The organism is Kribbella sp. NPDC003557, assembly GCF_040610805.1.
Lineage (GTDB): Bacteria > Actinomycetota > Actinomycetes > Propionibacteriales > Kribbellaceae > Kribbella.
On the sequence record NZ_JBEXMY010000001.1, the window covers coordinates 284,309 to 340,781 of the forward strand.

The 56,473-nt window shown below is 70.0% G+C and carries 53 protein-coding genes (1 of these 53 only partly in view); 17 read left to right on the forward strand and 36 right to left on the reverse strand.

The features are described from left to right. Positions 1–731: 731 nt before the first annotated feature. Entirely contained in the window at positions 732–2,579 is a 1,848-nt protein-coding gene (locus tag ABZW60_RS01395; protein WP_355472829.1) for a 5'-nucleotidase C-terminal domain-containing protein, read from the reverse strand. A gap of 115 nt (positions 2,580–2,694) precedes the next feature. Here ABZW60_RS01395 and ABZW60_RS01400 point away from each other — a divergent pair, with 115 nt between their 5' ends. Then, entirely contained in the window at positions 2,695–3,489 is a 795-nt protein-coding gene (locus ABZW60_RS01400; RefSeq protein ID WP_355472831.1) for a polysaccharide deacetylase family protein, read from the forward strand. Here ABZW60_RS01400 and ABZW60_RS01405 read toward each other — a convergent pair. Genes ABZW60_RS01405 through ABZW60_RS01415 form a run of 3 tightly spaced genes read right to left on the reverse strand, consistent with a single transcriptional unit; the run spans position 3,486 to position 6,023 of the window. Then, positions 3,486–4,079, reverse strand: coding sequence for a hypothetical protein (locus ABZW60_RS01405; protein WP_355472833.1), 594 nt, complete (start codon positions 4,077–4,079; stop codon positions 3,486–3,488). The two genes, ABZW60_RS01400 and ABZW60_RS01405, sit on opposite strands and share 4 nt — an antisense overlap. Before the next feature lie 25 nt (positions 4,080–4,104). After that, on the reverse strand, positions 4,105–4,794 hold the full coding sequence (locus ABZW60_RS01410; protein ID WP_355472835.1) for a hypothetical protein: 690 nt from the start codon (positions 4,792–4,794) through the stop codon (positions 4,105–4,107). 35 nt (positions 4,795–4,829) lie between these two features. Next, the gene (locus ABZW60_RS01415) at positions 4,830–6,023 is read right to left on the reverse strand and encodes a homogentisate 1,2-dioxygenase domain-containing protein (protein WP_355472837.1); all 1,194 of its coding nucleotides are present in this window, start codon (positions 6,021–6,023) and stop codon (positions 4,830–4,832) included. Positions 6,024–6,092: 69 nt separating this feature from the next. On the opposite strand from ABZW60_RS01415, the gene ABZW60_RS01420 reads away from it, so the two are divergent. From ABZW60_RS01420 to ABZW60_RS01430, 3 genes are all read left to right on the forward strand, one after another. After that, the gene (locus ABZW60_RS01420; protein ID WP_355472839.1) at positions 6,093–6,953 is read left to right on the forward strand and encodes a hypothetical protein; all 861 of its coding nucleotides are present in this window, start codon (positions 6,093–6,095) and stop codon (positions 6,951–6,953) included. Next, positions 6,954–8,159 carry a fumarylacetoacetase gene (fahA, locus tag ABZW60_RS01425; RefSeq protein ID WP_355472841.1) on the forward strand — a complete coding sequence of 402 codons (1,206 nt, stop codon included), beginning with the start codon at positions 6,954–6,956 and terminating at the stop codon, positions 8,157–8,159. It abuts the gene before it with no gap. Positions 8,160–8,417: 258 nt separating this feature from the next. Next, positions 8,418–12,170, forward strand: coding sequence for an endo-alpha-N-acetylgalactosaminidase family protein (locus ABZW60_RS01430; RefSeq protein ID WP_355472843.1), 3,753 nt, complete (start codon positions 8,418–8,420; stop codon positions 12,168–12,170). An 81-nt stretch (positions 12,171–12,251) separates the two neighbouring features. Here the strand turns inward: ABZW60_RS01430 and ABZW60_RS01435 are convergent, their stop codons facing one another. The 7 genes from ABZW60_RS01435 to hppD form a co-directional block, all read right to left on the reverse strand. Beyond that, positions 12,252–12,656 carry a hypothetical protein gene (locus ABZW60_RS01435; RefSeq protein ID WP_355472845.1) on the reverse strand — a complete coding sequence of 135 codons (405 nt, stop codon included), beginning with the start codon at positions 12,654–12,656 and terminating at the stop codon, positions 12,252–12,254. Positions 12,657–12,724: 68 nt separating this feature from the next. Beyond that, positions 12,725–13,969 carry a HAMP domain-containing sensor histidine kinase gene (locus tag ABZW60_RS01440; RefSeq protein WP_355474476.1) on the reverse strand — a complete coding sequence of 415 codons (1,245 nt, stop codon included), beginning with the start codon at positions 13,967–13,969 and terminating at the stop codon, positions 12,725–12,727. Between the two features lie 17 nt (positions 13,970–13,986). Further along, positions 13,987–14,652: a two-component system response regulator CseB gene (gene cseB, locus ABZW60_RS01445; RefSeq protein WP_355472847.1), complete on the reverse strand. Its 666-nt coding sequence runs from the start codon at positions 14,650–14,652 to the stop codon at positions 13,987–13,989. Positions 14,653–14,700: 48 nt separating this feature from the next. Further along, a complete protein-coding gene (locus ABZW60_RS01450) occupies positions 14,701–15,300 on the reverse strand; it encodes a hypothetical protein (RefSeq protein WP_355472849.1) in 600 nt (199 codons plus the stop codon). A 139-nt stretch (positions 15,301–15,439) separates the two neighbouring features. Next, positions 15,440–16,816 carry an FAD-linked oxidase C-terminal domain-containing protein gene (locus ABZW60_RS01455; RefSeq protein WP_355472851.1) on the reverse strand — a complete coding sequence of 459 codons (1,377 nt, stop codon included), beginning with the start codon at positions 16,814–16,816 and terminating at the stop codon, positions 15,440–15,442. 44 nt (positions 16,817–16,860) lie between these two features. Continuing rightward, positions 16,861–17,334 carry a hypothetical protein gene (locus ABZW60_RS01460; protein ID WP_355472853.1) on the reverse strand — a complete coding sequence of 158 codons (474 nt, stop codon included), beginning with the start codon at positions 17,332–17,334 and terminating at the stop codon, positions 16,861–16,863. Positions 17,335–17,483: 149 nt separating this feature from the next. Further along, a complete protein-coding gene (hppD, locus tag ABZW60_RS01465; protein ID WP_355472855.1) occupies positions 17,484–18,686 on the reverse strand; it encodes a 4-hydroxyphenylpyruvate dioxygenase in 1,203 nt (400 codons plus the stop codon). Between the two features lie 152 nt (positions 18,687–18,838). Here hppD and ABZW60_RS01470 point away from each other — a divergent pair, with 152 nt between their 5' ends. Beyond that, positions 18,839–19,309: an Lrp/AsnC family transcriptional regulator gene (locus tag ABZW60_RS01470; RefSeq protein ID WP_355472857.1), complete on the forward strand. Its 471-nt coding sequence runs from the start codon at positions 18,839–18,841 to the stop codon at positions 19,307–19,309. 1 nt (position 19,310) lies between these two features. Here ABZW60_RS01470 and ABZW60_RS01475 read toward each other — a convergent pair whose 3' ends face one another. Beyond that, a complete protein-coding gene (locus ABZW60_RS01475) occupies positions 19,311–19,955 on the reverse strand; it encodes a helix-turn-helix domain-containing protein (protein WP_355472859.1) in 645 nt (214 codons plus the stop codon). Between the two features lie 55 nt (positions 19,956–20,010). Here ABZW60_RS01475 and ABZW60_RS01480 point away from each other — a divergent pair, with 55 nt between their 5' ends. Further along, on the forward strand, positions 20,011–20,760 hold the full coding sequence (locus tag ABZW60_RS01480) for a hypothetical protein (RefSeq protein WP_355472861.1): 750 nt from the start codon (positions 20,011–20,013) through the stop codon (positions 20,758–20,760). An 11-nt stretch (positions 20,761–20,771) separates the two neighbouring features. On the opposite strand, the gene ABZW60_RS01485 is transcribed toward ABZW60_RS01480, so the two are convergent. Together ABZW60_RS01485 and ABZW60_RS01490 are read right to left on the reverse strand one after the other, a co-directional pair. Next, the gene (locus ABZW60_RS01485; protein ID WP_355472863.1) at positions 20,772–22,004 is read right to left on the reverse strand and encodes an MFS transporter; all 1,233 of its coding nucleotides are present in this window, start codon (positions 22,002–22,004) and stop codon (positions 20,772–20,774) included. Positions 22,005–22,033: 29 nt separating this feature from the next. Next, entirely contained in the window at positions 22,034–22,795 is a 762-nt protein-coding gene (locus ABZW60_RS01490) for a phytanoyl-CoA dioxygenase family protein (protein WP_355472865.1), read from the reverse strand. A 119-nt stretch (positions 22,796–22,914) separates the two neighbouring features. On the opposite strand from ABZW60_RS01490, the gene ABZW60_RS01495 reads away from it, so the two are divergent. Both ABZW60_RS01495 and ABZW60_RS01500 read left to right on the forward strand, forming a co-directional pair. After that, complete coding sequence (locus ABZW60_RS01495) at positions 22,915–23,595, forward strand: AraC family transcriptional regulator (protein WP_355472867.1); 681 nt, start codon at positions 22,915–22,917, stop codon at positions 23,593–23,595. Between the two features lie 15 nt (positions 23,596–23,610). Next, entirely contained in the window at positions 23,611–24,159 is a 549-nt protein-coding gene (locus ABZW60_RS01500) for an NUDIX hydrolase family protein (RefSeq protein ID WP_355472868.1), read from the forward strand. Positions 24,160–24,201: 42 nt separating this feature from the next. On the opposite strand, the gene ABZW60_RS01505 is transcribed toward ABZW60_RS01500, so the two are convergent. After that, complete coding sequence (locus tag ABZW60_RS01505; RefSeq protein ID WP_355472870.1) at positions 24,202–24,933, reverse strand: SDR family oxidoreductase; 732 nt, start codon at positions 24,931–24,933, stop codon at positions 24,202–24,204. Positions 24,934–25,034: 101 nt separating this feature from the next. Here ABZW60_RS01505 and ABZW60_RS01510 point away from each other — a divergent pair, with 101 nt between their 5' ends. Continuing rightward, the gene (locus tag ABZW60_RS01510; protein ID WP_355472872.1) at positions 25,035–25,877 is read left to right on the forward strand and encodes a helix-turn-helix transcriptional regulator; all 843 of its coding nucleotides are present in this window, start codon (positions 25,035–25,037) and stop codon (positions 25,875–25,877) included. Positions 25,878–25,924: 47 nt separating this feature from the next. Further along, positions 25,925–26,674 carry a glycoside hydrolase family 16 protein gene (locus ABZW60_RS01515; RefSeq protein ID WP_355472874.1) on the forward strand — a complete coding sequence of 250 codons (750 nt, stop codon included), beginning with the start codon at positions 25,925–25,927 and terminating at the stop codon, positions 26,672–26,674. Between the two features lie 54 nt (positions 26,675–26,728). Here ABZW60_RS01515 and ABZW60_RS01520 read toward each other — a convergent pair whose 3' ends face one another. From ABZW60_RS01520 to ABZW60_RS01530, 3 genes are all read right to left on the reverse strand, one after another. Beyond that, positions 26,729–30,058 (reverse strand): CARDB domain-containing protein, encoded by a 3,330-nt coding sequence (locus ABZW60_RS01520; protein ID WP_355472876.1) that lies wholly within the window; start codon positions 30,056–30,058, stop codon positions 26,729–26,731. Positions 30,059–30,238: 180 nt separating this feature from the next. Next, on the reverse strand, positions 30,239–32,029 hold the full coding sequence (locus ABZW60_RS01525) for a DEAD/DEAH box helicase (RefSeq protein ID WP_355472878.1): 1,791 nt from the start codon (positions 32,027–32,029) through the stop codon (positions 30,239–30,241). Between the two features lie 59 nt (positions 32,030–32,088). Next, positions 32,089–32,661 carry a Uma2 family endonuclease gene (locus ABZW60_RS01530; protein ID WP_355472880.1) on the reverse strand — a complete coding sequence of 191 codons (573 nt, stop codon included), beginning with the start codon at positions 32,659–32,661 and terminating at the stop codon, positions 32,089–32,091. A gap of 121 nt (positions 32,662–32,782) precedes the next feature. On the opposite strand from ABZW60_RS01530, the gene ABZW60_RS01535 reads away from it, so the two are divergent. Further along, positions 32,783–33,055 (forward strand): DUF3039 domain-containing protein, encoded by a 273-nt coding sequence (locus ABZW60_RS01535; protein WP_355472882.1) that lies wholly within the window; start codon positions 32,783–32,785, stop codon positions 33,053–33,055. Positions 33,056–33,136: 81 nt separating this feature from the next. On the opposite strand, the gene ABZW60_RS01540 is transcribed toward ABZW60_RS01535, so the two are convergent. Genes ABZW60_RS01540 through ABZW60_RS01550 form a run of 3 tightly spaced genes read right to left on the reverse strand, consistent with a single transcriptional unit; the run spans position 33,137 to position 35,526 of the window. Beyond that, a complete protein-coding gene (locus tag ABZW60_RS01540; protein ID WP_355472884.1) occupies positions 33,137–33,694 on the reverse strand; it encodes a YqgE/AlgH family protein in 558 nt (185 codons plus the stop codon). 7 nt (positions 33,695–33,701) lie between these two features. Next, on the reverse strand, positions 33,702–34,082 hold the full coding sequence (locus ABZW60_RS01545) for a VanZ family protein (protein ID WP_355472886.1): 381 nt from the start codon (positions 34,080–34,082) through the stop codon (positions 33,702–33,704). A gap of 13 nt (positions 34,083–34,095) precedes the next feature. Next, positions 34,096–35,526, reverse strand: a complete 1,431-nt coding sequence (locus tag ABZW60_RS01550; protein WP_355472888.1) for an NAD-dependent malic enzyme — start codon at positions 35,524–35,526, stop codon at positions 34,096–34,098. Positions 35,527–35,645: 119 nt separating this feature from the next. On the opposite strand from ABZW60_RS01550, the gene ABZW60_RS01555 reads away from it, so the two are divergent. Then, positions 35,646–36,638, forward strand: coding sequence for a LacI family DNA-binding transcriptional regulator (locus ABZW60_RS01555; protein ID WP_355472890.1), 993 nt, complete (start codon positions 35,646–35,648; stop codon positions 36,636–36,638). 111 nt (positions 36,639–36,749) lie between these two features. Here ABZW60_RS01555 and ABZW60_RS01560 read toward each other — a convergent pair whose 3' ends face one another. The 11 genes from ABZW60_RS01560 to ABZW60_RS01610 form a co-directional block, all read right to left on the reverse strand. Beyond that, entirely contained in the window at positions 36,750–37,757 is a 1,008-nt protein-coding gene (locus tag ABZW60_RS01560; protein WP_355472892.1) for a substrate-binding domain-containing protein, read from the reverse strand. 13 nt (positions 37,758–37,770) lie between these two features. Continuing rightward, complete coding sequence (locus ABZW60_RS01565; RefSeq protein WP_355472894.1) at positions 37,771–38,805, reverse strand: ABC transporter permease; 1,035 nt, start codon at positions 38,803–38,805, stop codon at positions 37,771–37,773. Beyond that, positions 38,802–40,343, reverse strand: coding sequence for a sugar ABC transporter ATP-binding protein (locus tag ABZW60_RS01570; protein ID WP_355472896.1), 1,542 nt, complete (start codon positions 40,341–40,343; stop codon positions 38,802–38,804). Before ABZW60_RS01570 ends, ABZW60_RS01565 begins: the two co-directional genes overlap by 4 nt. 222 nt (positions 40,344–40,565) lie before the next feature. Continuing rightward, positions 40,566–42,065 (reverse strand): ABC transporter substrate-binding protein, encoded by a 1,500-nt coding sequence (locus ABZW60_RS01575; protein ID WP_355472898.1) that lies wholly within the window; start codon positions 42,063–42,065, stop codon positions 40,566–40,568. Between the two features lie 11 nt (positions 42,066–42,076). After that, positions 42,077–42,838, reverse strand: coding sequence for a hypothetical protein (locus ABZW60_RS01580; protein ID WP_355472900.1), 762 nt, complete (start codon positions 42,836–42,838; stop codon positions 42,077–42,079). Next, the gene (locus ABZW60_RS01585; protein ID WP_355472901.1) at positions 42,835–43,494 is read right to left on the reverse strand and encodes a histidine phosphatase family protein; all 660 of its coding nucleotides are present in this window, start codon (positions 43,492–43,494) and stop codon (positions 42,835–42,837) included. The genes ABZW60_RS01580 and ABZW60_RS01585 overlap by 4 nt, the downstream gene beginning before the upstream one ends. Continuing rightward, positions 43,491–44,480 carry an oligopeptide/dipeptide ABC transporter ATP-binding protein gene (locus ABZW60_RS01590; RefSeq protein ID WP_355474478.1) on the reverse strand — a complete coding sequence of 330 codons (990 nt, stop codon included), beginning with the start codon at positions 44,478–44,480 and terminating at the stop codon, positions 43,491–43,493. Before ABZW60_RS01590 ends, ABZW60_RS01585 begins: the two co-directional genes overlap by 4 nt. A gap of 277 nt (positions 44,481–44,757) precedes the next feature. Then, positions 44,758–45,744, reverse strand: a complete 987-nt coding sequence (locus tag ABZW60_RS01595) for an ABC transporter ATP-binding protein (protein WP_355472903.1) — start codon at positions 45,742–45,744, stop codon at positions 44,758–44,760. After that, the gene (locus tag ABZW60_RS01600; protein ID WP_355472905.1) at positions 45,744–46,595 is read right to left on the reverse strand and encodes an ABC transporter permease; all 852 of its coding nucleotides are present in this window, start codon (positions 46,593–46,595) and stop codon (positions 45,744–45,746) included. Before ABZW60_RS01600 ends, ABZW60_RS01595 begins: the two co-directional genes overlap by 1 nt. 62 nt (positions 46,596–46,657) lie before the next feature. Then, a complete protein-coding gene (gene nikB / locus ABZW60_RS01605) occupies positions 46,658–47,584 on the reverse strand; it encodes a nickel ABC transporter permease (protein ID WP_355472907.1) in 927 nt (308 codons plus the stop codon). After that, positions 47,584–48,309: a helix-turn-helix domain-containing protein gene (locus ABZW60_RS01610; RefSeq protein ID WP_355472909.1), complete on the reverse strand. Its 726-nt coding sequence runs from the start codon at positions 48,307–48,309 to the stop codon at positions 47,584–47,586. The genes nikB and ABZW60_RS01610 overlap by 1 nt, the downstream gene beginning before the upstream one ends. A 179-nt stretch (positions 48,310–48,488) precedes the next feature. Between ABZW60_RS01610 and ABZW60_RS01615 the strand changes: the two genes are divergently transcribed. The 3 genes from ABZW60_RS01615 to ABZW60_RS01625 are packed head-to-tail and all read left to right on the forward strand — an operon-like array spanning position 48,489 to position 50,873. Then, positions 48,489–49,457, forward strand: coding sequence for a DUF6772 family protein (locus ABZW60_RS01615; RefSeq protein WP_355472910.1), 969 nt, complete (start codon positions 48,489–48,491; stop codon positions 49,455–49,457). 4 nt (positions 49,458–49,461) lie between these two features. Continuing rightward, on the forward strand, positions 49,462–49,779 hold the full coding sequence (locus ABZW60_RS01620) for a DUF6385 domain-containing protein (protein WP_355472912.1): 318 nt from the start codon (positions 49,462–49,464) through the stop codon (positions 49,777–49,779). An 11-nt stretch (positions 49,780–49,790) separates the two neighbouring features. Further along, complete coding sequence (locus ABZW60_RS01625) at positions 49,791–50,873, forward strand: LacI family DNA-binding transcriptional regulator (protein WP_355472914.1); 1,083 nt, start codon at positions 49,791–49,793, stop codon at positions 50,871–50,873. A 48-nt stretch (positions 50,874–50,921) separates the two neighbouring features. Here ABZW60_RS01625 and ABZW60_RS01630 read toward each other — a convergent pair whose 3' ends face one another. Continuing rightward, positions 50,922–52,067 carry a CoA transferase gene (locus tag ABZW60_RS01630; protein WP_355472916.1) on the reverse strand — a complete coding sequence of 382 codons (1,146 nt, stop codon included), beginning with the start codon at positions 52,065–52,067 and terminating at the stop codon, positions 50,922–50,924. 124 nt (positions 52,068–52,191) lie between these two features. On the opposite strand from ABZW60_RS01630, the gene ABZW60_RS01635 reads away from it, so the two are divergent. Beyond that, on the forward strand, positions 52,192–52,599 hold the full coding sequence (locus tag ABZW60_RS01635) for a CHRD domain-containing protein (protein WP_355472918.1): 408 nt from the start codon (positions 52,192–52,194) through the stop codon (positions 52,597–52,599). A 1-nt stretch (position 52,600) separates the two neighbouring features. Here ABZW60_RS01635 and ABZW60_RS01640 read toward each other — a convergent pair whose 3' ends face one another. Both ABZW60_RS01640 and ABZW60_RS01645 read right to left on the reverse strand, forming a co-directional pair. Then, positions 52,601–53,752 (reverse strand): alpha/beta hydrolase, encoded by a 1,152-nt coding sequence (locus ABZW60_RS01640; RefSeq protein WP_355472920.1) that lies wholly within the window; start codon positions 53,750–53,752, stop codon positions 52,601–52,603. Next, the gene (locus ABZW60_RS01645; protein WP_355472922.1) at positions 53,749–55,572 is read right to left on the reverse strand and encodes a hypothetical protein; all 1,824 of its coding nucleotides are present in this window, start codon (positions 55,570–55,572) and stop codon (positions 53,749–53,751) included. Before ABZW60_RS01645 ends, ABZW60_RS01640 begins: the two co-directional genes overlap by 4 nt. 82 nt (positions 55,573–55,654) lie before the next feature. On the opposite strand from ABZW60_RS01645, the gene ABZW60_RS01650 reads away from it, so the two are divergent. Further along, on the forward strand, positions 55,655–56,395 hold the full coding sequence (locus ABZW60_RS01650) for a MerR family transcriptional regulator (protein ID WP_355472924.1): 741 nt from the start codon (positions 55,655–55,657) through the stop codon (positions 56,393–56,395). On the opposite strand, the gene ABZW60_RS01655 is transcribed toward ABZW60_RS01650, so the two are convergent. After that, on the reverse strand, positions 56,385–56,473 hold the final stretch of the coding sequence (locus ABZW60_RS01655; protein WP_355472925.1) for a phosphotransferase. It continues 772 nt past the right edge of the window; only the last 89 of its 861 coding nucleotides appear in the window; its start codon lies off the right edge, out of view; it ends in the stop codon at positions 56,385–56,387. The two genes, ABZW60_RS01650 and ABZW60_RS01655, sit on opposite strands and share 11 nt — an antisense overlap.

Sequence of the window (56,473 nt, forward strand, 5' to 3'; positions counted from 1 at the left end):
CCGGCACCAGCCGGCACAACCCGGCGCAGCCGGAACAACCGGCGGTAGCCGGAACAACCGGCGATAGCCGGAACCTCCGGCACCAGCCGGCACAACCCGGCGCAGCCGGAACAACCGGCGGTAGCCGGAACAACCGGCGATAGCCGGAACCTCCGGCACCAGCCGGCACAACCGGCGATAGCCGGAACCTCCGGCACCAGCCGGCACAACCCGGCGTCAGCCGGAAGCAGCTGCTCCGGCGGTAGCCGGGGGTGGGTGGGAGCCGTGCGTAGCGCCGCGTGAGGTGAACCAGCAGGTGGTTCGTTGGTCGGCGGCGCCGGGTGGTCAGCTGGCTGAGGTTGTCGGGAGGTGCCAGCTCGCCGGGGCTCGCGGACGTGTAGCTCAGGCAGCCGGGATCAGCTGTCGACCGGGGCAGTCGACCGAGGCGCCAGCCGTAACCACCGGCGCCGGCCGGAACAGCCCGGCGGTGGCCGGAACCTCCGGCACCAGCCAGCACAACCCGGCCCAGCCGGAACAAACGGCGCCAGCCGGAACAACCCGGCGCAGCCGGAACAACCGGCGGTAGCCGGAACAACCGGCGTCAGCCGGAAGCAGGTGCTCCGGCGGTGGCCGGGGGTGGGTGGGAGTGGCGCGTAGTGCGGCGGCGGAGGAGCCGTGTGTAGCACCGCGTGGGGCGGACCACCCCACGCGTAGCACGGCGTGGGGCGGACAGTCCTCCCCCGGAACCTAGGTCAGCTGGTGACTGTGATGGGGGTGCCGTTGGAGGTTAGGGACCAGTCGGTGGTGTGGAAGGTTTTGGGGTCGACTGTGCCGGTGGCGGTGACGTAGTCGATCATCAGCTGGCGGATCTCGACCTGGCGGTTGTAGACGACCGGAGCGGTCTTGACGTGCGGGAAGTTGCCGCCGCCGGACTGGCGGTAGTTGTTGACGGCGACGACGAACTGCTGGTCGGCGGCCACGGGTGTGCCGTCGTAGGCGAGGTCGGTGATCCGCGCACCGGCCGGCTTGGCGATGTCGATCGTGTAGGTGAGGGGCTTGGTCAGACCGCCGAGGATGTCGTAGTTGTAGTCCGGCGTACCGTTCGGCGCGGTCGGGGTCGGGGCGTTGGTCACGTCGGACGACGGGAACGGCCCGGTGCCGCTCACCTGCTTGAAGTACTGCGCCGAGAACTCCAGGTAGTCCTTGAGCTGTGCACCCGTCATCGTCACCGCGAGCAGCGTGTTGTCGAAGACGTACAAACCGGCGACGTCGCGGATCGAGACGTCCCCGGCCGGGATCGCGGCGGCCCGGTTGAACGGCGCCGCGATGGCCAGCACCGGCAGCGTCGCCTGCGGCGTACCGGCGAGCGCCTTCGAGACCGCGTCGGCCTGGATGAAGTTGACGAAGTCCAGCGCGGCGGTGTCCTCCCACGGCGCGGTGGCCGCGGACATCGCCTCGGTGCAGGTGCCGATCTTCGAGTTCACGTACTCGACGACCTTGTCGTGGTCCTTCTGCAGCAGCGCGACGACGGCCGGGTCGGCGGCGACGGAGTTCGCGTTCAGCACCTGGCTGTGCCGGCCGACGACCTTCCACTGCCCGCGGATCTTCTGCAGGTCGAGGTCGAACAGCGACACCCGCATGCCCCACTTCAGCGGCTCGCTCAGCACGACCTGCTCGCCGCTGGTCTTGTTGGTGACGAGCCGCTCGGGGATCTCCAGGTGCGCGTGCCCGACCAGGACGGCGTCGATGCCGGGGACGGTCTCGGCCATCAGCACCGACGCGTTCTCCGGGTACGGCAGCGCGTCGCCGTACGACGAGGACAGGTCCATCCCCGAGTGCACCGCGGCGACGACGACGTCGGCGCCGGCCTGCCGGACCCGCGGCACCCAGATCTTGGCCAGCTCGACGATGCCGCCGAACTTCAGCTTGTTCTCGACGTTCGCCTTGTCCCAGATCGCGATGCCGGGGTTGGTCAGCCCGAGGATGCCGACGGTGATCGGCTTCTCCCCCGGCACGTGCACCCGCTTCAGCGTGTACGGCGGGAACACCGGCAGGCCCGTGGTCCAGTCCTGGGCGTTCGCGCCGAGCAGCGGGAACCGCAGCTGCCGCTGGAACTTGCGGAGGATGTCGAGGCCGTAGTTGAACTCGTGGTTGCCGAGCGCCGCCGCGTCGTACCCGATCCGGTTCATCGCGGCCGCCATCGGGTGCGTGTGGCCGCCGGTGATCGGCTCGATCTTCGCGAAGTAGTACGCCAGCGGGGTGCCCTGGATGGTGTCGCCGGCGTCGAGCAGCAGCGGGCGCGGCGCGTGCCGGTCCGCGGCGATCCGGTCCCGGACGGCGTTGACGAGGGTGGAGACCTTGGCCAGGCCGATGTCGTTGTGGGCGCTGTCGTCGTACTCGGCGTTCTTGAAGTAGTCCCAGTTGAAGACGTTGCCGTGCAGGTCGGTGGTGCCCATCACGGTCAGCCGCACGGTCTTGCCCGGTCCACTACCGCCGCCGGCGTACGCCGGGACCGCCTGGAAACCGGCCGCGGCCAGCGCCGCCGCGCCGCCGATCACCGTACGTCGTGTCATCGTGGTCCGCTCGCCGTTGTCCGTCATCCGCCCCGCCTCACAGGTCCGTTCGCCGGGATCTCCGGCCCGGAAGGACACGATACGGGCGACACACCCGGACCCGGTGCCGGGATGGCCCAGTCACCGCGAGAAGATTCCGCCCATGACCAAGCCGCCCGGCAAGTTCCTGCCGTTGGTCGCCGCCCTCCTCTGCGGTGCCGTCCTCGCCCAAGCCGCCACACCCTCCGACCACTCCGTCACGTCCGCCGCCGCGCCCGTCTCCCCGTCGTCCAGTCACGGCACGCTGGGTACGTCGGCCACGTCCAAGCGCGGCGAACCGTCGGCGGTCAAGCGCCCAACGCAGTCCGCCGTCAAACCCGCGGTCGCCAAGCCTCCGGCCGACGACTGGAACCTGGCCGCGCACGGGAAGGTGCTCTATCTGACCTTCGACGACGGCCCGCAGCACGAGTGGACGCCGAAGGTGCTGCAGGTCCTGCGCAAGCACAAGGCGCAGGCGACGTTCTTCGTGCTCGGCATCCAGGTCGCGCAGTACCCAGACCTGGTCGCGGCCGAGCGCGCCGCCGGGCACCAGGTGGGCAACCACACCTGGGATCACAAGACGCTGACCCTGCTGCCGGACGCGAAGGTGCGGCAGGAGATCGCCACCGGCGTGAAGTCCAAGTGCCTGCGCCCGCCGACCGGCGCGACGAACGCGAAGATCGCGGCCATCGCGGCGGCGTACCACCAGCGGCAGGTGCTCTGGGACGTCGACACGAAGGACTGGGAGAAGCCCGGCGCCGCGCAGATCGAGCACGCGATCATGGCCGGCGCCCGCCCGGGCGCGATCATCCTGATGCACGACGGCGGCGGCAACCGATCCCAGACCGTCGCCGCGCTCGACCGGGCCCTGACCAAACTCAGCAAGCTCGGCTACACGTACCGCGCGCTGCCCTGTTAGCGGACGACCGCGGCGTTGCCGTTGGAGAAGTAGCGGAGGGCCTGGTCGATCGCCTCGACGGGCTGGTCGAGTGACGGCACGCCGTACAGGCCGCCGTTCTTGACGAACTTGCTGGGCTGCAGCGTGGCCCGCGCGGCCGGTTGGTCGAGGCCGCTGACGCCGGGGCTCGTGGGTGTCACGCCGCGCCGCAGGAGGACCCGCAGGACGGGCTGACCGGCACGGCGCTCCTGCCGGAAGCCGCTCACCGCGGGCCACGGCAGTACGACGGGAGCGGGCGCGCCCTCGACGCCGAGCTCGAGCGCGGCCGGCGTCATGCGCATCGCGTACGGCGGGAGGTCCGCCCCGGCGTACCAGCGCTGCTGCCGGAAGGACTGGATGACGCTGACGAGCGGCAGCAGCAGGGACGCGATCATCAGCAGGCCGATGTACCAGGCGTCGCCGAGCAGGATCATCAGCCACACCGAAAGCACCAGGCCGACCGAGGTCGTGACCACGACGATCGCGCCGCCGATCAGCCGGACCCGGCGGACGACGGCGCGGCGGCGCAGCACCTCGTCATGCCGCAGGCCGACCACGAAGCTCTCGTTCATCCCTCGAGCTTCGCAGGCCGGCAGGTCAGCGCCGGATGCCCGCGGTGCCGTTGGAGAAGTGTCTGAGGGCCTCGTCGATGACGTGGACGGGCTGGTCGAGCGCCTTGACCAGGAACATGCCGGTCGGCCGGAGCAGCGGGTTCGGCTTGACGACGCTGCGGACGGGCGGCTGGTCCAGACCGCGGACGCCGGCGGTCGTCGCGCTCACGCCGTGGACCAGGGCCAGGTCGAGCATGTACTGGCCGAGCAGCTTGTGCTGCGTGAAGCCGCGGACGGTCGCCCACGGCAGCACCACCGGGTACGCCGCGCCGTCGCAGGCGAGCTCGAGCCCCTTGGCGGAGATCCGCATCGCCACCGGCGGCAGCTCGTTCGCGTCGTACCACTTCACCCGCTCCGCCTGCAGGCGGTACACCAGGACCGTGCTGAGCACCAGCGGGATCATTGCCAGGATCAACAACAGCGCGAACGGCCACATCCCGGCCCCGCGGAACGCGACCAGCGCGTAGAGCGCGGCGACGATGCCGACCACGCCGAGCGCCAGGGTCACCCACCCGCCCCGCCGCTCGACGGTCCGCACCACCTCACGCCGGCGCAGCACGGCCTCACGGTCGACACCGACCACGAACGGCCGCCCGGAATCGTGCGGTGGCTCCTGCACCAGCACCTCCGGACTGTCCTGTGTGACCTGCGAAACCGCGTCCCCGTCCTCACTCACAGGGGACAGAATCCCACACCAGGCGTGTCTCCCGCTCAGTCCTTGCGGCGACCCGCCCAGGTCCAGGCGTAGACGCCGTCGTCGACGGCCTGGCCGCCCTCGCCCAGTTCGAGCGGCCGGAAGGTGTCGACCATGACCGCGAGTTCCTCGAACCGCTCGGCGCCGAGCGACGCCTCGATCGCCGACGGCTGCGGGCCGTGCGCGTACCCGCCGGGGTGCAGCGAGATGGACCCGAGCCCGATGCCGGAGCCCTTCCGCGCCTCGTAGTCGCCGCCGCAGTAGAACATCACCTCGTCGGAGTCGACGTTCGAGTGGTAGTACGGCACCGGCACCGACAGCGGGTGGTAGTCGACCTTCCGCGGCACGAAGTTGCAGACCACGAAGTTGTACCCCTCGAACACCTGGTGCACGGGCGGCGGCTGGTGCACGCGGCCGGTGATCGGCTCGAAGTCGCTGACGTTGAACGTGTACGGGTACAGGCACCCGTCCCAGCCGACCACGTCGAACGGATGCGTCGCGTACGTCATCCGCGACCCGACGATCCCGCCGGCGCCGTTCCCGCGGTGCTTCACCAGCACCTCGACGTCGGTCCCCTCGACCACGAGCGGCTCGCCCGCCGGGTGCAGGTCGCGCTCGCAGTACGGCGAGTGCTCGAGGAACTGGCCGTACCGGGACAGGTAGCGCTTCGGCGGCGCGATGTGCGAGTTGGCCTCGATGCAGTACGCGTGCACCCCCTGCGGCCCGGGCAGCCAGCGGTGCGTGGTCGCGCGCGGGATGATCACGTAGTCGCCCTGGACCGCGTTCAGTACGCCGAACACGGTCTCGACGGTCGCCGAGCCCTTCTCGACGTACACGCACTCGTCGCCGATCGCGTTGCGGTAGTACGGCGACGGCTGCTCCGCGACGGCGTACGAGATCCGGACGTCTCCGTTGCCGAGCACCAGCCGGCGGTCCTCGACGGCGTTCGCCTTGGACGTGTCGGTGAACAGGTCGTGCAGCTTCAGGTGCCGCGGCGTGAGCGGATGGTTCGCGACGGTGGCGAGATCCGGCAGGTCCCAGACCTGCGAATCGACGATCGCGGACGGTACGCCGGCGTGGTACAGCAGCGACGAGTCCGACGAGAACCCCTCCTCCCCCATCAGCTCCTCGTAGTACAGCCCGCCGTCCGGCTTCCGGAACTGCGTGTGCCGCTTGGGTGGAACCTCGCCGACCTGCCGGTAGTACGCCATCTCATCCTGCCCATCCGATAATCGAACGCTTGCGTCCGCTTACCGAAAGCATCCGTTAGGCTCTGGGTCATGTCAACCGTCCCTGCCCTGTTCCGGCACCTGGTCGACGACGCGTCGATGTTCCCGCCCGGGAACCTGCCGCTGGCCGAGGCCGTCGCCGCGCACCGGGCGCACCTCCGGTCGCCGTACGCCGACCTGGTCGGCCCGTTCGTCTGCACCGACGACAACCTGATGCAGGTCGCCGGGACCGCTCGGGCCGAGGCGGGGCCGGAGTCTGCCCCGTTCCGCGTGTCGGTGGTCATCTCCGGCGGCGCCGGCGGGATCGAGCCGGTGATCCGGTGGGGCGATCGCTCGCAGGACGTCGAGGTGACCGCGATCGAGGTCCGGCTGCGCGACGAGGACGACCTGTCCCGGAACGCGCTCCGCGTGGTCCGGGCGTGCGACGACTGCCTCGACGAGGAGTCCGCGTACGTCGAGATCGGCTTGGAGGGAGCGTGGGAACGCGCCCTCGACGTGGTCGCCGACGCCGGGTACGCCGCGAAGCTCCGCACCGGCGGCCTGGACGCCGCGCTCTTCCCGTCCGAGCAGCAGGTGGCCGCGTTCATCACCGCGTGTCTGGACCGGGAAGTGGCCTTCAAGTGCACCGCCGGGCTGCACAACGCGGTCCGCCATACCGCTGCGGACACGGGTTTCGAGCACCACGGTTTCCTCAACGTCCTGCTCGCGACCCGGGCCTCGCTCGACGGGGCCAACGCCGACGAGGTGGCCGCGGTGCTGGGCGAGCGAGACGGTGACGTACTGGCGGCGCGGGCGCGGGAGCTGTCCGACGACCAGGCGGCGAGCACCCGCCGGTGGTTCACGTCGTTCGGCTCGTGCAGCATCGAGGAGCCGCGCACCGACCTGACGACCTTGCGCCTGATGGAGGACTGAATGAGCTGGATCGAGATCCCGGACGGTTCGCCGTTCGGGCCGGACAATCTGCCGCTGGGCGTGTTCCGGCACGGCGACGAGGAGCCGCGGGTCGGCGCCGCGATCGGCGACCAGATCATCGACCTCGCGCCGGTCGCGTCCGCGCAGATGCTGGACGGCGCACAGCTGTTCGCCGAGCCGACGCTCAACGCGTTCCTCGCCCTCGGCCGGCCGGCCTGGCGCGCGACCCGGAACTGGCTGCTCGACCTGGTCCGCAACGAGAACGACCGGGACACCGTCGAGCCGCACCTGATCCCGCAGTCCGCGGTGACGATGCAGCTGCCGTTCGAGGTCGGCGACTACGTCGACTTCTACGCCTCCGAGCAGCACGCGTCGAATTTGGGCCGGCTGTTCCGCCCGGACTCCGAGCCGCTGCTGCCGAACTGGAAACACCTGCCGGTCGGCTACCACGGCCGGGCCGGCACGATCGTTGTCAGCGGCACCGACATCGTCCGGCCGTCCGGTCAGCGCAAGGCCCCGGACGCCGCCGCGCCGACCTTCGGGCCGTCCCAGCGGCTCGACATCGAGGTCGAGCTCGGCTACGTCGTCGGCGCGCCGTCGGCACTCGGAAAGCCTGTGTCCGTTGACGATTTCGAGGACCATGTGTACGGCGTGGTCGTCGTCAACGACTGGTCCGCGCGCGACCTCCAGGCCTGGGAGTACGTCCCGCTCGGCCCGTTCCTCGGCAAGTCCTTCGCCACGTCGATCTCCCCCTGGGTCGTGTCCCTGGACGCGCTGGCCGGCTCCGCCGTGCCCCTCCCGCCGCAGGATCCGCCCGTCCTTCCGTATCTGGCCGGCCGGAGCCTGACGAACTTCGACATCACCTTCGAGGTGCGGCTGAACGGCCACCTGGTGAGCACCCCGCCGTACCGCGACATCTACTGGTCCGCCGCCCAGATGCTCGCCCACATGACCGTCAACGGCGCGAGTGTCCGCACCGGCGACCTGTACGCGTCCGGCACCGTCAGCGGCGCGGCGAAAGACCAGCGCGGCTCGTTCATCGAACTCAGCTGGGCCGGCCGCGAGCCACTGATCGTCGACGGCAAGGAACACACCTTCCTCGAAGACGGCGACGAGATCACCATCTCCGCCTGGGCAAGCACTCCCACCGGCTCTCGAATCGGCCTGGGCGAAGTCACCGGCCGGATCAACCCACCCACCACCTGAGCCCACCACCAACCCGCTCCCCGGCGGCACGGCCCGCCGCGGCCCAGACACGGCCGCGTCGGCCCACGCCCGGCGCCGGCCCGCGCCCGCCCGGCGGCGCACGGCGGCGTCGGCCCGCGCCCGCCCGGCTCACCCGACCCCGGGCGATGGCCTGATCCACTCCGCCTTTCCTTCGCCGATGCCGGAGGCGAGGCGAATGTTGTTCATTAGTGTTCGTTTCTCTTGACGAAGTTGCGCTTGCGTGCGAACTTCTTCGGCATGAAACGTTCAGTGGGGTGTGGAGTACTGGCTGTAGCCCTGGCCGCCGGTGTGCTGGGCGTGCCGACCGGCGCGCACGCTGCCGGTGAGCTGACGCTGCGGTCCGCGGAATTGACGGTCACCGTGGGGTCGGACTTCCCGCGGGTGATCAAGTACGTCGACAACGCCTCCGGCCAGGCCCTCGGGGGTCAGCCGGACGCGATCTCGACCGTCACCGTCGACGGCGTGGCCCGCACCGCGCATCTCGCCGCGGCGCCGACGGTCGACGGCGGGCGGGCGTCGTACACGCTGGCTTTCGACGCCCTGCCCGGTGTCGAGCTGGACGCCAGCCTGAGCGTGGCCGGCCGGGTGACGACCTTCGCGATCGACGCGGTGCGCGACACCGGGACCAGCCGCGTGCACACGATCGACATCCCCGACCACGACCTGGTCTCGGTGGCCAGTTCGGACGCGGGCGCGACCACCGCGTTCACCACGCTGGACCCGGATTCGACGCGGACGGCCGACAAGATCGCGCCCGTCACCGCGAGCACGCCGGGCGAGGCCGCCGCGACTGGGGCGACGTACGCGTTCGTCAACACCAGCGGCCTGGCGGCGGGCATCGAGTCGAACTCGGTGTACGACAAGCCGTCCGGCCAGTCGGTCGACGACGGCGCCCGGTTCTGGCACCGCGCCCGCAAGGCCGCCGACGGCAGCACCCGCGTCGGCGTGTGGAGCGGCCAGTGGACGTACCGCGCCGACACCTCGCCGTACACCGAACCGCTGCCCTGGGCGAAGGTCGTCGTCACCCCGGACGCGAACCAGGACCGGACGGTCGACTGGGAGGACGGCGCGGTCGCGTTCCGCTCGATCATGACCGAGCCGAAGGGCGGCGACCAGGTCAAGGACCGGGTGGTCACGCACATCCCGTTCAACTTCGCCAGTCAGGCCACGCATCCGTTCCTGCGCACGCTCGACGACGTCAAGCGGGTCTCGCTGGCCACCGACGGCCTCGGCCAGATGGCGATCCTCAAGGGGTACGGCGCCGAGGGCCACGACTCCGCCCACCCGGACTACGGCGGCAACTACAACACCCGCGCCGGCGGCCTGACCGACCTGAACACGCTGCTCAAGCAGGGCAAGTCCTGGAACGCCGCGTTCGGCGTCCACGTGAACGCCACCGAGTCGTACCCGGAGGCGAACGCGTTCAGCGAGGAGCTGGTCGACAAGTTCGCCAAGGGGTGGAACTGGCTGAACCAGAGCTACTACATCAAGCAGCGCCCGGATCTTGCCTCCGGCAACATCGTGCAGCGGTTCCAGCAGCTCCGCGACGAGACCGACAAGAACCTCCAGGAGCTGTACATCGACGTCTACTACCAGTCCGGCTGGCTCGCCGACGGCCTGACCCGGCAGCTCGCCGGCCAGGGCTGGCAGGTCGCGACCGAATGGGCCGACCGGCACGAGCGGACGTCGCTGTGGTCGCACTGGGCCAACGACCTCGACTACGGCGGCCCGACCAACAAGGGCCTGAACTCGAAGATCATCCGGTTCGTCCGCAACCACGAGAAGGACGTCTGGAACAGCGACCCGATCCTCGGTCAGGCCTCGATCGTCGAGTTCGAGGGCTGGACCGGCGAGACCGACTGGAACGCGTTCTACACCAACATCTGGCAGCGCAACCTGCCCGCGAAGTTCCTGCAGCAGCAGAAGATCGTGGACTGGAACGACGCCGACATCACGTTCACCGGCGGCATCCGCGGCACGGTGGAGAACGGCAAGCGGACCGTGTACGCCGGGAGCGCGAAGGTGCTCGACGGCGACAAGTACCTGCTGCCGTGGGACGGCGACAAGAAGCTGTACCACTACAACCCGGCCGGCGGCCGCACCACCTGGCAGCTGCCCAGCGCCTTCGCCGGGACCAGCACCTTCACCGCCTACCAGCTGTCGGACACCGGCCGGACGAAGCCCGTCACCATCCGCGCCCAGCACGGCGCGATCACGCTGGACGCCGTCCCGGGCCAGCCGTACGTGCTGTACCCGGTCGCGGCTCCGCAGCCGAAGCCGGCCGTATGGGGTGAGGGCAGCCACGTGAAGGACCCCGGCTTCAACGCCGGCAACCTGGACGCCTGGAACGCCACCGGCGGCACGAAGCTCGCGACGCTCGAGAACGGCCAGCACGTGGCCCAGCTCGGTACGAAGGCGTCGTCGATCCACCAGCGCCTGACCGGGCTCGTCCGCGGCCGCACCTACAGCGCGTCCGCCTGGATCGAGGTCGAGCCGGGCAAGTCGCGTCCGACGATGATCTCGGTCGACGGGGTGAAGAACCTGGTCACGAGATCGACCGCTCAGAACATGGTTGCTGCCGACGACAAGCACGAGCTGTACTACCAGCGGGCGCGCGTCGTCTTCACCGCCAAGGGAAGCACCGCCGACCTGGCCATCGCGGCAACCGCGGGACCTGCACAGGTTCGGCTGGATGACGTGCGGGTGGTCGGGACCACGCAGCCGGCAGCGGGGCTCGTCGACGACTTCGAGGCCGTGGATCAGGGCTGGGGGCCGTTCATGAAGGGCGATGCCGGTGGTGTCACGGACCCGCGGACGGTACTCGCTCCGAAGCACGCGCCGTACACGCAGGCAGGCTGGAACGGGAAGCTCGTCGACGACGTGCTCGACGGCAACTGGTCGCTCAAGTCGCACGAGGAGAACCAGGGCCTCGTCTACCGCACCGCGCCGTGGACGGTGAACTTCCAGCCGGGCCATAAGTACAAGGTCAGCTTCGACTACGAGAGCGGCCGCGCCGGCCAGTACGCGTGGATCCAGGGCGTCGACAGGCCGGACTCCGTCGAGGTCAAGGCGACGCCGATCGGCGAGCAGCGGACCAAGGCGACGTTCGACCAGGAGTTCGTGGCCGGGTGCGGCGGGGACTACTGGGTCGGCTTGCGCAAGCTCACCGACGGCGGCGACCAGGCCGACTTCGTGATCGACAACTTCGCCGTCACCGATCTCGGGACGACGTCGGAGCCGGCGGACTGCACCTCAGTCGCGGTCTCCGGGCTGACCGGTCTCGTGTCCGGTGAGGCGAACACCGTCACCACGACGTTCACCAACAACGATGTGGTTGCCGCGAACAACATCACGCTCGGCCTCACCGCCCCCGACGGCTGGGTCGTCACCGCGACCACGCCGGCGACGTACGCGACGGTTGCCGCCGGTGCCGGCGTCACGACGACGTGGGACGTGACTCCCCCGGCCGGTACGCCGGAGGGCAAGTACCCGCTGACCGCGACAGGTGGTCAGGCGACGATCAGTGCAGAGGCCACCGTGCTGCCGCCGGGGATCGTTCCGCAGTCGCGGATCAAGGTGGCGGACGTGAGCAGCGAGGACGTCGCAACGGGCGGCGCGGCGACGGCGGCCCTGGACGGAAACCCGAGCACCATCTGGCATTCCGCCTGGTCGCAGGTCAGTACGCCGGCCGGCTACCCGCACCACATGACGCTCGACCTCGGGTCGGCGTACCAGGTGAACGGGTTCAGCTACCTGCCCCGGCAGAGCGGCACGAACGGGATGTTCAAGGGGTACGAGATCTACGTCAGCGCCGACGGCCAGGACTGGGGTACGCCGGTCGCGACCGGCCAGTTCCCGAACTCCACCGCCGTCCAGCGGGTCGACTTCACCGCGAAGCCGGGCCGTTTCGTGAAGTTCGTCGGCACGAGCTCACTCAACGGCGCCGTCTTCGGCTCGGCCGCCGAGTTCAACGTCTACGGCACCCACTGACCGACCGTCCACACCAGCCGGGGACCTTGCACAAGCAATTGCCTGTGCAAGGTCCCCGGCTTCTGTCCCCCGTTCCCCCGACTACTTGGTGATGGTCACCGAGACCGGCGCGGAGGCGGTGTTCGCCGCGACGACGCGGAACTTGTTCACGCCGACCCGGCCGCTCTGCACCCAGACCGAGTAGGTCGCCCGGCTGGTGACCTTCGTGGTGGCCGGGAAGTTGACCCACTTGCCGCTCTCCAGCCGCTGCACCTGGACCACGGTGTTCTTCGCGATGCCGGAGGTCTTGCCGGTGAAGGAGACCTTCGTCCAGGCCTTCGCGGTGGCCTTGTCCGACTTGATCGTGATCGACTTGGCCGCGATCGAGGCGCTGGTACCGGTGGTGGCGGCGTTGGCCTGCAGGGCGCCGGCGATGCCGAGGCCTCCGGCGGCCAGTGCGAGACCGGCGACGACGGCGGCGGAACGGCGGACGAACTGAGTGCGCATGATGTCTGGTTTCCCCTCGTTTTGTTGGTGTTACGGAGGAGAAGACGCGGCGCCGCCGGTAATGGTTGTTACGGCTCCGTCTCAGGTCCGGCGGGCAGCACCAGCCGGGCGAGCGCGCCGCCGCCGGGCGCTTCGCCGAACGTCAGCTCGGCGCCGAGTACCTTGGCGTGTCCGGCCGCGATCGTCAGGCCGAGGCCGTGCCCGACACCCCGCTCGGCCATCCCGGACCGGAACCGGCGCGGGCCCTCGGCAATCAGTTCCTCGGGATACCCGTTGCCGTGGTCAACGACCTCGACGGTACGGCCGCTGACCGTGACCTCGACCGGCGGCTTGCCGTGCCGCAGCCCGTTGACGATCAGGTTGGCCAGGATCCGTTCGATCCGCCGGGAGTCGGTCGACACCGTCTCGTCGGGGCCGACCTGACACACGATCACGCTGTCCGGGGCGAGCGCCTGCTGCATCCGCAACCGGCCGACCGCCGAGCCGACGAACGCGCCGAGGCCGACCAGCTCCAGGTCCGCCTGCTCCACGCCCGAGTCGAACCGGGCGATCTCCAGGAGATCCTCGACCAGCCGCCGCAGCACCTTCGCGCGGTCCCGGACCAGCTCGCTGGGCCGGCCGGGCGGCAGGAGCTCGGCCGCCGTGGTCAGGCCGGTCACCGGCGTTCGCAGGTCGTGGGCGACGTCCGCCGTGAACCGGCGCTCCGCCTCGAGCTGACCGCGCAGCGAACTGGCCATCGTGTCGAGCGCCGTCGCCAGCGACTGGACCTCGTCCTTGCCCTTGCCGACGGCCTCGGCCGCGGACGCGTCCAGGTCGCCGGCCGCGATCCGCCGCGCCGTCCCCGCGACCGCGACGATCCGTTTCGACAGGCTGCCGGCCAGGATCACGCTGACCAGCGCGACCAGCGCGACCGTGCCGATGCCGCCGAGGACCAGGGCCTGCTGCAACGCCTGCATCGAGTCGTCGGTGCTCTCGTAGTCCTGCTCGATCGAGAGCACCTTGCCGTCCTTGACCGCGACCGCCGCCCACATCTTCGCGTGCGGCGACCCGGTCTTGAACGTGGCCCGCTTGCCTTCGAGCACGGCCTCGCGCAACTGCGGCGGCAGGTCCGGATCGTCGACCTTCGCCCCGAACACCGGTACGTCGTTGGTGTCGTAGCTCTGCGCCGCGAGCTGGATCCGCTCGTCGGCGAAGCTGCGCGTCCGGTCCAGCCGGGCCGACTGGGCCTGGGTGTAGACCGCGACGCACAGCACCAGGATCGCGAGCGACGAAACCAGCAGGAAGATGAGACCGAGCTTGCCGCGCAGTCCCATCACTCAGGGCCCATCCGCTAGGCCCGCAGCTTGTACCCGAAGCCGCGGACGGTTTCGATGCGGTCGGCACCGATCTTGGTCCGCAGCCGCTGCAGGTGGACGTCGACCAGCCGGCCGTCGCCGCCCCACTCGTAGTCCCAGACCCGCTGCAGCAGCGTCGACCGGCTGAGTACCACACCCGGGTTGTTCGCGAACTCGATCAGCAGCTTGAGCTCGGTCGGCGTCAGCTGCACGGTCTGCCCGCCGCGCCGGACCTCCAGCGCCTCGCGGTCCAGCTCCAGGTCGCCGAACGACTCCACGCCGGAGCCGGCCGCCGGTGCCGGGCGCTCCGGGTCGGAGACCGCGCGCCGCATCACCGCCCGCAGCCGGGCCACCAGGACCTGGGTGTCGAAGGGTTTGGTCACGTAGTCGTCCGCGCCCGCTTCCAGGCCGAGGACGACGTCGAGCGCGTCACCGCGGGCCGAGACCATCACGATCGGGACCGTGCTGGTCTCGCGGACCCGTCGGCACACCGAGATCCCGTCCAGCCCGGGCAGCATGATGTCCAGCATCACGACGTCGGGATGGATCTTCTCGAAGCGCTCGATCGCTTCCAGGCCGTCCTCGGCCGTGGTCACGTCGTAGCCGTGCCGCTCGAGGGTCAACTGGGTCGCCTCACGGATCACCGCGTCGTCCTCGACCATGAGAATGCGCGCTGCCGGTTCTTCCGGTACCACCGAACTTCAGTCTCCCTACTGGTCCGTCGAGCTCACCTTGATCATCTGCCGGCCGTTCCAACGGTAGACCTCGACCCGCCGGCCCGACGGGCAGCAGACCGGGTCGTCGATCGTGAAGATCTTCGACTCGACCACCAGGTCACCTTGCGGGCTGGCGTTCACGGTCGGTTGCTCGACGTCCAGGATCCAGACCGGTCGCGGGCCCGAGGGCTCGACGGCGATCAGGAAGATACCGAAGACGAACTTCTCCAGGGTATGGATGAGGACGATCTGTTGGGGTGTACCGCTGTGCAATACATCAACGGTCTTACCCCTGCTGAGGCAACGCGAAATCACGGTGCAATTCGAAAGCACCGATCGCGGGTAGGTGCCGAGCCGTGGATCCGCGAGCAGCGCGGCCCGGACCTTGTACAGGTCGACGGCCACCTGCGGGGTGCGCCCGGGGTGCGGAGAGGCGCCGCCGGTGCCGATCGCGACGGACGGCGACGGGGTCTCCGGCGGAGGCGATTCGGGGCCCTCGACACGCAGGCCGCCGCCGTTCGCGCAGGCGGACAACGCTGCGGTCGCGACCACGGCGGCGACGGCAGGCAGCACGGTCCGGCGCCACAGACCCATCGGGCGCCTCCTACCCTGCATCCGGTCCCCCCGCGAATTCGTACACGTCCTCACTTCCATGGTCCCGACCCGACGTCACATTCGACGGGGCAGCGGCGTCGAGCGGCCTCGGCAGTTGTGTTGCGGTTGCGTCACAGTCTCATCCGGCGACGACTTTCCCGGGGTTGAGCAGGTTCTTCGGGTCCAGCGCGTTCTTGATCGCCCGGTGGACGTCGAGCGCGACCGGGCCGATCTCCTCGGCCAGCCAGGCGCGTTTCAGCACCCCGACGCCGTGCTCGCCGGTGATCGTGCCGCCGAGCTCCAGCCCGATCTCCATCACCCGGTCGAACGCGACCTGGGCGCGCTCGGCCTGCGCCGGGTCGGTCTGGTCGAAGACGACCGTCGGGTGCATGTTGCCGTCGCCGGCGTGCCCGAGGACGCCGATCGTGATGTCCAGCTCCGCGGACAGCTGCTCGATCCGGCCGATGAACTCGGCCAGCCGCGAGCGCGGGACGGCGACGTCGTCGATCATCGTGGTCCCGAGTTCCTCCAGGGCGGTCAGCGCCGCCCGGCGGCCCTCGAGCAGCAGCTCGCCCTCGGCGTCGTCCTCGGCCTCGATGCACTCCAGCGCGCCGTGGTCGCGGCACAGCTTCGCGACCGTGGCGACGTCGGCCGCGCCGGCCTCGCCGCCCGCGTCGGACTGCGCGATCAGCATCGCGGCCGCCTCGTCGGGCAGGTCCATCCGTTTGTACTTGTTGACCGCGCGAATCGTCGTCCGGTCCATGATCTCCAGCAGGCTGAGCGAGACGCCGCTGCGGATGATCTCCAGGATCGCGTTCCCGGCCTCGACGCCGGAGCCGAACAGCGCCGCCATCGTCCGCGGCTTCGCGGCCTGCGGACGCAGCGCCAGGGTCGCCTCGGTGATGATGCCGAGCGTGCCCTCACTGCCGACGATCAGCTTCACCAGGTCGTACCCGGCGACGCCCTTCACGGTCTTCCGGCCGGTCCGCAGCACCCGGCCGTCGGCGAGCACGACCTCCAGGCCGAGCACGTAGTCCGTGGTCACGCCGTACTTCACGCAGCACAGGCCGCCGGAGTTCGTGGACAGGTTGCCGCCGATCGAGCAGAACTCCCAGCTGGACGGGTCCGGCGGGTAGAACAGCCCGTGCTCGGCGACCGCCCGGGACAGCACCGCGTTGTAGACGCCCGGCTGCGTGACGACGTACCGGTCGACGGGCTCGATGGCCAGGACCCGGTCCATCTTCTCCAGCGAGATCACGATGCAGCCGTCGAGCGCGTTCGCGGCGCCGGACAGGCCGGAGCGCGCGCCCTGCGGCACGATCGGTACGTCGTTCTCGTTCGCGATCCGCACCGCCGCCTGGACGTGTGCGGTCTCACGGGCCAGCACGACGGCGAGCGGCATCCCGGCCGGGCAGAACATCGCTCGGTCGTACCGATAGCTCTCGATCCGGTCCGGATCCGTCACCAATGCCTCGGGCGGCAGTACCTGACGCAGCTGCTCGACAACCTCACTCATACTGCGAGCCTAGTTACTACTGCGCGGTACCGTGCACCCCAGTCTCAGCGCGTGCGTTTGGTGACGTTCTCCGAGATCTCCTCGTAGCCGCCGCCGTAGTTGTGGTACTCCCGCCCGATCGCGGCGAACGTGATGCTGCCGCTGGTGGCCTTCACCTTCGGCGTGCGGCAGGTGCGCTGCCCCTGGATGACCGAGCCGTTGCCGCCGCTGCTGTCGCAGCTGAGCACCCGACCGTTGTTGCCGCCGCCGTACTGCACCAGGAAGGCGTTGGCCTTCGCGTTGGCCACCAGCGGTGACGCCATGGTGATCTCGGCCCAGTACTGGTAGCAGCTGTCCCGGACGAGCCGGACCGTGCCCCAGCTGGGCGGCTGATGATTACGCAGCATCGGCGCCGATGCGATGGACCTCGCGCCCGAGCAGCTGGCGGCCGTGGCCGCCTCGGCCGGGAGGGCGGACAACGCGAGAGCGCCCACGCCGGCCAGGCCGGCGGTGCTGAGCAGAATGCTCAGTGTCTTCATGACGAAACCCTTCCTGAATGCACGCCCCGACGCGCACTCAGGAAGGCACACTACGCGAACGGAGCCTGCCCGGACAGTCATTCCGGTAATCGGACGGCGACACGCCGTGTCCAGTTGCTTCTGGCAAGCTTTTGATCGTCAAACCTGCCTCAGAGGTTGCCGCGGCGCTCCTGTTCGCGCTCGATCGCCTCGAACAGCGCCTTGAAGTTGCCCTTGCCGAAGCCCAGCGAGCCGTGCCGCTCGATCAGTTCGTAGAACACCGTCGGGCGGTCGCCGATCGGCGCCGTGAAGATCTGCAGCAGGTAGCCGTCCTCGTCACGGTCGACCAGGATGCCGCGCGACTGCAGCTCCTCGATCGGCACCCGCACCTCGCCGATCCGGGCCCGCAGCTCCGGGTCCTCGTAGTAGGAGTCCGGGGTGTTCAGGAACTCCACGCCGTTGGCCCGCATGATGTCGACGGTGCGCAGGATGTCGTTGGTGGCCAGCGCGATGTGCTGGGCGCCCGCGCCGTCGTAGAACTCCAGGAACTCGTCGATCTGCGACTTCTTCTTCGCCACCGCCGGCTCGTTCAGCGGGAACTTCACCCGGTGGTTGCCGTTGGCGACCACCTTGCTCATCAGCGCCGAATAGTCGGTGGCGATGTCGTCGCCGATGAACTCCGCCATGTTCACGAAGCCCATCACCTTGTTGTAGAAGGCAACCCACTCGTCCATCTTGCCGAGCTCGACGTTGCCGACCACGTGGTCGACGGCCTGGAACAGCCGCTTCGGGTGTCCCTCGGGCCGGGTCACCCGGGTGCTCGCCGCGACGAAGCCCGGCAGGTACGGGCCGTGGTACTTGCTGCGGTCGATCAGCGTGTGGCGGGTGTCGCCGTACGCCGCGATCGCCGCGCGGCGGATCGTGCCGTGCTCGTCGGAGACGTCGTTCGGCTCCTCGAGCACGACGGCGCCGACCTTGCGGGCGTGCTCGATGCACTTGTCGACGTCCGGCACCTCGAGCGCGAGGTCCGCGACACCGTCGCCGTGCTTGCGGTGGTGGTCGAGCAGCGGGCTCTTGGGGCTGACGCCGCCGGCGATCACGAACCGGGCCGAGCCCGCCTTGAGCACGTACGCCTTGCTGTCCTTGGAACCGGTCTCGGGGCCGGAGTACGCGACCAGGTCCATGCCGAACGCGAGCTGGTACCACTTCGCGGTCTGCGTGGCGTTGCCGACCACGAACACCACGGCGTCCATCGCGGTGACCGGGAACGGGTCGGTGCTCTCGTCGTAGGGCACCAGGCCGACGAGCTGCTTCAGCTGGTCGAGGTCGAGATCGGCGTCGAGCTCTGCGGGGGTGAGGTCGGTGCTGGTCATCGCGTGCTCCTCCAGGTTCGGATCGGTACGCCGAGCCTTGTTCCTGCGGGACAGATTGCGCAACAGCTTGTTGTTTCACTAGGCAGGCTGCACACTCTGGTGGCGACTTCGCTAGGCTATTTGGTCAGTCTGACTATCCGTGGAGGGTTCGCATGTCGGTGGACGCGCTGGACGCCCGCATCCTCAGGTTGTTCGCCGAGGAGCCGCGTGTCGGCGTCCTCGAGGCGTCGCGCCGGCTGGGGGTCGCGCGCGGCACCGTCCAGGCCCGGCTGGATCGCCTGCAACGCGACGGCGTCGTCCGCGGCTGGGGGCCGGACATCGACACCACCGCGATCGGTTATCCGGTGACGGCCTTCGCGACGCTGCAGATCGAGCAGGGCTCAGGTCACACCACGGTCGCCGAGGCCCTCGCCCGGATCCCGGAGGTCCTCGAGGTCCACACCATCACCGGCGCCGAGGACCTCTGGTGCCGCATCGTCGCCCGCTCGAACGCCGACCTCCAACGCGTCATCGACCAGGTGGTCATCGTCCGGGGCATCCAACGAGCCTCGACAGTCATCGCCCTGGCCGAACAAATCCCCCACCGGGTACTCCCGTTGGTAGAAGCAGCCACCAAGAGCTGACTCAGGCGAGGCGTTTGGCGACTTCTACTGCGGCTCGGGCTACTCGGGGGCCTACGAAGTCTCGGTCGAGTTTGCCGAGGACTACTACGCCGATGGAGGCTTCGACGCCGGGGACGCCGAGGACTGGGGACGAGACGCCTTGGGCGCCGGCCTGGAGTTCGCCGGAGGTGACGACGAAGGGGCGGCCGGCGGGGTCGGGTTTGCGGCGGCCGGCCAGGATCGCCTTGCCGGCCGCGCCCTGGTCGAGGGCGTGCCGGGAGCCCATCCGGTAGGAGACGTGATAGTCGGTCCAGCTCGGCTCGACGACCGCGATCGCGAGCGCTTCCTCACCGTCGGCGACCGTCAGGTGCGCGGTGGCCCCGGTGTCCTCGGCCAGCGACCGCAGGACCGGCAGCGCGGCGTCCCGCAGCGTCGGCTGCACCCGCCGGCTGTAGTGCAGTACGGCGAGACCGAGCCGGGCCCGGCCCTCGCTGTCGCGGCGCACCAGCCGGTGCAGCTCGAGCGTGTTCACCAGCCGGTACACGACCGTCCGGCTGACCCGCAGCGCCGCGGCGAGCTCGGTGATCGAGAGCCCGTCCGGGGCGTCCGCGAGCAACTCGAGGACGGTGAGTCCCCGGTCGAGCGTCTGCGAGGTCTCGGCTGGCACCTTGTTAGCGTATCCGTTATTCGGTCGCGGCCCGATGGGCCCGTATCTTGCTGCCGTGCGAAATTACTGGTCGCTGCTCCCCGCCGTCGTCGTGATCGTGGGCCTGATCCTGGTCTATGCCGTTCCGACCATCATCAATCCGCAGTGGACGAGCTCGATCACGGCGCTGTTCCGCACCACCCCGGTGCCGGCCGACGCCACGCCGGAGGAGGCCCGCCGGGCGGCCGGGATCCTCGGCCCGCAGCAGCTGAAGTCGCGCCGGATGCTGGCGATCGCGATGGTCGTCGGCGCCGTGGCCCTGATCGGTTTCAACATCTCGCTGAACCGCGAGGCGGTCGGCTGCTACAAGGCCGCGAAGGCGTTCGGGGCGGTCGACGGCCCGGACACCAAGGATCCGTGCATCGACATGATCTACGGCACCTTCATCGGTGACGGCAGCGGCACCCCGGACGAGGACAACCCGCAGCCGGCGCAGTACTACCAGCTGATCAAGGGAAAGAAGCCGAAGTACCTGAAGTGGATCCAGAACGCGCCGAAGTACGACGAGGCGGATCTGCTGATCGGCACCGTCGGCAAGTGCGCGTCGGACCTCAAGGTCGAGCAACTCGAGGACAAGATCCGGGTGACGATCGACGTCGACGTGCCCTGTCCCGAGGACAGCAACATGTCGATGACGCCGATCAAGCTGAAGGAGCCACTCGGCGACCGCAAGCTCGTCACGGTCGACGACAAGCCGATGACCGAGATCAACCCGGACATGGACTCCTGGTTCACCGTGCTGAAGAAGCTCGCGACCGGCGGCTGAGCCTCCCGGCCTCAGCTCAGCGCCCGGGTCTGCGAGTCGTACTCCCGGAACGGCCGGTTCCGGGCCAGCAGGATCAGCAGTCCGGCGATACAGACCGCGGCGCCGCCGAGCAGCGCGACGGTCGGGCTGGTCAGCGACGCCGTCGTCCCCGCGACGAAGTCCCCGAGCCGCGGCCCGCCGGCCACGACGACGATGAACACACCCTGCAGCCGGCCGCGCATCGCGTCCGGTGCCGCGGACTGCAGCACCGTGTTCCGGTACGCCGAGCTGACCATGTCGGCCGCGCCGGACATCGCGAGCAGCGCGACGCCCAGCCAGATCGTCCGCGACAGCCCGAACAGCCCGACGGCGGCGGCGTACGCCGTGATCGCCAGCACGATCGCCACGCCCTGCCGGCGGATCCGGGTCACCCACCCGGAGAAGATCACCCCGATCAGCGCCCCGATCGCCGGCGCGGCCTGCAGCAGCCCGACCGTCCGGACGCCGCCGCCGAAGAACGCGCCCGCCACGGCCGGGAACAGCGCCCGCGGCTGCGCGAACACCATCGCGAAAATGTCGGCGAGGAACGTGGCCAGCAGTGCCGGCGCGGCCCGCAGGAACGTGAACCCTTCGAGCACCGACCGCAGCCCGGCCCGCCGTACGGTGCCCGTCGGCGGGACCGGGGGCAGCCGGAACAGCGCGTACAGAGCCGCGGTGAACGTGATCACGTCGACCAGGTACGCCGCCGCGAACCCCTGCCAGGCGATCACCGCCGCGCCGAGCAGCGGCCCGGCGGTGAAGCCCAGGTTGAACGCGGCCTGGCTGAGCGTGTTCGCGGCCGGGAGCAGCTCGGGCCGGATCAGCCGCGGGATGATCGCGGACCGCGCCGGGTTGTTGACCGCGAAGCAGGCCGACTGACAGGCCACGACGGCGTACAGCACCCCGACCTGTCCCCAGTCCAGGTGCGACTGCAGCACCAGCACCATCGAGAGCAGCCACAACCCGGTGGACGAGACGAGTGCGAGCGTACGGCGGTCGATCGCGTCGGCCATCGCGCCGCCGTACAACCCGAAGACGATCAGCGGGACCAGGGAGAACAACCCGACCAGCCCGACCGCGAACGTCGAGTGCGTCAGCGCGTACACCTGGATCGAGACGGTCACCGCGGTCATCTGCTGACCGAGCTGCGACACCGTCGACCCGATCCACAGCCGGCGGAAGTCGGCGGACTCACGCAGCGGACGGACATCGGTGAGCAGACGCACGGTGACAACTTATGTCACACCGTGAAAAATTAAACAGCCGGGAAGAGCTCGTGCTCGAGCGGTGCGCCGACGGTCAGGCCGGCGCCGTCGGTGACCACGTGCCCGGCGCCGGTGAACGTCGCCTCCGCGTCGATGTAGATCGCCACGTGCGCGATCCGCGGGTCGTCGGTGAGGTTCGGCGTCGCCGAGTGCGCCAGGTAGGCGTTGTGGAAGGTGCAGTCGCCGGCCCGCAGCGGGATCGTCAGCCGCTCCTCCCAGCGCAGGTCCGGCGCGGCGCGGAACATGTCCTCGTGGTCGGACAGGTCCTGGCTGCGCAGGTCCTGGTGGTGCTGCGAGCCCGGGATGAACGTCATACAGCCGCGCTCCACCGGTACGTCGACCAGCGCGACCCAGGCCGACAGCGAGGCCCGCGAACCGGCGTGCGGCCAGTACGGCGCGTCCTGGTGGAACTCGGTCGCGGCGCCGTTGTGCGGCGGCTTGATCAGCAGCTGGTCGTGCCAGATCCGCAGCGGTACGCCGGCCAGCGCGGTCGCCGCCGCCGCGAGCCGCGGATCCAGCGTGAGCTCTCGCAGTACGTCGTTCTGGCGCCAGACGTTGACGTACTGGTTGAAGATCTTCGACTCCTTGAACAGGTCGTCGGCTCCTGCGGTCCACTCGGTCGCGGCCGCGGCGAACCGGGCCGCCTCGTCGCGGCCGATGATGTTCCGGATCCGGACGACACCGTCGCGACGGTAGGCGGAAATGATCTCTTCGTCGAGCACCGCGGGTGCCGTAGGGTCGGTCGTGGTCATCGAGGGCTCCTCGGATTCCGTCGTACTGGAAGGTGTTTCCAGGGTCGCGGACCCGCGGCCGCGCCGACAGGACGAGGTTGACCAGGACTTGACCGATCCTGACCTCAGGGAGGTGCGACGTGCACAACGTGCTGAGCAGCGAGGTCTTCCCCGACCCGCGATTGCCGGTCGCGGGTGAGCGGCTCGAGGTGCTCGCGGACGTCGCGCCGCACAGTCACGCGTTCTTCGAGATCGCGGTCGTGGTGGCCGGGCGGGGTAGGCATGTGTCGGCGGCCGGTGAGGTGGAGCTGGCTCCGGACTCGGTGGTCGTCCTGCGTCCCGGCGAGTGGCACGGATACCGCGACTGCGAGGGACTGGTGGTCCGCAACGCCTACCTGGGGCCGGATGTGTTCGGCCTCCTGTCCGGCGCCCTGGTCCCCGGCGGCGCGGGCGGCCTGACAGGCGCGGGTACGAGCTCGTCGGTGGTACGGCCGGCGCCGCACCCGGCGGTGCAGCACGCGATGCGCCTACTGGAGGCCGACCTCGCCGCGCCCTGGACCCTCGAACAGCTCGGGGCGAGCGTCAACCTCGCCCCCGGGTACCTGATCCGTCTCTTCGGCAGCTCGGTCGGCATGTCCCCCATCGCCTACCTGAACCGCATCCGCGCCGAGCGCGCCGTGGGTCTCCTGATCGAGACCGAGCTGCCCGTATCGACCATCGGGGCCCTGGTCGGCTGGCACGACCCGAGCCACGCGACCCGCAGATTCCGCTCGACATTCGGACTCAGCCCCTCCCGGTACCGGGCTGCTTTCAGACCGTAAGCGAAGATGGCTTCCATGAGTTCGTCGCTGCGTACGCCTGACCCGAATCCTGGCTGGCTCTCCGAGTTCGCGCTCGCCGAGACCCGGACGCGGGTACCGATCCTGTACGTCGAGGCCGTGCCGGCCCGCGTCGACCCGGCCGGCCGGATCGAGCACATCGGGGTCCTGCTCCGGACCTCGGCCGCGACCGGCGAGATCACCCGCACGCTGGTCTCCGGCCGCGTCCTGCACAACGAGTCGATCCGCGACGCGCTGCAGCGCAACATCGAGAAGGACCTCGGCCCGGCCGCCTTCCCGCGGCTGCCCGCGACGCTGGTCCCGGTCACTGTCGCCGAGTACTTCCCGTTCCCCGGCATGACCCCGCTGCACGACCCGCGCCAGCACGCGGTCGCCCTGGTGTACGTCGTACCGGTCACCGGCGAGTGCAACCCGCGCCAGGACGCGCTCGAACTCACCTGGCTGACCCCCGAGGAGGCGCTGGCCCCGAGCCTGCTCAACGACATGGAGGGCGGCCGGGGCCAGCTGCTCAAGCAGGCCCTCGCCTGGTCGGGCGCGATCGTCTGAGGCAGGCGGCGGGCTACCGCCGCCCGCAGGGCCGACTGCTCGTCACCAAGGCAGCCGGCCTTCCTCTGCGTACACCTGTCCTGTCGGACCGTCAGGGTCCAGCGTCGCGAGGTGGACGGCGACGGCAGCACCCTCGGCAGGTGTGCGGGCCGCGTCCCAGCCGCCCATGTCCGTCGCGCAGTTGCCGGGGTCGGCGGCGTTCACCAGGACACCGGTCCCGCGCAACTCGTTGGCGAGCATGACCGTGACCATGTTCACGGCTGCCTTGGACGCGTTGTAGCCGAGCGTCAGTACCGTCGACATCCGGGACTCCGGATCACCGACCAGCTCGAACGACGCCAGCGACGTCGACAGGTTCACGATCCGGGCCGCCTCCGCGGTGCGGAGCAGCGGCAGGAACGCCTGCGTCACGCCGACCAGCCCGAGCACATTCGTCTCGAACGCCGAGCGCAGGACGCCGGCCTGGATCCGCGACACCGCGTCGTCGCCCTCCGGGATGATCGCCGCATTGTTGACCAGCACGTCGAGCCGCCCGAACTCGGCCGCGACCCGCCCGGCCGCGGCGCGGACCGACTCGTCGTCCGTCACCTCCAACTGGACCCCGACCACGTCCAGGCCCTCGGCCACCAGCTCCTTCACCGCGAGCTCGCCGCGCTCGAGGTCGCGCGCCCCGGCCAGCACGGTGAACCCGGCCTGCCCGAGCTGCCGCGCGATCTCCTTGCCGATGCCTTTGTTGGCGCCCGTGACGAGCGCGATCTTCTTCGTCGTGTTCATGCCGTCCACGGTCCGGGGTTCCGGCGCGGCCAGGCAGAGTCGGCTGAGGCTGGGATCGGCGGTCCCTGGCTGGCAGTCCGTGCGGCTGGGATCCTGGGACCATGGATCGCGACGGGCTGGCGGAGTTCCTCCGGGTACGACGGGAGGCGCTGCGGCCGTCCGACGTAGGCCTGCCCGCCGGCCTGCGCCGCCGTACGCCGGGGCTCCGTCGGGAGGAGGTCGCGAGTCTCGCGACGATGTCCACCGACTACTACACCCGGCTGGAGCAGGGCCGCGGCCCGCGGCCGTCCCGCGCGGTGCTGACCGGTCTCGCCCGCGCGCTGCGGCTGTCCGACGACGAACGCGATCACCTGTTCCGGCTCGCCGGCGAGCAGCCCGGGCCGCCACCCGGCCCGCCGGCGGACGTGCGGACCGGCGTACTGCGGATGCTCGCGCGGCTGGACGTACCGGGGCTGGTGCTGGACGCGAAGTACGACGTCCTCGCGTGGAACCCGCTGGCCGCGGCGCTGATCACCGACTTCTCCGCGCTCCCGCCGCGGGACCGGAATCTCCTGCGGCTGCGCTTCCTCACCGACCGGCAGGCCGAGCTGTTCGGCGAGGAGGCCACCCGCGAGTTCGCCCGGGATGCCGCCGCCGATCTGCGGGCGGCCACGAGCACGTACCCGAACGATCCGGCGATCGCGCAACTGGTCGGCGACCTGCTGGCGGGCAGCCCGGAGTTCGCGGAGATCTGGGCACGGCACGAGGTCGGGCGGCAGCAGTCGCTGTGCCAGACGCTGTTCCATCCGCAGGTCGGGCGGATCGACGTGATCTGCGAGGTGCTGGTGGTGCCGGAGCGCGACCAGCGCGTCGTGCTGTACACGGCCGAGCCGGGGTCGGCGTCCGAGCAGGCGATCCGGCTGCTGGACGTGATCGGGATGCAGGAGTTGACAACCAAGCCCTGATCAAGCGACTGTTTGATCCGTTGGTTTCCGACGGAGAGGCTTGCCTGATGCGTAAGTTACTTACGGCTCTGGTCGTGCTCGGGTTGTTCGTCGTCCCGCTGCGGGCCGCCGACGCCGCGCCCGGGACGCTGGCGTTCGCGGACGAGTTCGACGGCACCGCGATCGACCGGACGAAGTGGGCCATCCACTCCAACGCCGAGGCCGACCAGTGCCTGGGCAACAAGGGCAACCAGCAGCTCGAGTGGCACACCTGGGACGCGCTCTCGGTGAGCGACGGCAAGCTGACCATGACGGCGCGGAAGAACAATCCGGCGGCCGGGTACGAGTGGTCCGGCGCCCTGATCACGACCGGGCAGGCGTGCGGGCACGAGCCGTCGCAGTCGTTCGCCGTGAGGACCGGTGACTACGTCGAGACCCGGCTGAAACTGCCGGCGGACCAGGGATTCTGGCCGTCCACATGGACCTGGAACGGCAACGGCTCGAACGAGCAGGACACGTACGAGTTCTACAGCGACAACCATCGGGCGCTGTACCTCACCAACCACCAGTCCCCCGGCGGCGGCTGTACCTACCAGTCGCCGACCGACCTGACCACGGACTGGCACACGATCGCGCAGCAACTCGGCCCCGACGAGACCGTCTGGTATCTCGACGGCAAGGAGATCTGCCGGCAGGGCGCCTACACCGCCGGCACCAGTGACGCGCTGATCCTCGACCTGTTCGTGTACGCCAAGATCCCGCCGACGGTCAGCTCGGGGTCGATGCAGATCGACTACGTCCGCGTCTACCGCCCGTAAAGGCTGAGGCCCAGCACCTCGTGAGGAGGTGCTGGGCCTCGGGGGTAGCAGCTGCTACTGCCCGGTGAAGGTGAAGGTGCTGCCGGGCTCCTTGAGGATGTCGCCGTCGCGGGAGTTGGTGATCGTGACGTTCGACAGGTTCGCGTTGCCGCGGGCGCCGCCCATCGCGAGGATGCCGGAGCCGTTGTTCGACTTGTCGATCCTCACGTTGCTGATCGCAACGTTCGGCATCTCCCCGCCGCCGGTCTTGAACTGGATGCCGTCGTAGGTCGAGTCGTGGATCTCGGTGTCCCGGATGGTGACGCCGGGGATCGGGAGGTTCGACGGGAACAGCGTGATCGCGCCGAACTCCTGGTCCTCGTTCCAGAACACCCCGCCACACCGGTACAGCGCGTTGTTCGCGATCAGCGTCGTCCCGGAGAACGGCAGCGGATCGTGGTCGGTGGCGAGCATGATGCCGGGGTAGTTCATCGTGTCGTAGATCAGGTTGTTCTCGATCTTGTTGCCGTACCCGCCGTAGATCGCGATCCCGTTCGCCCGCCACGGCAGCTGCACCGTGTTGTTGGTGAACGTGTTGTCGTGGCCGACGTCGACCGACTGGTCCTTGACGTACTTGTTCGCCCAGACCGCGAGCGCGTCGTCGCCGGTGGTCCGGAAGGAGGAGTTGAACACCTTGGAGTTCCGGGTCCCGTTGGAGAAGTTGATGCCGTCGGCGTAGGTGTCCCGGATCCGCATCCCGCTGAACTCGAGCCCGTCGGCCGGGCCCCACAGCTCCGGGATGTTGTCGTAATCGCGCCCGACCCAGACCCCGACGTTCGAGTGCTCGATCCAGACGTTGCTGATCTTCGTACCGGTGCCGAACCGGCCGTTCAGCGCGACCCCGCCCTCGGCATTCCCGTCACCGCCGCGGATCCGGCCGGACCCGAAGATCGCGATATCCGACAGCTGCACATTCTTGTCGATGTCGAAGCCGAAGTTCCCTTCGTGCGGGTGGTTGATCCCGCCCGCGTTCTGCGGCTCGATCGTCGAGTACAGCTGCGAGTACCACATCCCGGCGCCGCGGATCGTGGCGTTGCTGATCCCGACCTGGTTGAACTGCCCGCGGTTCTGCGGGTCGTCGGTGAGGATCTTCTTCTCCTGCCGCCACTGCCCCGCGGGGATCCAGACGCAGCTGATCACGCCGTTCTGGTCGTCGGTGACGGCGCGCTGGATGGCGTCCGCGTCGTCGATCCCGTCGTTCGGCACCGCGCCGTACTGCGTGATCGACGTACACCCCGCCGGCTGGGACAGCGCCGGCGCGACCTGCTCGAGGTCGACCAGGTCGATGATGTAGTACGACGCCGAGTCGCCGGCGTCGCGCTGCAGGCGGAACGTGGTGCCGGCCGGGTAGGACTGGTTGAGCAGGGCGTGCGACTCGTCGAAGAGGCGGCGGGCGTCGCCGCCGGGGGTGTTGGTGAGGCCCTCGGGCGAGTCGGTGTTGCCGTAGAGCCAGCTGTTGTGGCTGCTCAGGTCGAGCTTCTGCTTGAACGTGCCGTTCACGTACAGGCTGATCGTTGCCTGGAGCCCCTGTCCGTCGGCGGAATCCGGGATCGAGTTGCGGACCACGATCGAGTTGGTCGGCACGGTCGAGGTGAACTCGACGTACTGACCGCTGGAGTTCAGCCGGACCGACTGCCGGCCCGACGACTCGGTGGCGAAGTTGGTGTGCCCGAAGGTCCGCAGCGCGTCGGCCGTCAGCAGGGTGCCGGTGTAGTCACCCGCCTCGGCCTCGTAGGACGTGAACGGCACGGCGGCGCCGCGGCCGATCACGATCGACTTCGTGAAGCTGTTGTTGGTTTCGTTGGTCTCGGCAACGGTGTTGCCCGCATCGGCGGTCGCCGTGAGGGTGGCGCCGCCGTTCGTCGCGGTCCAGGTGCCGCTGATCGCGACGGTGGCGGTGGCGCCGGCCGCGATCGACGGCGCGTTTCCGTTGAGCGTGGTGCTGCCGACGGCCAGGCGTGCCACGCTGGCCGCGGCGGCCGACGTACCGCGGTTGTTGACGGCGACCGTGAACGAGACCTGCGCACCCGGCGCCGGGTTGGCCGGGTTGGCGGTGATGCCGGTGACCTGGAGGTCGGGGCCCGGAGCCTGGCCGACCGTCAGCTGGGTCGCTGCCTGGAGCGTGTTGTTGGTGTCGCTCTGCTCGACGACGGCGTTGGCCGGGTCGGCGACGGCGGCGACGGTGTAGTTGCCTTGCCCGCGCGTTCCGGCGTTCGTGGTGACCGTGGTGGACGCGCCGGCAGCGAGTGCCTGGACGCTCGCGGTGCCGGCGACCGAGCCGCCGAGCAGGAAGTTGAGGCTGCTGGCCGGCGCGGCCGCCGAGCCGTTGTTCTTGACGGTCGCGGTCAGGGTGATCGGCGTCGACTCGGTCGGAGCGGCGGGCGACCAGTCGACGTTCGTCACGACGAGGTCGGGGTTGGGCGCGGCCGCCCCGAAGACCTGCAGCTCGGCGACCTGGCCGCCGGGAGCGCCGGTGTTGCCGAACACCTGCAGGCGCAGGTCGGCGTACCGGCCGGTGACCGGGATGGTGACGGTGTTCTGGCTCGCCGGATCGAACTGGTAGTCGGCCCTGGCGACCGCGGTGGTGAAGGCGGTCGCGGACTGTTCGCGGCCGAGGACCGCGATGCTCTGCGTCCGTGCGCCCCAGACCGGGTCCGGGTTGAGCTTGACGACGACCGAGCTGACGTCGGCGTTCGCGCCGAGCTTGACGGTCAGCGTCGACGGGAAGCCGTTCGACTCCCAGTAGGTGGCGGCGTTGCCGTCGTTGGCGTTGGTCGCGACGAAGCTGAACACCGAGCTCGACGCCTCGATCGCCTTGCCTGCGGCCAGGTCGGTGCCGGTCGGAGGTTCGACCGGCCCGCCACCAGGCCCGGCCAGTGCGAACTCCGACAGTTGCGCGGCCGGCCAGCCGGTGTTCGCGGTGAACGTCAGCCGGACGTAGCGCACCGAGGTGTTGGCGAAGTCGATCGTGACGACGTTCGTGCCGCCGAAGGCGTACGCCGTACTGCTGACGAGCGTGCTGAACGAGGAGCCGTTCGCGCTGCCCGAGACCGCGATGGTCTCGGTGCGCGGCCCCCAGGCGGACGGGAGCTTGAGCGTCACCTGGTTGACGTCCTTGGTGGCGCCCAGGTCCGCCTGCAACCACTGCGGGAAGGCGTTGTTGCTGCTCTCCCAGTAGCTGTTCTGGTTTCCGTCGCCGGCGTTGCCGCTCGGGTATTCACCGAGCGAACTGCTGGCGGTCAGGGTCTTGGTCAGGTCGGCGGCCATGGCGGTCGGGACCGACAGCAGACCGGCGGCGACGAGCAGGGCGGCCAGCAGGAGCCGCAGAAGATTCTTCCGATGCATCGGGTGGTCCTCCATCGGGGGGCGGTGGGAGGTCCCTGCGCTACGAAAATTGCGTGACTCTGACGATTTCTTGCAGCACAGGTATCCGAAGCTTGCAGTACCGGTCGCAGCACGTCAACAGCTCGTCACGACAGAAGACCCCGCCGCTGGAATCCAGGGCGGGGTGTCGGCTGCGGAGGATCAGGCTCGGCGTTGCGTCGCCCAGTCGCGGATCAGCTCGATGCGGTCCTTCAACTGGACGGAGGAGGCATGCGCGGCGGGCGGACCGCCGAGCTTGCGGCGCAGGTCGTTGTGGATCACGCCATGCGGCTGGCCGGTGCGGTGGTGCCAGGCGGCGACCAGACCGTTCAGCTCGCGGCGCAGCAGCGCGATCTGCTCGTGGGTGGCCAGCTCGACCGGCGTCGGGTCCTCGCGGTCACTCGTCGACCGTGAGGACTTCTTCTGCGCCGCCAGCGACTTCTGCTGGCGTTTGTGCAGCAGGTCCCGCACCTGGTCGGGCTCCAGCAGACCCGGCAGGCCGAGGAAGTCCAGCTCCTCGTCGGAGGCGTTCTCGCCGCCGGTCCCGTAGTCACCGCCGTCGAACACCACCCGGTCGAAGCTGGCGTCCGACCCGAGCGCCTCGAAGTTGCCCTCGAGCTCGTCACTGGCGCCCTCGGCCTGGTTCGCCTGCTTCAGCAGGTCGTCCTCGAGGGCGAAGATGTCACCGTCCTCGGTGCTGTTCTTCCGGCCGAGGACGTGGTCGCGCTCGACCTCCATCTCGGCCGCGAACCCGAGCAGCCGGGTCACCGACGGCACGAACACCGACGCCGTCTCGCCGCGCTTGCGGGCCCGCACGAACCGGCCGACGGCCTGGGCGAAGAACAGTGGCGTCGACGTCGGCGTCGCATACACACCGACCGCCAGCCGCGGCACGTCGACGCCCTCGGACACCATCCGGACCGCGACCATCCAGCGCGAGTTGTCCTCGGAGAACTTCGCGATCTTCTTGCTCGCCGCCTTCTCGTCCGACAGCACGACGGTCGGCGCCTCGCCGGTCAGCTCGCGCAGCGTCTTCGCGTACGCCCGGGCCGTGTTCTGGTCGCCCGAGATGACCAGGGCGCCGGCGTCCGGCATGTGCCGCCGCACCTCGGTCAGCCGCTTGTCCGCGGCCGCCAGCACCGCGCCCATCCACTCGCCCGCCGGGTCCAGCGCGGTCCGCAGCGCCTGGGCGGTGAGGTCCTTCGTGAGCGGCTCGCCCAGCCGCGCGGCGATCTCGTCACCGGCCTTGGTCCGCCACCGCATCTCGCCCGAGTACGACATGAAGATCACCGGGCGGACGACATGGTCGCGCAGCGCGTGCCCGTACCCGTAGGTGTAGTCCGCCTTGCTCCGGGCGACGCCGTCGTGGCCCTCCTCGTACGTCACGAAGGGGATCGGGTTGTCGTCGCTGCGGAACGGCGTACCGGTCAGGCAGAGCCGGCGGGTCGCGGGCTCGAACGCCTCCCGGACACCGTCGCCCCAGCTGAGCGCGTCACCGCCGTGGTGCACCTCGTCCAGGATCACCAGCGTCTTGAACCGCTCGGTCCGGACCCGGAAGGCCAGCGGGTTGACCGCGACCCCGGCGTACGTCACCGCGACGCCCTGGAAGTCCTTGTTGGTCTTGCCGCGCCGCCCGGCGAACGCCGGGTCGATCGAGATCCCGGCCCGGTCCGCCGCGTCGGCCCACTGGACCTTCAGGTGCTCGGTCGGCGTCACCACGGTGACCCGCTCGATCTGCCGCCGGTGCAACAGCTCGGCCGCCACGGTCAGCGCGAACGTCGTCTTGCCCGCTCCCGGCGTCGCCACCGCGAGGAAGTCCCGCGGGTTGCCATCCAGGTACAGCTGGAGCGCCTCGGCCTGCCAGGCTCGCAGCTTGCTCGCGGTACCCCACGCTGCGCGATCCGGATAGGCCGGTGGCAGGACAGCAGGGTTGGCCGGCACGTGCGAATCCACAGACAGCTACTCCCCCGAAGGTCGACAGTGTGCCGGGCAGGAAGGTTACCCGAGATCCGTCACGAGATCAGATCGGCAGGCACCACCGTCACGCCGAACGGGCTCGTCAGCCGCGCGGCTTCGTCCCCGGTCACCTTCGCGACCTGCACGTATGCGCCGTCCTGAAGTTCCCAGGCAATCAGGCTCGGCGTGTCGGGATCCACCACCCAGTACGCCCCACACCCGGCCGCCTCGTACCGCGAGAACTTGAGCATGACGTCGATCCGCCGCGTGCTCGGCGACAACACCTCGACGGCAAGCAGCGGCGGCCCCGGCAACTCACCTTCGGCGAAGTCGTCCCTTCGCGCGACGAAGAGGTCCGGCTGGACGACGGTGTCTCCTGCCAGCACGACGTCGAACGGCGCGGTCAGCGCGCACAGCTCCGGCGGACACGCCAGCCTGAGCTTGACGAGCAAGCTGGCAACAGTGTCCTGGTGGGCGAACGTGGGGCCGGGCGTCACGACCAGCACCCCGTCGATGAGCTCGTGCCGGCGGCCGTCATCGGGCATCCGATCGAGGTCGTTCCTGGTCAGCGGCAGGTTCGCCGGCTCCAGCCACAAGTTGGGGGTTGGAATGGGTTCCACAGCACTCATAGTGCCTCCTTTGGTCGGTCACGGCAGAGAAGGTGCCGTGATCTGCCCCGGGATGCCCCGGGATTCCCCGGGCTGTGGAAAAGTTCCGGGTCTGCTGGTGATGCGGCCTACACTCGGGGGTATGAGCACACAGCTGACCCCCGGCGCGGAGACGGTTGTCGACGAGCGGACCCAGACGTCGCCGGCCGAGCCTGGCGATCACGAGCGGTTCTCGCACTACGTGCCGAAGGACAAGCTGACCGAGGCGATGGTGATGGGCACCCCCGTCGTCGCCCTCTGCGGCAAGGTCTGGGTCCCGAGCCGCGACCCGCAGCGCTTCCCGGTCTGCCCGGAGTGCAAGGAGATCTGGGACTCCCTCAACCCCGGCGACGACGACCAGGGCGGCGACGAATAGCCCGTCCGTGGGGCTAAGCCGCAGTGCGTAAGCACGGGAGCACAACCCGCGACCCCGCCGGCAGAACAGCCGCAGACAGGCTCAGTTGAGGGTGGGGTCGTCGGGGTAGGTGGCCAGGTAGGCCATCTGGTCGTTCTGGCGGCGGAGGACCCGGCGCCAGAGGGTGTCGGGGTCGTCGCCGAAGACGTCTTCAGGGTCGGATTCGACGACGTACCAGGCGCCCTCGGCGATTTCGCCCTCGAGCTGGCCGCTGGACCAGCCGGCGTACCCGGCGAAGATGCGCATCCGGGTGATCGCGCCCTCCAGCAGCGCCGGCGGCACGTCGAGGTCGACCAGCCCGATCCGGCCGTAGCACTCCCGCCAGCCGGGCGGGTCGGTGGAGTCGATCACCTCGGCGACCGCGAGCGCACTGTCGGTGCCGACGGGTCCGCCCATGAACAGCACGCCGGGCTCGTCGACCGCGGACGACCAGTTCGGCAGCACCTGGTCCACGGACAGGTCGGCGGCGCGGTTCACCACCACCCCGAGTGCGCCGTCGTCGTCGTGATCCAGCAGCAGGATCACCGACCGGCGGAAGGGCGGCTCGTCGAGCAACGGGGTCGCCACCAGCAGCGAACCGGTCAGGGTCGAGACCGTCATACCCCCATCATGGCGTACGACGGGCCCCGCGCGACCCCAGCCAAGCGCCGATCGCGACGCCGGCCAGGTCGGCGAGCGCGTCCAACGGATCGCCGTCGCGCTGCGGAAGCAGCCAGTGCTGCACCAGTTCGCTGACGACGGCGTTGGCGACCAGTGCCCCGAGCAACCAGCGCATCGGTACGCCGACCTTCAGGCCGGTGAACGCCACCGCCGCGAACAGGAAGCAGTGCGCGACCTTGTCGACCTGCGGGATCCCCACGTGCGGACCCGCCTCGCGCGGCGCGTACACGCCGTACAGCTGCAGTGCCACCGCCGCCACGAAGGCGACCCGCCAGGCCCAGACCCGCACCCGCGACCCGGTGGCCGGCCCCGTCAGCGTAGAAGTCACCTGTCCACCGTACTCACAGCGCGGGAGCGTCGTCCGGGTAGCTCTCGTGCGCCGGAGCCTTGCCGCCGGCCGCCTCGCGAACGGCGTGCGCCACCATCGTGTGCACCTCCGGGTGGAAGACGCTCGGCACGATGTAGCTGGCGTTCAGCTCGTCGTCGGTGACGACACCGGCGAGCGCCTTCGCGGCTGCCAGCTCCATGTCGATCGACACCTTGGACGACTGCGCGTCGAGCAGACCGCGGAAGACTCCCGGGAAGACCAGCACGTTGTTGATCTGGTTCGGGTAGTCGCTGCGGCCGGTGGCGACCACGGCGGCGTGCTCGCCGGCCTCGGCCGGGTCGACCTCGGGCACCGGGTTCGCCAGTGCGAACACGATCGCGTCCTCGTTCATGGTGGCGATGTCGGCGCCGGTCAGGATGTTCGGCGCGGAGACGCCGATGAACACGTCCGCACCGGCCAGCGCGCCCTTCAGGTCACCGCTGTACTTGGCCGCGTTGGTGTTCTCCGCGATCCAGCGCAGCTCCGGCGACAGCCCGTCGCGGTCCGGATGGATGACACCGCCGATGTCGGCGACGCAGGTGTCCTTCACGCCGGCCGCGAGCAGCAGCTTCAGAATCGCCGTACCGGCGGCGCCCGCGCCGGACAGCACGACCCGCACGTTGCTGATGTCCTTGCCGACCACGCGCAGCGCGTTGTACAGCGCGCCGACGACGACCACCGCCGTACCGTGCTGGTCGTCGTGGAAGACCGGGATGTCGAGCTCCTCGCGCAGCCGGGCCTCGATCTCGAAGCAGCGCGGCGCGGAGATGTCCTCCAGGTTGATCCCGGCGAAGCCCGGCGCGATCGCCTTCACGATCGAGACGATCTCGTCCGGGTCCTGGGTGTCCAGGCACAGCGGCCAGGCGTCGATCCCGGCGAACCGCTTGAACAGCGCGGCCTTGCCCTCCATCACCGGCAGCGCGGCCTTCGGGCCGATGTTCCCCAGGCCGAGGACGGCCGAACCGTCGGTGACGACCGCGACGCTGTTGCGCTTGATCGTCAGCCGGCGCGCGTCGTCGGGGTTGTTCGCGATCGCCAGGCAGACCCGCGCGACACCCGGCGTGTAGATCATCGACAGGTCGTCACGGTTGCGGATCGGGTGCTTGGCCTCCATCGAGATCTTGCCGCCGAGGTGCATCAGGAACGTCCGGTCCGAGACCCGGCCGATCTCGACGCCCGGTACGGCGCGCATCGCCTCGACCAGGCGGCCGGCGTGCTCGGTGTCGGCCGCGGCGCAGGTGACGTCGATCCGCAGCCGCTCGTGGCCGGACGCGGTCACGTCGAGCGCGGTGACCAGACCGCCGGCCTGCTCGACCGCGGTCGTCAGCTTGCTCACCGTCGAGCCACCCGCGGGCACCTCGAGGCGAACGGTGATGGAGTACGAAACACTCGGCAAGGCAGTCACGCGGGTGATCCTCTCACGTCACTGGTAATGCTCCGAGGTTACGTACGTTAAGTGCACGGCAGGCCTCTGGGTAATCCATTACTCGCCCGGCATACTGGTCGGTCAGGAAGGGAGCCAGAGTGCCGACTGTCAGCGACGTGGCCGCACGCGCCGGGGTGTCGACGGCGACCGTCTCCCGGGCCCTGAACGGCAAGCCGACGGTCGACCCGGACCTCGCGGCGCGGGTCCGGCGGGCCGCCGAGGAGCTCGGGTACCAGCCGAACGGCCCGGCGCGGAACCTGCGCCGCCAGGAGGCCGCGGTCGTCGCGCTGATCATCTCGGACGTGGAGAACCCGTTCTTCACCGCGATCGCCCGCGGGGTCGAGGACGTCGCGCACGAGGTCGGGTACTCGGTCGTGCTGTGCAACTCCGACGAGAGCGCGGACAAGGAGAGCCGCTACCTCGACATCGCCATCCAGGAACGGGTCGCGGGCGTCATCCTGTCGCCGAGCGGCCCGGCGTCCTCGGTCGCCAGACTCGCCGCGCGAGGGACGGCGTACGTCGCGGTGGACCGGCCGCTGCCGGACCAGGACAGCGACGTCGTGCTCGTCGACACCCGGCTCGCCGCCCGCGAGGCGACCGCCCATTTGATTGCCCAAGGCTACGAACGGGTCGGCTGCGTGACCGGTCCGGCGGGGGTCCGCACCGCCGACGACCGGCTGGCCGGGTACCGCGAGGCGCTCAGGGCCGCGCGCCGGCGCAGGACGCCGAAACTCGTCCGGCGCACCGAGTACAAGGCCGCCGGCGCCCATCGCGCCGCGCTCGAGCTGCTCTCCCAGCCCGAGCCGCCCGACGCGCTGCTGATCGCGAACAGCGCGATGGCGGTCGGCGTCCTGCAGGCCCTGCAGGAGCGCGGCATGCGGGCGGGGCGTGACGTCGGGCTGGTCACGTTCGACGACGCGCCGTGGGCCGCGCTGGTCGACCCGCCGCTGTCCGTCGTCGCCCAACCGGCCTACGAGATCGGTGCGGTCGCCGCCCGCCTCCTCCTCGCCCGCATCGCCGACAACACCCGCCCCGCCACCACGACCACCCTCGGCGCCCACCTGATCCAGCGAGCGAGCTCGCGCCGCTGACCAAACACCGGCAGCTCGACAGGAGGTGTGCCGCCGGCGGCGACCCCGCCCCGCCTACCCAGGCGGCGGCCGGCCGGCTCGAGACGGACACCTCCTGTCGAGCTGCAGATCTCAGCCGGTGGGGTTCTCCTCGGCGTAGATCTGGGCGGCGTTGGAGGCGTCGATCAGGCGGGTCGGGAGGATCTGGGACTTCTCGACGGTGCCGCAGTCGACGAGGATCTTCTTGGCGGCGGCGACGGCTTCCTTGCCGTTGGTCGGGTAGGTGAAGGTGGCGGACAGCCGGCCCTGCTCGACGGCCTTGATGCCGCCGGACGGGATCGGCAGCGCGTCGATGCCGGTGAACTTCATCTCCTTCTCCCGGCCGACCGCCTTCGCGGCCAGGTACGCGCCCTCGGCCATCGGGTCGTTGTGCGAGTAGACCACGTCGATCTTCGGGTTCGCCTTCAGCAGCGCGTCCATCTGCGCCTGGCCCTTCTCCCGCAGCCAGTCACCGCTCGCGGCGGCGATCACCTTGACCTTCGGGTTGCCCTTGATGCCCTCGACGAACCCCTCGTGCCGCTCGGCCTGCGGCGTCGCGCCGGCCAGCCCTTTGAGCTCCACGACGTTCCCACCGTCAGGCAGCAGCTTCTCGGCGATGTACTTCCCGGCCTCGCGGCCGATCTGCACGTTGTCGCCGCCGATGAACCCGGTGTATGCGTCGCCCTCGACCTTCCGGTCCAGCACGATCACCGGGATGCCCTTGTCGTAGGCCTTCTTCACGACCGCGGTCAGCGGCTTCGCCTCGTTCGGGCTGATGATCAGCAGGTCGATCTGCTGGGTGATGTAGTTCTCCACATCCGCGACCTGCTTGGCGTTGTCCTGCGCCGCGTCCGCGAACTTCACGTCGAACTGCGGCACCTCCTTGGCCGCCGCCCTGATGTCGTCGTCCATCCGCTGCCGGTACGGCTCGGCCACGTTGGCCTGACTCATCCCGATCGTGTACTTGCCGTCGGCTCCCTTGCAGGACGTCGACGACCCCGGCGACGCGGCGCCCGAGGTGCGCTCGCTGGTGGTACCGCAACCGGCCAGGACGAGGGCCGCGACCGCTGCCGCGGCCAGGGGGATTCTCACAGAACGCATAACGATGCCTTCCTCAGGAGGTGGGGCGGAGTCGCTGCAGCGCGGCGGCGGCAACGATCACCAGTCCCTTGATCAGGAGCTGGATGTTGGAGTCGATGTTGTTCAGGGCAAGGATGTTGTTCAGGACGCCGAGCAGCAGCGCGCCGGCCACCGTCCCGGCCACCGAGCCGCGGCCGCCGGCGAGGCTGGTGCCGCCGATCACCACCGCGGCGATCGCGTCCAGCTCGTAGCCGATGCCGTCGTTCGGGCTGCCCTGGTTGAGCTGGACGGCGTGCACGATGCCGGCCAGCGACGCGAGCAGCCCGCAGATCGCGAACACCGCGATCTTGACCCGGACCACCGGCACGCCGGACAGCCGCGCGGCCTTCTCGTTGCCGCCGACGGCGTACAGGTGCCGGGAGAACGCGCTGACCCGGAGGAACACCACCGCGGCGATCGCGACCACCGCGAAGATGATCACGGGGATCGGGACCAGCCCGCCGAAAGTGCGCTCGCCGAGCAGCGCGAACGAGGCCGGCGCCTCCTTCGGGCCGTCGCCGTACGCGATCGCGACGCCCTGGCCGCCGGACCAGATCCGGGCGAGACCTCTGGCTATCTGCAGGCCCGCGAGCGTGACGATGAACGACTGGATCCCGATCATCGCGGTCGCGGCGCCCTGCAGGGCACCGAACACCAGGCCGATCGCGAGCACCAGCACGACCGACGGCAGGAAGCCCCAGTCGTTCTCGACCATCAGGACGGCGGACCCGACCGCGGCCAGCCCGAGCACCGCGCCGACCGACAGGTCGATCCCGCCGATCAGGATCACGAACGTCATCCCGACCGCGATGATCCCGATCTCGGACACCGCGCGGACCACGTTCGCCAAGTTGTCGGCGCTGACGAAGAGGATCTCGCCGTTCTTGCGCGGCGAGAAGATGATCGCCGCGACGAACACCGCGATCAGCCCGAACACACTCTGGAACCGGAACAGCGTTGCGGCCAGGCTGCGCTGCTCCGCCGGCCCGTCCTGCCCGGGCGCGACGGTTCGGTCCTGTACGTCGGTCATTGCATTCCTCCGACCTCGATTTGTCCCATCGCGGCGGCCAGCAGATCGCCTTCGCCCGAGTCCGCCGTACTGAACGAGGCGACGTCGCGGCCGTCCCGCAGCACGACGACGCGGTCGCAGACGCCGACCAGTTCGGGCAGCTCGGACGACGCGAGCAGTACGCCGAGTCCCTGCGCGGCGAGTTCGCCCAGCAGCCGGTAGATCTCGGCCTTCGCGCCGACGTCGACACCGCGTGTCGGCTCGTCGAGGAGCAGCAGCTTGGGCTCGGTGAGCAGCATCCGCCCGAACACGACCTTCTGCTGGTTGCCGCCCGACAACGTGCCGACCTCGTCCTGCAGCCGGCCGAACTTCAGCCGCAGCCGATCCGCCATCCGCACCGACGCGGCCCGTTCCATCCGGCGCGCGATCACCCCGAGCCGGCCGTACGCCGGGAGGCTCGAGACGACCGTGTTGGCGAGGATCGAGTGGAACAGCACCAGCCCCGACGTACGCCGGTCCTCCGGGACGAGGCCGATGCCGTGGGCCAGCGCCTGCCGCGGGCCGCGCGGGCTGATCGGCCTGCCCTGCAGGAAGATCCGGCCCGTGTGGGTGCCGCCGGGCGCGACGCCGTACAGGGTCTCGAGGAGTTCGGTGCGGCCCGCGCCGAGCAGACCGGCCAGGCCGACGATCTCGCCGGCGCGGACGGTCAGCGAGATACCGTCGGGGTCGCGGCGGCCGGGACGCGGGCGGCGGGCCTTCAGGCGCAGGTTCTCGACCCGGAGCAGCTCGTCGCCGGTCGCGGCGTCGGGGGTCGTGAACATGGTCTGCACCGGACGGCCGACCATCGCCTCGACAACCTCGGCGGTACTGAGTTCGCACGGGTCGAAGCTGGTGACGATGCTGCCGTTGCGGAGCACGGTCGCGCGGTCGGCGACCCGCGAGATCTCCTCCATCCGGTGCGAGATGTAGACGATGCCGACACCGCTCTGCCGGAGTTCGCGGATGACGTCGAAGAGCCGGTCGACCTCGGAGCTGGTGAGCGCCGACGTCGGCTCGTCCATGATCAGCACCCGGGCGTCGAGCGAGATCGCCTTCGCGATCGTGACGAGCTGCTGCTCGCCGACCCGCAGGTCGCCCACCGGCCGGCGCGGGTCGAGGCTGACGCCGCTGCGGTCGAGCAGGTCACGGGCCTCGCGTTCCATCCGGCGCCGGTCGACGGTGCGCACCGATGTGCGCAGCTCGCGGCCGAGGAAGATGTTGTCGGCGACCGACAGGCCCGGGACCAGGTCGAGCTCCTGGTGGATCATCGCGATCCCCGCGGCCTGGGCGTCGGTCGGTCCGTTGAAACGCACCGGTGCGCCGTTGATCGCGATGCTGCCGTCGTAGTCCGTCACGTCGCCGGACAGGATCTTCATCAGCGTGCTCTTGCCGGCGCCGTTCTCGCCGAGCAGCGCGTGCACCTCACCCGCGCCGAGCACGAAGTCCACCGCGTGACAGGCCCGCACGCCGCCGTACCGCTTCCCGATCCCGACCATCCGGACGAGGTCGCCTCCGGCCATGACCACCTCCGCGATCCGGGCGAGTAATCGATTTCCCGGACGCTAGACCGCACCCCTCCGACCCGTCAACCCCTTACCAGGTCAACGGCGTCAACCGTGACCAAGCTTCGACCCCACCGGCGCCGTACGACAGCTGTTCGACCGAGCTGAAAACGTCCCCACACGCGTTCGGGACCTTGAACAAGCAATTGCCTGTCCAAGGTCCCGAACGGGGGTACGACGTCAGCTGCCGGCGACGCTCACCTTCGCGAACAGCGGGCGGCCGCTCGGCGGCATCACGAAGCCCTGGACGCGGGACCGGACCGCGGCGTTGGACGCGAGCTCGGCCGGGAAGATGCCGACCGCGTCGTCCCAGATGATCTGGCCGGCCTGCTGGTACAGCGCCGGGCGCGCCGCCTGGTCGACCGACGAGCGGGCGTCGAGCAGGAGCTTGTCGAGGGCCGGGTTGCAGTAGCCGTTGCGCTTGGCGGTGCACACGTACAGGCGGGCCAAGGTGTAGTCGGCGTCACCAGTGCCGGTCACGTTGGTCTGCAGGTTCATGTCCCAGTTGAGCTTGCCGAAGTCCTCCAGCCACTGCGCGCGTTCCTTCTCCAGCGGCTTGACCGTGACGCCGATCTTCGCCCAGTCCGAGATCATCGCCTGCGCCAGAGCGCGGATGTTCGGCCCGCCTTCGAGCGGCCACTGCATCGACGTGGTGAACCCGTTCGGGTAGCCGGCCTCGGTCAGCAGCTGCTTCGCCTTCGCCGGGTCGTAGGCGTACGGCGAGAGCTTCGGCGCGCCGATCACGCCCTGGGCCAGCGGCGCCTGCGCGACCGACGCGAGCTCGCCGAACAGGTCCTTCACCGTGCCCTCGAGGTTGAGCGCGTGCCACATCGCCTGCCGGACCCGTTTGTCGTTGAACGGCTTGCGGTTGGAGTTGAACCAGTCGAAGTAGTACGTCCAGCTCGGCGTGGTCTCGTACTTGATCTGGTCGCTGCCCTTGACCGAGCCGACCTGGTCCGGCGGGATCTGGGTCAGCACGTCGACCTCGCCGTTCTCCAGTCCGGTGATCCGCCCGGCCACCTCCGGGATGTTCACGAACTCGAGCTTGCCGAGCTTCGGGGCGCCGTCCCAGTACGTCGGGTTGGCGGCCAGCTCGAGCTTCTCGTCGGGCTGGAACGCGGTGACCGTGAACGGCCCGGTCCCGATCGGCTTGTTGAAGAACCCGTCGGTGTTGATCTTGTCGGCCGGCCCGATGAACAGCAGCGTCAGCGAGCTGAGCAGCGTGCCGAGCGGCTTGCTGGTCTTCACCGTCACGGTCTGGTCGTCCGTGGCCGCGACCGACGTCACCGTCGAGTACAGCGGTACCAGCGGGCCGTCGAGCTTCTTGTGCCGTTCGTACGACGCGACCACGTCCTTCGCGGTGAACGGCGTACCGTCGGAGAACTTGACGCCGGAGCGGAGCTCGAACACCCACGTGTTCGGGTCCGGGTTCTCCCACGACGTGGCCAGCACCGGGACGATCTTGCCGTCGTCGACCCGCACCAGCGGCTCCATGATCTGCTGGATCGCGGTCTGCACCGCCTCCTCACCGGCGTACTTGTGGGTGTCCAGCGACACCGGGAACATCGCCGGCGCGTACCGCAGGACCTGTTCGCCGCTGCTCGGTTCACTGGCCGGCGAGCACGCCGCCAGGCCTAGCGTGACGACGGCCAGCGCCGCCACGAATCGCTTCCTCAGCACAGGGGTTCTCCTCAAAGCGTGTAGGTGGCCACGACCGGGTAGTGGTCGGAGGGGGCGCGGCCGTCGTGGAAGAAGTCGACGACCTCGCTGGACCGGGCGGCGAGCGGGCCGCGGGCGAAGATCCAGTCGATCGCCTTGGGTGGTGAGGCGAGCGGCGACAACCGGGTCCCGATCGGACCGGTCGCGACCGTCGGCACCACCGGATGGGTCACCGGTGAATGCCGGCCGAGGGCGGTGAAACTGTCCAGGAACCCGGCGTTGCCGAGCTCCCACTGCGGTGGTCCGATGTCGTTGATGTCGACGGTGAACAGGCAGGCGTTCCGGCCGGCCAGGCGTTCCAGCGCCTCACCGATCGCGCGGGCCTGGGCGATCCGGCGGTTGACGTGGTCGGTCCGTTCGTCCGGGTGGCCGGGCCAGGTCAGGTGCGCCGTGCTGAAGACCAGCTCGCTGCCGTCCGGCGTACGAAGCCTGGCCCAGAAGAGTTTCGCGTCGGGTGAGAGGATGCCGACGTCCTCGGCGCCGTGCTCGACGTACGTGAAGAGGTCGCGCCGCCACCACAGGTTGCTCTGCGTCTCCCAGCCCGCGGTCCCGTCCACGCGGTCGTGGTCGGGCAGTACGTCGTCGAGAAGCTTGCGGGTGACGGGCCGGAGCTCCTGCACGGCGAGCAGATCCGGCGGCCGGATCGTGAACAGGCTCGCGATCGCATCCCGGCGCTGCTCGAGGTGGAAGTCGGCCCACAGGTTGTAGGTCATCGCCACGAAGGTGAAGGTCATCGGTCCATCCCGGTAGGCACGTTGTACGCCGTGAGTCCATCGAGCCGGAGCGTGGTGAGTGAGCAGTTCCCCGGCGGATCAAGCACCATCTCGTCCCCCGCCGGCAGCCGGAGCGCGGCAGCCGCCGCCACCCGAATCGGCCCCCCATGCGTAACCACCAGCACCCGCCGCCGACGCCCGCCGACCCGCGCCCCCGCGTCCGCATCCACCTCGCCTCGCGCACCGTCGGCCATGGTCGCGTGATCGGCGAGCTCTGTTGCCGCCTCCCACACGCGCGCCCGCAGCTGCGCGAAGGTCTCCCCACCGCCGCGGGCAACGTCTTCGCCCCGGGCGAAGGCGTCCACGACGTCCGGCTCGTCGGCGTACACGTCGGCGAACGTCCGTCCGCCCCAGGTGCCGACGTCGATCTCGCGCCACCTCTTGTCGACGCGCACCGGCAGGTGGTCGCGGGTGTCCAGGTACGGCTGGAGCGTTTCTTGCACCCGCTGGAGATCGCTCGCCACGATCGCGTCGAACTCGAACGCCTGCAGGTACTCCGCGGCCTGCTTCGCCTGCTGGCGGCCGAGCGCGCTCAATCCGGTGCCTTGCTGGCCTTGGTACCGGTGTTCGGCGTTCCAGACCGACTCGCCGTGCCGGAGGAGGACTAGTTCGGTCACGAGGCGGCTCCAGCGAGTTCGGTGGCGAAGTGGCAGGCAGCGGGGTGCAACTCGAGCCGGGTGGTGAGCTCGGGTGCGTCGCGCGCGCAGGTCTCCTCGGCCTTCCAGCAACGGGTCCGGAAGCCGCACCCCGACGGCGGGTCCGCGGGTGACGGGACGTCGCCGCCGATGATGATCTGCTCGCGGGCGGGTTTGTCCCACGGCTTCGGATCCGGTACGGCGGACAGCAGCGCCTGGGTGTACGGGTGCAACGGACGCGTGAACAGCTCGTCCTGGGACGCGGTCTCGACGATCCGCCCGAGGTACATCACCGCGACCCGGTCCGAGATGTGCCGGACGACGGACAGGTCGTGCGCGATGAACAGGTACGCGAGGCCGAGGTCGCGGCGCAGATCCTCGAGCAGGTTCAGGACCTGGGCCTGGACGGACACGTCGAGCGCGGAGACCGCCTCGTCGCAGATCACCAGCTTCGGGCGGAGGGCGAGCGCGCGGGCGATGCCGATCCGTTGCCGCTGACCGCCGGAGAACTGGTGCGGGTACCGCTCGGCGTGGTCGGGGTTGAGCCCGACGCGCTCGAGCAGGTCGCGGACCTCGGCGCGGTGCCGGTTCCGCGGGACGACGTCGGGGTGGATCTGCCACGCCTCGGCGATGATCTGCTCGACGGTCGCGCGCGGGTTGAGGGAGGCGTACGGGTCCTGGAAGATCATCTGCAGCTGCCGGCGGACCCGGCGCATGGATGCCTTGGGCAACGAGGTCAGCTCGTCACCGTCGAACACGATGCTCCCCGACCGAGCCTTCTCCAGCCCGATGATCGTCCGCGCCACGGTCGACTTCCCCGACCCCGACTCCCCCACCAGCCCGAGCGTCCCACCGGCCGGAATGTCGAACGACACCCCAGCCACAGCCTGGATCTGCCCCACACTCCGCCGCAACACAGCAGACCGCAGAGGAAAGGACGTGCGCAGGTCTCGCACAGACAACAACATCTCCCGCCCGCCCGCCGGCTGGCGGGCGGCAGGTGAGGCGGCACCACTCAAGGCGCTCCCTGCCACGGCGGCGGTGGAGGCGGAAGAGGTGGCGCCGGAGGCGGCGGTGGTGGAGGCGCCGGCGGCGCTGGTGGTGGAGGCGCCGGAGGCGCTGGTGGTGGAGGCGCCGGAGGCGCTGGTGGTGGAGGCGCCGGAGGCGCTGGTGGTGGAGGCGCCGGAGGCGCTGGAGGTGGAGGCGCTGGAGGCGCTGGAGGCGCTGGAGGCGCTGGAGGGAGGCTCAGTGGGCATTGGTGAGGGCTCCTTCCGGGTGGTGGCAGGCTGCTTGGTGGTGGGTGGGGCGGTTGGGGAGGGGGCGGAGGGGTGGCTCTGTCTGGGCGCAGAGGGTGTCTGCGTGGTGGCAGCGGGGGCGGAAGGAGCAGCCGGAGGGGAGGGCTAAGAGGTCAGGTGGGGACCCTTGGATGGGGACCAGGCGGTCGCGGGGACCGTCCAGGGCTGGGACCGACGCCATCAGGCCTGACGTGTACGGGTGGGCGCTGTGTTCGTAGACCTCGCGCAGCGGGCCCGTCTCGACCACGCGGCCCGCGTACATCAGGATCACCCGATCGGCGACATCCGCGACGACGCCGAGGTCGTGGGTGATCAGGACCAGCGACATGCCCTCCTCGGCCTGCAACCGGGTGAGCAGGTCCATGATCTGCGCCTGCACCGTGACGTCGAGCGCGGTGGTCGGCTCGTCCGCGATCAGCAGCCGCGGCGACAGCGCGAGCGCCATCGCGATCATCACCCGCTGCCGCATCCCGCCGGAGAACTGGTGCGGGTAGTCGTCCAGCCGCTTCGACGCGGCCGGGATCCCGACCCGCTTCATCAGGTCCAGCGCCGCCGCCCGCGCCGCACGACGGGACGCCCCGCGATGCCGCCGGAACATCTCGCCGATCTGCGCGCCTACCCGGAAAACCGGGTTCAGTGAGCTCAACGGGTCCTGGAAGACCATCGCGATCTCCCGCCCACGCAGCCCTTTCGCCACACCGGGTGCCAGCAGGTCGCGGCCGTCGTACGAGATCGACCCGCCGCAGACCCGTCCGGCCGGCTTCGGCACGATCCCCATCAGGGCCTGCGCGGTGACGCTCTTCCCGCTACCCGACTCCCCCAGCAGCGCGACGGTCTCGCCGGCGCCGACGTCGAACGACGCACCGTCGACCGCGGTCACCACACCGCCGGACGTGGCGAACTCGACCCGCAGGTCGCGAACACTCAGCAGCACCATCACAGACTCCTCAGTCGCGGGTCGTACCGGTCCCGGAGCGCGTCGCCGAGCACGCCGAGCGAGATGACCAGGAACGCCAGCGCGATCCCCGGGATCGTCGAGATCCACCACGCGTCGGCCAGGTAGTTGCGGCCGTTCGCGATCGTCACGCCCCAGCTGGGCGTCGAGGCCGGCGTACCGAGACCGAGGAAACTGAGCGACGCCTCGGCCAGGATCACGTGCCCGATCTCGACCGTCGCGACGACCAGCACCGGCGCCACGCAGGCCGGCAGGACGCACCGCGTGACCAGCCGCCAGGTGCCGGCGCCGAGCGTCCGCGACGCGTCGACGAACTCCCGCCGCCGGGTCGCCAGCGCCTGACCGCGGGCGACCCGCGCGAACGTCACCCAGTTCGCCACCGCGAGCACGATCACCACGTTCACCACCGACGGCCCGAGCAGCGCGGCGATGAAGATCGCCAGCAGGATCGACGGGAACGCCAGCTGGATGTCCGCGAGCCGCATCAGGACGCCGTCCAGCCAGCCGCCGAAGTACCCGGCGGCGAGGCCGATGGTGACCCCGATCGCCCCGGCCAGGACCAGCGTCGCCAGCCCGACCGCGATCGAGATCCTTGCCCCCTGCAACATCTGGGCGAACAGGTCCTGACCGACCTGGTCGGTGCCGAAGAGCGCGAACGACCCGTCGGACAGCCGGCTGAACGGCGGCTTCAGCCGGTCCGCGGTCCGGGTGCCGACCGGGTCGTACCGGAACAGCCACGGCCCGATCGCGGCGGCCACGACGTACACCGCGATCACCGCGAAACCGAACCGGATCCGGGCCGATCCGGCCCTGGTACGACGGCGTGCGGCCACCGGAGCAGCCAAGGAAATCTCTACATCCCTCGCTTCGCTCGGGGTGGGGAAGGAAGTCAAGGTCAGTCACCCGCCAGACGGACCCGCGGGTCCAAGAAGCCGTACAGGAGGTCGACGAGCAGATTGATCACCACGAAGATCGTTGCCACCAGCAAGATCGAGGCCTGGACGACGCCGTAGTCGCGGCGCCCGATCGAGTCGATCAGCAACCGCCCGACGCCCGGCCACGCGAACACCGTCTCGACGATCACCGTGCCGCCGAGCAACGCGCCGAACTGCAGCCCGACGACGGTCACGATCGGGATCAGCGCGTTCCGCAACGCGTGCACGAGGACGACGACGCCCTCACCGAGACCCTTCGCCCGCGCGGTCTGCACGTAGCCCTCGTGCACGACCTCGAGCAGCCCGCTGCGCGTCAGCCGGACCAGGATCGCCAGGAACGGCAGCGCCAGCGTGATCGTCGGCAGCACCAGATGCGACCAGGTCCCGGATCCCGCGCTGGGCAGCACCTTCAGCCCGCGGGCGAACACCAGGATCAGCACGATCCCCAGCCAGAACGACGGCGTCGACTGCCCCATCAGCGAGAACACCGAGATCGACCGGTCCACCCAGCTGTGTGCGCGCAGCGCGGCGATCACGCCGAGCGGGAGACCGATCAGCAGCGACAGCAGCAACGCGGTCGTCGCGAGCTGGATGGTGGCCGGAACCCGTTGCAGGACAAGGCTCATCGAGTCGGCGTTGAGCCGGAACGACTCGCCGAAGTCCAGGTGTACGACGTTCGCCAGGTACGTCGCGTACTGCTGGATCAGCGACTGGTCGAGCCCGAGCTGCGCCCGCAGCGCGGCGACCTGCGCCTGATCCGCGTCGGGTCCGAGCATGATGTACGCCGGGTCGCCGGGCACGAGCCGCAGGACGACGAAGATGATCGTGACGGCGCCCCACAGGACGAAGAGCGAGAAGAACAGCCGCCGGACGACGTACGCCCCCATCAGACGCCGCTCCGCAGCACGGAGACCACGCGCCGCACCTCGTCGACCGACCCCGGCTGGATCAGTTCGGCGCCGAGCGCGCCCGCACAGGAGCCGTCCCGCGCCCGCACCGGTACGGCGACCATCCGCGGCAGCGAAGCCACCGGGCGGGCGTTGTGCGCGAACCCGGACACCCGGATCCGCCGCAACGCGTCGAGCAGATCAGGTGTGCCGGTCACCTGCTCGATCGGCAGAGCGGAAAGGTAGGCGCGCCCGAGCGCGCTACGCCGCAGCGAGACCGCATGGCCAGGCTGAACCAGCGAGCGATCGACGCCGCTCGAGATCGGGGGGGTGCCGCTCCGCGGCTGTAGCGCGCCGTGCGGGCAGGCCGCAGCGCCACGCGTGCCGCCGCCTGCGACGTCGGCGACCTGGAGTACCAGGCCGGCGGTCTTCGGCAGGGGCTTCGCCAGGACGACCAGGCGACCGAGGCGGGCGCCCAGCTCGGCCAGTGAGTGCTCCGGCGACGCCGGGCGTTCCGCCTGCCGGAGGGCGGCGAGGCCGTCCTGGGCGGTGTAGCGATGGTCGTCCACGCGCGTGGCCAGGCCGTGCGCGCAGAAGGTCGCGAGGATGCGGTGGACGGTGCTCTTGTGCAGGCCGACGGTGACGGCCAGCTCGGTCACGCCGTACGGGCGGTCCTCACGGTTGAGCTCGGCCAGAACGGTGAGGGCACGGCTCAGGGACTGCATGGTGCCTCCCGGAGAGAAAGGACGCCACCGTGAACGTTAACGGTAGCGTTAATGCACCGTAGAAGTGTGTGATTTAGGTGTCAATAGACCGTCGTTGCTCAGGGTGAAACGGCCCGTTGACGGTCAATTCCCGTGAACGTTAACTTCACCGAACATCCAACTTCTCTGGGAGGCACTGCGTGACGACATCCGACGTACGCGCCGCGCTACTGTCCGCCGATCCGAAGCTGTCCAAGTTCTCGCCGCTGCCGCGGATCCTGGCCTTCGACGAGTTCGACAGCGGCACGCACGGCTGGACCGAGCTGCTCGGCAACTACAACGGCCGCGGCGACCTCAGCACGGTCGACGACCACATGCGCGACTTCCGGCCGCCGCAGCTGTCGGCCTGCAACTTCTTCGACATCGGTACGCACGGTGCGCTCAGCGGCACGTACGCGCTCAAGCTCGCCACCCGCCCGCACAAGGGCCACACGGCGGTCGCGATCCGCCGGCTCACGATGAGCGGCCGCGGCCTCGTCCAACTGGAGACGTACTTCGCCTTCAAGTCCGAGGCCACGCTGCGTAGTTCTGATTTGGGCGGCGGCGCCGAGCTCGACAACTTCGACAGTTTCGGCGACGTCCAGTGGGACGGGAACACCCACCCGTCCGAGGCGCAGTTCGGCGCGTTCACCGTCGCCACCGACCTGTGCGGCGACGGCGGCCTGCGGTACCACACGGTCGCGCGGTACCAGAACACGGACCTGGACAACCACTTCACCCGCCGGTGGATGGCGCCGACCGTCCCCGAGCCGACACCGCGCGAGCACTTCGAGGGCAAGGTGAAGCTGGAGTACGCCGCCGACTTCACCGCGCCGAACCCGGAGGACTGGCAGCCGTTCGGCGAGCCGCAGGAGCTCTGCTACAACGAGGTCCCGACCAAGGTGAACTGGCACTACCTGCGCTGGCTGATCGACACCGACAAGCGCAAGAACGTCGAGCTGCAGGTCAACGACCGGGTGATGGACATGCGCGACGTCCCCGTGCCGCCGTACGAGGAACGGTACGAGACGCTCGAGAACCTGCTGAACTTCTACTTCTCGGTCCGCACCCACAGCTCGGTGCGCAACTTCCTCTTCCTCGACTCCGTCCTCATCTCGGTTGATTGGTAGGCCCATGCGACAGTCCATGACGGCGGTGCTGGAACGCGACACCACCTTCGACACCCGGTTCGCCACCGAGCCCTACGAGGTCGCCTGGGCGAGTGAGGCACGCTGGTTCGTGCAGCACGTCGGCGGCGACGGTACGGCGACGTACGTCACGCAGGTGTCCCCCGACGGCATCACCTGGTGCGATCTCGACGACCAGGAGCATCTGGTCGAGCCAGGCCGGCTCGTGACCTGGCCGGCCACCGGGTTCGGCCACTGGCTGCGGCTTCGCGCTAAGGTCGAAGGCTCGGTGCAGGTACGGATCCACCTGGCCGTGAAGGCGTAAGAGGGGGACGGATGACGGAGGGCCCACGGCCGCGGCCGACGTTGCGGGACATCGCGACGGCGCTCGGTCTGTCGGTGAACACGGTGTCGCGTGCGCTCGGCGACAAGGACAGCGTCAGCGCCGGCACGCGGGCCGCCGTCCAGGCCGAGGCGGCGCGGATCGGCTACGTGCCGAACACGCTGGCGCGGTCGCTGGTGCTCGGCTCGGCGATGACCCTGGGCCTGGTCATCACCAACCCCTCGAACCCGTTCTACGCGCAGCTGATCAGCAGCATCGAGCTCCGGGTCCGCGCCCAGGGGTACTCGTTGCTGCTGCTCGTCACCGACGAGAGCGTGGAGAACGAGCAGCGCGCCACCGAGGCGTTGCTGCGCTCCGCGGTCGACGGCGCCGTGGTCGTACCGGTGCAGGCCGAGTGGGACCACTGGCGCCGCGTCCGGGACAGCGGGATCCCGCTGGTGTTCGTCAACCGTGACGTGCCCGAGCTCGACTGCGACATGGTCGGGGTCGACTACGAACGCGGCGCGTACGAGGCCACCAGTCACCTGATCGCGGGCGGCGCGCGCCGCCTGCTCCTGCTGGAGGAGGATCTGCCGATCACCACCACCGCCGACCGGATCGCCGGCTTCCGCCGGGCGATGGCCGACGGCGGGCTCGAAGTCTCCGCGGACCTGGTCCGCACCGTCCCCACCCGCCGGTACGACTCGCTCGCGCTGCCCTGGCAGCCCGAGGAGGCGTACCGGTTCGCGCAGTCGCTCGACCTGCCGGACGCGATCGTCACCGGTAACGACTACTTCGCGCTCGGCCTGCTCCGGGTGCTCGCCGAGCGCGGCCTCGCCGTCCCGGAGGACGTGGCGATCACCGGGTACGGCGACCATCCGTACGCGGCCTACCTGCAGCCGCCGCTGACCACGGTCCGCCTGCCGGCCGCCGAGGTCGGCACCACCGCGGTCGACCTGCTCCTCCAGCGCCTGAAGGCCGGCGTCGAGCGACCGCGGAAGACGCTCATCCGTCCCGAGCTGGTGATCCGGGCGTCGACGGGCGGACCTCCGGCACTCACCAAGCGCGCAAATCAGCCGAGCCCGACCCTCGGCTGAGCGGCAGCGGGCCGTGCATCGGGCAGTTGATGAGTGGTGGCGGTCCGCCTACTCCTCCAGCCAGGCTCGCACCGACTCGTTGTGCTCGCCGAGCCGCGGCGGCGCCAGGTTGGTCTCGCGCGCGCCGGCGTACGCGTTGTCGTCGAAACGCAGCGGCGGGCCGGGCAGTTGGATGGTGCCGAGCGTCGGGTGCTCGACGTCGATCAGCAGGCCCTGCGAGCGGGTCTGCTCCCACTCGTACACCTGCTGGAAGTCGCGGACCTTGCCGGCCGGGATCCCCTTGTCCGCAAGGCGTTGCAGCCACACGTCGGCCGGGGCGGCGGCGAACGCCTTCTCGATCGCCGTCGTCAGCTCGTCGCGGTGGGCCACCCTGGCCGAGTTCGCCGCGAAGCGTTCGTCCGCCGGGTCGAGGCCGACGATCGGGGCGAACAACCGCCACAGGCCCTCACTGCCGACCGCGACCTGCACGATGTCGTCCTGGGTGCGGTACAGCCCGTACGGCGCGATCTGCGCGTGGTGGTTGCCGACCCGCGCGGGCAGCTCGTGCGCGACGGTCCATTTCGTGCCGTGGAACGCGTGCACGCCGACGACCGACGCCAGCAGGCTGGTCCGCACGACGCGGCCCTTCCCGGTGATCGAGCGCTCGTGCAGCGCGGCCAGGGCGCCGTACGCGCCGTACATCCCGGCCAGCAGGTCGGCGATCGGCGCACCGACCTTGCTCGGCTCGGTCTCGCCCGTGATGCTCATCAGGCCGCCCTCACCCTGGGCGATCTGGTCGTACCCGGCGCGGCCGCCCTCGGGGCCGTCGTGGCCGAACCCGGTGATCGACAGGATCACCAGCCCCGGGTTGAGCTCGTGCAGCCGGTCAGTGGAGAAGCCGAGCCGGTCGAGGACACCGGGCCGGAAGTTCTCCAGCAGCACGTCGGCCTTCCGGACCAGCTTGGTCAGGAACTCCTTGCCCTCGTCCGACTTCAGGTCGGCGGTCACCGACTCCTTGTTCCGGTTCGCCGACAGGTAGTAGGTCGACTCGCCGCCCACGAACGGCGGCCCCCAGCCGCGGCTGTCGTCGCCGCCGTCCGGCGTCTCGACCTTGATCACCCGGGCCCCGAGATCGCCGAGCATCATCGCCGCATGCGGCCCGGCCAGCGCCCGGGTCAGATCGACCACCACGACATCGGAGAGAAGGTTCTGCACGGCATCGAGAGTAGGCGAGGTCCTCGCGGCCGGCCGTGACGCGCTTCTCATCCGGTTGAACCGATCGCGGTTCCCGGACGTGTCGAGGGAGGGAGTCCGTCCTCACGACCAGTAGGAGGGAAACATGTCCGCACGCATCATCGCCGCTGTCGGCATCCTCGCGCTCGGCGCCGTCGGGGTGCCGGCCGCGAACGCGGCACCCGCCATCCCGTTGAACGGTGAGCAGGAGGCCGCGGCGGCCGACCCGGACGGCCACGGGTTCTTCACGTACACGATCGAGGGCACCACGTTCTGCTGGACGCTGAGCTGGCAGGGTATCGAGACCGCCACCGCCGCCCACGTCCACCTCGCCCCGCGGCACGTCGCCGGACCGGTCGTCATCCCGCTGTCCGTCGCCGCGAACCCCGGATCGGGGTGCACCACGATCAGCGCCGACCTGGCCGCGGGGATCACCGCCGATCCGAAGGCGTACTACGTCAACGTCCACAACGCGACGTTCCCGGGCGGCGCGATCCGGGGGCAGTTGAAGTAGGTCAGCGCACCTTGCGGGCCAGGGACGCGAGCCGGTGGGTGACGTCCCTGGGCCGCTCCTGCATGAGCATGTGGCCGGCGCCGGGGTAGATCCACAGGCGTGCGCTCGGGAGTTGGGCGGCGATCCGGTTCGCGTGCCGCGGCGGGAGCAGGCGGTCGCGGGTGCCGTGCATGATCTCCACGGGCACCCCTTCGAGCACCTTCAGCGCTTGCCCGCGGTCGTGCTCGAGCATCGCCTCGAAGAACCCGCCGTACGACGCCCCGGGCACCACGGCCAGATCCGCCATGAACAACTCGACCTCGGCAGGATCCGGCTTCTTCCCGAACACGACCTGCCGCAACGCCGGCCGCTGCAACCCGGCAGCCACCACCGCCGCCCGCCGCGCGGCAGCCTGCGCACCGGCGGCCGCAGCAGCAGCCCGCGCCCGAGCACCGGCAACCCGCCCGCGCGACCCAGCAGCCTCGCCGGCGAGCGCTCCCATCTCGGCCGCCTCAGCTGCCTCAGCTGCTTGGGCCGCAGCCTCGGCCTCTCGGGCCCAGGACTCCGCCCCTCGGGCTACGGCTGCTTCGGCCTCCGCCTCTTGGGCGACGGCTCGGCGGGCATCGCGGCGGTCGATTCTTCGGCCGACCGCGTTCAGCACTCGGGGGGCGATCCGGACGGCTGCGGGGTCGAACCGCGTGGGCAGCCCGAGGGCGCCTTCGGTGAGGTGGCCGGAGGTGGTGCTGACCAGGGCCGCGGCGCGGATCCGGGAACCGAACAGGTCGGGGCGCCGATCGGCGGCCGCCATCAGCGTCATGCCGCCCATCGAGTGCCCGGCGTACACGACCGGCCCCTCCCCGACGACCTCGTCGAGAACCGTGACCAGGTCGTCGGCCAACTGCTCGAGGCGCGTCGTACCCGCCGGCGCCGCGTCCGAGCGGCCGTGCCCGCGGTGGTCGTACGTGACGACGCGCACGGCGTCCTCCCCGAGGATCTGCGGCAGGCCCTCGACCTGGTTGTGCCACGAGCGTGTCGAGCACGTCCAGCCGTGCACCAGCAGCACGGTCACCGGCGCGTCGGCCGGCCCGGTGACCTCGACGTTCAGCCGTACTCCGTCCGCCAACGTCAAGCGACGGCGCTGTGTGACCCCGGAGTGCTCCAACTCGATCGTCACGCAGTCTCCCGTTCCCGTTCTCCGGCGGCCAGGTGGGCCGCTCGCATCCGCCCGCCGCGGGCGCCGCGCCCGACCAGCCACGCGATCCCGATCACCTCGAGCAGCCCGACCACCGCGAGCAGCGCGTAGCCGGCGTTCCACATCCATCGTGGCACGTCGGTCCGCTCCTCGCGCCGCAGCACCTGCTGCTCGTTGACGAACTCGACCGTCTGCCCGTTCGACACCTGGATCGCGGGCTTCTCGATCGCCGCGTCCTCCGGCGCGTACACCCAGCTCGCCACCAGTTCGCGCTGCCCCTGGTGCAGCCGGACCATCGACTTCCATTTCCCGTACATCGGCAACGGGCCGGCCGACCGGTATGTGCCCTCGGCAACCTTCTCCATCGGGTGGAACACCAGCCCGCCGCCCTGCCAGGCGAGCGCCTCGAACCAGCGTGCCCCGTCGGCCGCGTCCGCAGGCGTGAGGGTGATCGTGACGTACGCCGTCGGCTCGGCCCCCGTGGCCACCCGCTCCAACGACACGACCCCGGACACGCCCGCGTCCGCCGTCCGCGGCACGCAGAAGAACACGGTCGCCACCACCGCGACGAGCCCGGCCGCGCCCAGTTGATGGGTACGCCGGACCGCGACCGGGCGGATGTGCTTGATCCCGATCGCCCGCTCCTCGCCGGCCACCTCGGCGTACCGGGTCGCGAGCCAGGCCCCGACCAGACCGGCGCCGGCCCCGACGATCACGCCGTACCCGATCGCTGACGGCAGGATCGACGACGGCCACGCGATCGGCATCCACACGTGGCTCCAGGCGTACTCCGCGACCACGCCGACGGTCCCGATCAGCACGCCGGCGACGGCGCCGAGCCGGAAGCGGTTCTTGTTGCCGAGGGCAAACGCGACGGCCTCGACCAGCAGTGCCTCGACGACGAGCAGCGGGAAGTGCCCCACGATCTCGCCGAGCGGCTCGGCCACCGCCCAGGCGATCCCGCCGCGGATCACCAGGTACACGGCCAGCGCGGCGAACGTCGTCCCCGGTCCGCGCCGGGCCCGCAGGATGGTGAACGCCATCGCGGCGCCGAACACGATCAGCAGCGGCTGCAGGATCAGCGGGAACTGCGGGACGCCGTAGTTGAACTCGGTGCTGAACAGGTCCCAGGCGATCAGCAGCGCGCCGACCGACACGATCTCCTGGAGCAGCCGCCGCTTGTTCACGCCCATCAGCTGCTCGACCTCGGCGATCGCCAGCAGCCGCGCGAAGATCGAGAACACCACGCCGCCGATCATCAGCAGGTGGGTCGGCCCCCAGAGCGTGACGTCCTCGCCGAACAGCCGGTGCCAGACGTCGTCGAGCGGGAAGCCGACCAGCGCGAACGTGCCGCAGACCGTGACGAGCGCGGCGCTGCACGGGATCCGCCAGCCGCGGGTCAGCCTGATCGTCCTGGCCGGCAGCGGTTTGCCCGCGAGCGCGATCGGCAGCACGCCGGAGACGATCACGCCGAGGATGCCGAAGAAGATCGGGTAGTGCGCCGGCGTCCCGAACGGGCCGGTGTCGCGGCCGCGGTCGATGTGCACCGCGATGTCCCACCAGACCCCGAACGCGCAGGCGAGCAGCGAGACGGCGTGCAGGTACGGCGTGAGCGCGGCCCATCGGGGGACTCCGTCCAGTCTCCCGATGGTGTCCGCGAACCGTCCTACCAGCGTGACGCGGCCGGTGCGTTCGCGCCACAGCAGCACGGCGAGTGCGACGTACAGCACCGACACGACGCCGGTGACGATCGCGATCTGGTCGAACGTCGCCGTACCGGTGGTCGCCAGCGGGATCGCCATCGGACTCCTTCACACCATCAGGCATGCGCCATAGCGCATGTTACATCTACTATGTAACGTGGAGTCTGGAAGACTGTCAAGGGTGGATGAGGAGCTCACTGTCGACCAGCTCGCCGCCAAGGTGGGCATGACGGTCCGGAACGTGCGTGCCTACGCCGGGCGAGGGCTGATCCCGCCGCCGCGGCTGGTCGGCCGGACGGGGTACTACGGGCCCGACCACATCGCCCGGCTGACCCTGGTCCGCGAGCTGCTCGACAAGGGCTACACGCTGGCCGCGGTCGAGCGGATGATGGGCGAACTGCCCGACGGCGCGATGGCGCTCGGCGTGTTCGAGACGCTGGTGAATCCGTGGACGCCGTCGGAGCCGGAGGAGCTCGACGAGTTCCAGCTCGCCGAGCGGGCCGGCGTACCGCACGACCCGGCGGTGATCGAGCAGATCGTCGAGCTGGGGATCGCGGAGCGGCTGGAGGACGGCCGGCTGCGGATCCCGAACCCGGACCTGCTGCGCACCGGGCTCGAGGTGATCAAGCTCGGCGTCCCGATGCAGGCGATCTTCGAGATGCTGCCGAAGCTGTTCACCCAGGCCGACGCGGTCGCCAAGACGTACGTCGAACTGTTCCGCTCGACCGTCTGGCGCGACTTCACCAACGCCGGCATGCCACCCGACGGCTGGCCCGAGATCCAGCGCACCCTCGAAGGCATCATCCCCCTGGCCGGCCAGGCCCTGGTCGCCGCCTTCCGCGAGGCCATGGCCCGCGAGATCGAACTCGTCGCCTACGAGGAGCTGGGCCTCGACCCGAAGACGCTGCCGTCTACCGGGTAGCCTCGCTCACCCCGAGCAGACGCTCGACCCGCACGGCGATGCCCTCGGCGGTGCTCTGACCGTCGAGGTAGCGCCCGT

Excerpts from the sequence above, each read along its gene's own strand:
- ABZW60_RS01395 (WP_355472829.1), bottom strand. The coding sequence starts at position 2,579 with ATGACGGACAACGGCGAGCGGACCACGATGACACGACGTACGGTGATC.
- ABZW60_RS01400 (WP_355472831.1), top strand. The coding sequence starts at position 2,695 with ATGACCAAGCCGCCCGGCAAGTTCCTGCCGTTGGTCGCCGCCCTCCTC.
- ABZW60_RS01405 (WP_355472833.1), bottom strand. The coding sequence starts at position 4,079 with ATGAACGAGAGCTTCGTGGTCGGCCTGCGGCATGACGAGGTGCTGCGC.
- ABZW60_RS01415 (WP_355472837.1), bottom strand. The coding sequence starts at position 6,023 with ATGGCGTACTACCGGCAGGTCGGCGAGGTTCCACCCAAGCGGCACACG.
- ABZW60_RS01420 (WP_355472839.1), top strand. The coding sequence starts at position 6,093 with ATGTCAACCGTCCCTGCCCTGTTCCGGCACCTGGTCGACGACGCGTCG.
- fahA (WP_355472841.1), top strand. The coding sequence starts at position 6,954 with ATGAGCTGGATCGAGATCCCGGACGGTTCGCCGTTCGGGCCGGACAAT.
- ABZW60_RS01430 (WP_355472843.1), top strand. The coding sequence starts at position 8,418 with ATGAAACGTTCAGTGGGGTGTGGAGTACTGGCTGTAGCCCTGGCCGCC.
- ABZW60_RS01435 (WP_355472845.1), bottom strand. The coding sequence starts at position 12,656 with ATGCGCACTCAGTTCGTCCGCCGTTCCGCCGCCGTCGTCGCCGGTCTC.
- ABZW60_RS01440 (WP_355474476.1), bottom strand. The coding sequence starts at position 13,969 with ATGGGACTGCGCGGCAAGCTCGGTCTCATCTTCCTGCTGGTTTCGTCG.
- cseB (WP_355472847.1), bottom strand. The coding sequence starts at position 14,652 with ATGGTCGAGGACGACGCGGTGATCCGTGAGGCGACCCAGTTGACCCTC.
- ABZW60_RS01450 (WP_355472849.1), bottom strand. The coding sequence starts at position 15,300 with ATGGGTCTGTGGCGCCGGACCGTGCTGCCTGCCGTCGCCGCCGTGGTC.
- ABZW60_RS01455 (WP_355472851.1), bottom strand. The coding sequence starts at position 16,816 with ATGAGTGAGGTTGTCGAGCAGCTGCGTCAGGTACTGCCGCCCGAGGCA.
- ABZW60_RS01460 (WP_355472853.1), bottom strand. The coding sequence starts at position 17,334 with ATGAAGACACTGAGCATTCTGCTCAGCACCGCCGGCCTGGCCGGCGTG.
- hppD (WP_355472855.1), bottom strand. The coding sequence starts at position 18,686 with ATGACCAGCACCGACCTCACCCCCGCAGAGCTCGACGCCGATCTCGAC.
- ABZW60_RS01470 (WP_355472857.1), top strand. The coding sequence starts at position 18,839 with ATGTCGGTGGACGCGCTGGACGCCCGCATCCTCAGGTTGTTCGCCGAG.
- ABZW60_RS01490 (WP_355472865.1), bottom strand. The coding sequence starts at position 22,795 with ATGACCACGACCGACCCTACGGCACCCGCGGTGCTCGACGAAGAGATC.
- ABZW60_RS01500 (WP_355472868.1), top strand. The coding sequence starts at position 23,611 with ATGAGTTCGTCGCTGCGTACGCCTGACCCGAATCCTGGCTGGCTCTCC.
- ABZW60_RS01505 (WP_355472870.1), bottom strand. The coding sequence starts at position 24,933 with ATGAACACGACGAAGAAGATCGCGCTCGTCACGGGCGCCAACAAAGGC.
- ABZW60_RS01510 (WP_355472872.1), top strand. The coding sequence starts at position 25,035 with ATGGATCGCGACGGGCTGGCGGAGTTCCTCCGGGTACGACGGGAGGCG.
- ABZW60_RS01515 (WP_355472874.1), top strand. The coding sequence starts at position 25,925 with ATGCGTAAGTTACTTACGGCTCTGGTCGTGCTCGGGTTGTTCGTCGTC.
- ABZW60_RS01520 (WP_355472876.1), bottom strand. The coding sequence starts at position 30,058 with ATGCATCGGAAGAATCTTCTGCGGCTCCTGCTGGCCGCCCTGCTCGTC.
- ABZW60_RS01530 (WP_355472880.1), bottom strand. The coding sequence starts at position 32,661 with ATGAGTGCTGTGGAACCCATTCCAACCCCCAACTTGTGGCTGGAGCCG.
- ABZW60_RS01535 (WP_355472882.1), top strand. The coding sequence starts at position 32,783 with ATGAGCACACAGCTGACCCCCGGCGCGGAGACGGTTGTCGACGAGCGG.
- ABZW60_RS01540 (WP_355472884.1), bottom strand. The coding sequence starts at position 33,694 with ATGACGGTCTCGACCCTGACCGGTTCGCTGCTGGTGGCGACCCCGTTG.
- ABZW60_RS01560 (WP_355472892.1), bottom strand. The coding sequence starts at position 37,757 with ATGCGTTCTGTGAGAATCCCCCTGGCCGCGGCAGCGGTCGCGGCCCTC.
- ABZW60_RS01565 (WP_355472894.1), bottom strand. The coding sequence starts at position 38,805 with ATGACCGACGTACAGGACCGAACCGTCGCGCCCGGGCAGGACGGGCCG.
- ABZW60_RS01570 (WP_355472896.1), bottom strand. The coding sequence starts at position 40,343 with ATGGCCGGAGGCGACCTCGTCCGGATGGTCGGGATCGGGAAGCGGTAC.
- ABZW60_RS01580 (WP_355472900.1), bottom strand. The coding sequence starts at position 42,838 with ATGACCTTCACCTTCGTGGCGATGACCTACAACCTGTGGGCCGACTTC.
- ABZW60_RS01590 (WP_355474478.1), bottom strand. The coding sequence starts at position 44,480 with ATGTTGTTGTCTGTGCGAGACCTGCGCACGTCCTTTCCTCTGCGGTCT.
- ABZW60_RS01595 (WP_355472903.1), bottom strand. The coding sequence starts at position 45,744 with ATGGTGCTGCTGAGTGTTCGCGACCTGCGGGTCGAGTTCGCCACGTCC.
- nikB (WP_355472907.1), bottom strand. The coding sequence starts at position 47,584 with ATGGGGGCGTACGTCGTCCGGCGGCTGTTCTTCTCGCTCTTCGTCCTG.
- ABZW60_RS01610 (WP_355472909.1), bottom strand. The coding sequence starts at position 48,309 with ATGCAGTCCCTGAGCCGTGCCCTCACCGTTCTGGCCGAGCTCAACCGT.
- ABZW60_RS01620 (WP_355472912.1), top strand. The coding sequence starts at position 49,462 with ATGCGACAGTCCATGACGGCGGTGCTGGAACGCGACACCACCTTCGAC.
- ABZW60_RS01625 (WP_355472914.1), top strand. The coding sequence starts at position 49,791 with ATGACGGAGGGCCCACGGCCGCGGCCGACGTTGCGGGACATCGCGACG.
- ABZW60_RS01635 (WP_355472918.1), top strand. The coding sequence starts at position 52,192 with ATGTCCGCACGCATCATCGCCGCTGTCGGCATCCTCGCGCTCGGCGCC.
- ABZW60_RS01645 (WP_355472922.1), bottom strand. The coding sequence starts at position 55,572 with ATGGCGATCCCGCTGGCGACCACCGGTACGGCGACGTTCGACCAGATC.